This window comes from Acinetobacter sp. RW6 (assembly GCF_041956835.1).
Taxonomy (GTDB): Bacteria; Pseudomonadota; Gammaproteobacteria; order Pseudomonadales; family Moraxellaceae; genus Acinetobacter; species Acinetobacter calcoaceticus.
Genome location: NZ_CP167121.1, coordinates 2,418,450 through 2,476,120 on the forward strand (window position 1 = coordinate 2,418,450; position 57,671 = coordinate 2,476,120).

Below are 57,671 nucleotides of genomic sequence, written 5' to 3' on the forward strand. Positions count from 1 at the left end.
ACCCGGCAGTACTCCTAATATACCGCCTGCTACACCACTTTTAGCTGGAATACCTACAGTTGAAAGCCAGTCACCTGCGGCATCATACATACCACAACTCATCATTACACTGAGTACTTGTCTCACTACAGATCGGTTTAATAAACGCTTTCCAGTTTTAGGGTCAACTCCACCATTGGCAAGTACACTGCCCATACGTACCAGATCTTTAACCGTCACCATAATCGCACATTGGCGAATATAGCCATTCACAATATCGACAGGGTCAGTTTCCAAAATTCCGACAGTTCGCAACATATAACCGATCGAAAGATTACGATAGGCAGTTTTGACTTCCGAATCATAGACAGACTCATCAAAACTTAATTCGCGACCAGCAAGCTCGCTCATAAAACGGCGTAGAATTTCTGCACTATGTAGACCATGTTTGACCTGAATCAATGAATGTACAGTAATTGCGCCAGAGTTGATCATCGGGTTTTTCGGACGACCATCTTTACCCAATGAAATTTCATTGAAAGCTTCCCCTGAAGGCTCCACCCCTACTTTAGCGAGTACCGCATCAATGCCAAGCTGTTGTAAAACATAAGCATATACAAACGGTTTAGAAATTGACTGTATGGTGAATTCAGTATCATCATCGCCGATCGAATAAATTTCACCATCTACCGTAGACATTGCCAAAGCCAATCGGTCTGGATTTGCATTTGCCAACTCTGGAATATAGTCAGCTAGATGCCCGCTATTATCTACCTCACAGGCTTCTATCACATTTGCCAAATAATCTGGGAGAGGGGTTTTCATGGTCCGTAACCTTAAATGAGGAGATTTGCGCTTTAGAGCAATTTTTCAGCACAACCTGCTGATAATATTAAAATTATACTTTTTGAATGAATTAAAAATCACGATATAAGTATTGTAATTCCGTTGACTTCTTTATTTCAAGCTCATTATACGTTTTTCAAAACTTTAAACAGAAGATTAGATTATTCTTTCTACAAATAACACTCCATTTAAATGATCGACTTCATGTTGAACAATACGAGCAGGAAAACCGTGAAAAATCGTTTCAACGAATTCACCCTGAAGTGTTGAATATTTAACCTTTACCATTTCTGCACGTTCGACTTGTCCACGTTCATCTGGCACGCTTAAGCAGCCTTCTTCACCTAAGAGGGTTTCACTCGAAAACTCTAAAATTTCAGGATTCACCATCACCACCGCATCCATTTCAGGTGCATCGGGATAGCGCGGGTTTGGTCGAGAAGCCACAATAATGACTCGTTTAGAGATATAGACTTGAGGTGCAGCAATTCCTACACCATTGCGTTCAAGCATAGTGGCATGCATAGCGGCTGCAAGCCCATAAAGCCAATCACTGTTCAGCTCACTAGATGAGACAGGTGCAGCAATCAGTTTTAAAATGTCTTCACCGCGCTTAGCTACAGGTAAAACTACACTCATCCCTTGAATCTCTTATTAAACTAGTTATTACTGGTTTTATTGTGTCGCTGAACGGCTCAAAAGAAAAGCCATTCCTACATCTGTTTTTGTTTAATCTAAAGCGTTTTTAGTTTTAAACCATTTTGTCTTTTCTTGGTTAGCCCAATCTATAGTCATCTATAGCACAAATTTCCTCCATTTACTTTTACTTCACTTTTCCATTAATATCCAAGCTTCGATTACAACAATTAAGTAAAAAATGGATCAAGAATTAACGTTGCAGGATGCGAACTATCTGAATAAAGAAGATAAACGAACCCTCGCCCTTTCTTCACTCGGTGGCGCTTTAGAGTTTTACGATTTTGTGATTTATGTGTTCTACGCCAAAATCATTTCCGACCTCTTTTTCCCAAGTACGCTTAGTCCATTTTGGGCCATGCTCAATACTTATGGAATTTTTGCAGCAGGTTACTTTTTTAGGCCGTTAGGTGGAGTTGTGATGGCCCATTTTGGCGATCTAGTTGGGCGAAAAAAACTATTTTCGCTTTCTATTTTATTGATGGCTCTGCCTACTCTGTTTATCGGGATTTTGCCTACTTTTGAAAATATTGGTTATTTGGCGCCGCTGCTTTTATTACTCATGCGTGTGGTGCAAGGTATTGCAATTGGGGGTGAAATTCCCGCCGCTTGGACATTTGTGTCTGAACACGTTCCCGAAAGAAAAATTGGACTGGCAAATGGTTTATTAACTGCCGGACTGTCTTTAGGAATTTTACTAGGTGCGCTCATGTCACTATGGATTTCACTGAATTTTAGTGAAGGACAGATTCACGACTGGGCTTGGCGTATACCTTTTATTACAGGTGGTATTTTTGGTCTGGTCGCACTTTATTTACGGACCTATTTAAAAGAAACACCTGTGTTTAAAGCCATGCAGGCACGTAAAGAAATTTCAAAAGAAATGCCGGTTAAACAAGTGTTAACGACCCATAAAACAGCCGTTGTTATTGGGATGTTATTTACGTGGTTTTTAACAGGCTGTGTGGTGGTGGTGATTTTAGCCATGCCAAATTTATTGATTGGTTCATTTGGTTTTGAACGTACTCAGACTTTTGAAATGCAAAGCGCAGCTATTGTCATGCAAATGGTTGGCTGTATTTTGGCTGGTTATTTTGCTGACCGTTTTGGCTGTGGCAAAGTTATGATGGTCGGTGCGCTTGCAGTGGCACTCACAGCAGCAGTTTTTTATAACAGTTTAGGCCACGCCGCACATTCAACCATTTTTGGCTTATATATGCTGTTGGGTCTTTGCTCAGGGACTGTTGGCATGGTATCGAGTAGCATGGTTAAAATGTTCCCTGCACCTGTTCGCTTCTCGGGCATTTCATTTTCTTATAATTTATCTTATGCAATTGTGGGCGGTATGACATTGCCACTGGTGCATTGGCTCAGTCAATATAGTGATATCGGTGCAATGTATTATATTTTTGCGCTGACCATTTTAGCCTTTTTGACTGCGTTTGTATTTTGGAATAAGTTTGAAAAAAATAGATATTAAAAGCTTTAACTTATGAAATAAAAAACCACGCCCATTGCGTGGTTTTTTATGGCAGTTCACTTTAAAAAGTAAACCCAATATTAAAGTTAATTCGATATAGCCATTTATCACTGTTTGGCGAAGTGGCAGAGGTATACCCTGTTGAGTTGGTCGCTCCACCAATAATATTTGAGTTTTTACCCCACGTATAATCTGCCCAAACCATAAATGGCGAAGCAATAAACATCATACCTGTAGTGTTCATTTGTGAATCTGACCAATCATCACGTTTTTTATCGAGATAACTATAGTCATTATAAAACTTAACAGCTTTTAGCTTGCCCATATTGGTCACAGGTAAAGTGTAGGCAAGGTTTAAACTGGCAATCGTTCCTTCCGAAGCGATGAAATAGGCAGGTGTAAAGCCGTTATTGCCCATTAAGGTCATATCACTATTTACACCGTCCGGATTTTTAGCATCGTATTGATAGTGAATAACCGAGCTTTGTAAGTTAAAACGCTTGTAGTTGTTGTCGGTATGCAAACCAACCGCATAATACTTGCCATCTTTATCGGTGACTTTATTATGTAACTGAGCAATCGCACCAGACACACCAACCTCTTGCTTACCAAAATCAGTTTCTAGCTTGCGCACAATGCGGGTATTAAACTGATTACGCTTTTCATTCTGGTAGGCCTTTTGAGATGGAAAAGCATTTCCTGCCAAGTCATCATAAGTTGCACTTTCAGGCGAATAACGCAGATTGGTCTCTAGCATTTGCGGGTAATAACCAAGTTTTATATCCCAATCTTTGTCGTGATAATTCCAGTTAAGCCCCGGTGCAATATTGTTACCATAACCTAAAAAGAATGGAATGTGATAAGTCCAGCCATTTTGCGGATATGGATAAATGTTAAATGGTTTATAGACCAGACCTGCTTCAATGCTGTTGTTGGCATCAAGGTTATAGCCGACATATGCTTTTTCAATCGAGGTTTTCTGTTGGTCTTGGAACAGATAGCTCGCATTGATGTATGCATCATCAAACTTACCTTTTAGATCTACCCTAAAAATATCAAAATAGAGCTTACCAAAACCACGGTTTGGCCCTTCCCAATCTTCATAACGCTGATTTAACCGTACCACCCCACCTAACTTTAACGAGTCAGTTCCATCATCACTTTTCCATTCAAGTAATGAATCTTTTGCAAACGCACTTGCACTCATCCCCATAGCGAGTGGTGTAATGAATGCCATGATTAATGAAGTCTTTTTCATCTCTACATCCTTGATTGAGTTCCAGCATCCTGCTGGAACTTTACTTGTTTTACCTGTAAAACTTCGTTTTTATTGTTTTTTAGATAAAAAAATATATCTAAAAAAAGGATGGCTTAGCAGCTCCCATCGCATATGTACTAAGCCATCCAAACTGGTTAATACAGTTTCTTTTGCGGTGGACCCGCAAAGTTTAATGGTCCAATCGAGTTCATATCGAGCTCAATGACCGTTGGTCCTTCAAATGCAACCGCCTCTTGAATGACAGTTTTAAACTCATCTGCACTACCGACTTTCCAGCTCTTCACACCCATCGATTCGCCAAGAAGTTTGTAGTCTGGTGTATGCAATTCATTGAAATACTGACGACCACCAAAGTAGTTATTTTGAATGCCACGCATTACGCCATAACCACCGTCATTCATAATCATTAAGACCATGTTGGTGTTTTCTTGAACCATGGTTGCAATTTCACCAATGCCAAGCATTAAGCCGCCATCACCGACCAAACCAATCACTTTTTTGTCAGGGTTAGCAACCGAAGCGCCGATTGCCGTTGCAAGACCTAAACCAATTGCACCAGCGAGTGAGTGAATGTTTTGGTTCGGTGCTTGTACTGGGAATAAGCGACTGCCCCATGTACTACCTGACATGGTGATGTCACGTACAAAAATACCGTCTTGAGGTAAAGCTGTACGCAAGTGATCACAAATTAAAGCGTATTGGTCGATTTGCTTACGCAATGCATCAATCGCAGCTTGTTTAGCAGCAACTACAGCAGCATCGTAGTCGCTATCAACTTTTGAAGTTCCTTGAAGCTCTGACAACACACGTGTTAAGACATCTTTGGCATCGCCACAAATGAAGTTGCGGATTTTATAATTACGTTGTTGAGCCACTGGATTAGCATCTACCTGAATAATGTTTTCAGGGAACTCAACCGAATAAGTTTTGGTTTCATTACTACGTAAACGAGAACCCAATACAACCATTAAGTCAGCATCTTTTAATAACTGCTCAACCGCTGCCGAGTTGTGGAATGCACCTAAACTACGTGGATGATCATCTGCCAATACGCCACGACCGTGTGTAGATGACACAACTGGAATACCTAAATCTGCAATTGCTTTAACTTCAGCAACACTATTTAAAGTTCCACCACCAATCCAGAAAATCGGACGTTTTGCTTTTTTGATTTCACTGACAAGAAGATCAATTTCAGCTTGATCCGCTTGTGGCAATTGCAATGCTTTAACTGGCCCAAGGTTAAGTGGTAAATCAATTTCTGCCGCTTGTACATCAATTGGTAGTTCAACACTTACTGGTCCCATTGGAACTGTTGTTGCCACACGGATGGCTTCACGAATCACACCAACAGCATTATCTGGACTAGTAATGCGAAATGCTGCTTTGCTTGACGCACGTAAAAACGTAAGTTGGTCTTTGGTTTCATGAATGAAACTTGCATCACGGTCGAGATATTCGCGTTCAACCTGACCTGTTAAATGCAATACAGGGCTACCCGCATTCATCGCTTCAATCAGTGAACCCACCGCATTACCAGCGCCAGCACCAGTACTGGTCAGTGCTACACCCAAGCCTTTAAAGCGTGAGTGTGCATCTGCCATAGTTACCGCACCCGCTTCACCGCGGGCTGCCACAAAGCGCATTTTTTCACGGCGTCCTACTGCGTCAGCAATAGGTAAATTGTGGATGGAAATAACACCATAAATACTGTCAACTTGGTGCGCTTCTAAAACTCTTGCGATTGCTTCGCCTACATTTACACGTTCAGTCATGTCTGTTCCTCAAAATTTGTTTTCAGTCCTTGAATCTATTATTCGCACCAAGGGTTAGGCTGTTCATTCAGCCCCATATAAATACTCTTTTGCTGCATATACGATAAAATGCCCAAACGGCCTTTTTCGCGCCCAATACCACTGTCTTTAAAGCCACCAAACGGCGCACTAATCGAGAACTTTTTGTAGGTATTAATCCACACTGTTCCCACTTCTAACACACGGGCAATACGCCAAGCTTTACGGTAGCTTTCAGTCCAGATGCCTGCTGCAAGACCAAAACAACTGTCATTGGCTTGAGCAATCAAATCTTGTTCGTTGTCATATTTCATGACGACTAAAACAGGGCCAAAAATCTCTTCCTGACAGGTTTGGGCACTATTACTTAAACCCGTAATAATGGTGGGTAAGTAATAGCTTCCTTTGGCATAGTCACCAGTCGTTAATGCTTCGCCACCAACCAAAACTTGACCACCTTCGCTTTTAGCAAGCTGTACATAGCGGTCAACTGACTGCAAATGTTTGTCATTTACGAGTGGCCCTAAATGCACACCAGCCTGTTCCGGATGGCCCACACGTAAGCCTTTGGTAATTTCAACCAGACGCGTTAAAAACTGATCGTAAAGACTACTATGAATAAATAAGCGAGAACCTGCGATACACGCTTGACCTGCCGAACTAAAAATACCGTAAGCTACGCCTTTGGCAGCCAGTTCTACATCGGCATCCGGTAAAACGATTGTTGGTGACTTGCCACCTAGCTCAAGCGACGTGGTAATAAGTTTTTCCGCTGCAATATGAGCCAAATGACGACCTGTGGTTGTTCCACCCGTAAAAGAGATTTTACGAACCAACGGATGTTGAGCAATTGCATCACCAATCACTGAACCTCGACCAACCAACACACTGAGTAAGCCTTTAGGTAAGCCTGCTTCTTCAAAAATTTTGGCAAGCTCTAAAGCAATGAGTGAAGTTGCTTCTGCTGGTTTTAACACCACTGCATTTCCTGCTGCCAAAGCTGGAGCAAGCTTTTGAACTTCACTCGCAATTGGAGAGTTCCAAGGCGTAATTGCTGCCACAACGCCTACAGGTTCATGAACGCTCATGGTCATAAAGTCTGGAGCGCGTTGAGTGGTGAGCTCATCATTTAGCGTTTCACACGCCGCTGCAACATAACGTGCTGTCGCCGCAGCGCTCATCACCAAACCACGTGTTTCGGTTAAAGGCTTACCGTTATCGCGTGTTTGTAGTTTTGCCAATTCATCTACACGCGCTTCGATAATGTCTGCAACTTTGTAGAGAATACGTGCGCGCTCATGCGGCAAGCTGTTTCTCCAGTTGGGTTGACGCCAAGCTTGATCAGCCTTTTCAATCGCTTCATTCACATCTTCAAGCGTTGCCGTTGAAATCTCAGCGTTTACCGACTGATCTGCCGGAAACAGGCTTTGAATGACTGCACCACGGCCCAAACGCCATTCACCTGCAATATAAATTTCCTTTGCCATGATCAAATCCTTCTTAAATCTGTATTGCTTCTACACTGTTGCGACAAGCACGAATCACGCTAAGCGCAGCCAAAGTTGATGTTTTCGGGTTACTTGCTAACGGCACACCAACCAATTCAATGGTCATTTGCCCAAAGCCACCTTCTGCCACGATGGTGTGCTTATTTTTATTGATCATTGGATCAACGGTTAATTCGACCATGGTTTCGTCCATTCCAAGCCCAGCAAGTGCAATCGTTGCTGCGACGTTGGCGTTTGCTGGAAACTTCATCGCAGCTTCACGAGCAGTTCCGGTAAAAAAAACCGTAGCTTCAGTCACATGATCTAGATCGACCAATTGTTCTGCATAACTCCCTTTCCAGCTTTTTGGGCTTTTACAGCCTTTATAAGTGACTTTTTGTAAGCCACCTTCTTTGGCTGCTGAAATACCGTCAATGCCAGCAATGGCACCTGCGAGTAAATGCAGATGGGCATTATTTTCTTCAGCTGTTTGTTTGAGCTGAATCAGAAAATCACTATCAGCCAAAGTTCCAACTGAAATCAGGCCTATAGTCCAGCCTTTCGCTAAAACCTTTTGAGCATGCTCTTTCACTGCTGCTTGACCTGCCACCTCAATGACATAGTCTGGCGCACCATCACATTGCTCAATATCTGAAATCACCTGAATCTCTGAAGACACTTGTGATTGAACCTTTTCAACGCTACGAGACGGCACGACAATCCATTTCAGTTGTAAATCTTGAGGCAAATGTGCATGCACTTCTGCTGCCATTGCGCCAAAACCAATCATCATCAACTTTTTCATGACAGCACCTGATATTTATAAATGTTTATTAAAACCACCTGAGACATCGAGTGCCGCACCTGTGGTGTACGATGCCAATGGAGATGCCAAGAAAACTAAAGCACGGGCTGGTTCTTCAGGACGGCCTAAACGCTGCATTGGAATTCCGCGGTTTTTAGCAATATTGCCTGTCCATTCTTCCCATGACTGGTTTAAGTCTGAGCGAGTTTCATAACGGCGTTTCCACTGCGCGGATTCGACCATTCCGAGTAAAATCGAGTTCACACGAACACCATACTGAGTAAACTCGTGAGCCAAAGAATGTGTCAGATTCAACAACGCCGCTCGTGCTGATGAAGTGGCAATCATGTGTGGCTCTGGTTGTAACGCCAGTAAAGAGTTCACATTGGTAATCGATGCGTTTGCAGAGTGTTTTAAATCTTCAAGAAAAGCCCGAACTGGATGTAAAACACTGAAATACTTCAGCTCAATTTCTTTCATCCAGTCTTCATCTTGCGTATTTTCAAAATTTGAAACGCGGCCTTGTCCAGCATTGTTAATGAGCATATCCACATTGCCTAAATTGAGTTTTACGTCTTTGGCAAATTGTTGAACTTCTTCTTTTTTCAACACATTACATGCTTTGGTAAAAATATTGGCATGCGGATATTTCTCTAAAATATAGAGTTTTGAAGCATTCAAGCGTTCTTCATCGCGACCACACCAAGCTACTTTTGCACCCTCTGCAACCAGTATTTCAACAGCAGCCAGCCCAATCCCAGAGGAGCCACCCGTAACAACTGCAACTTTTCCTTCAACTTGGAAGCTCATAATCCTTAATCTCTCTTACGATTGTTCCTGAATCGTCAACATAATTTGGTTAAATGCTTGCGGTTGGTCGACATAACTTAGATGTCCTGCATCTTGGATGATGTAGTGCTGTTCCAACTGCAATTCCTGAGCAAGCTCTTGTATACCTAACGCAGGAGTGATTTGATCTTGCTGCCCTGCAATCACTGTGCATGGGACTTGTAAATCTGTTAAATAATTACGTATTTCGTCATATGCGAGTAAGTACGATGCATGTGTGAATCCCTGTAGGGTCAACTGTTGCATCACCTCTGAAACTAAAGCCAAGGCTTGTGGTTCTTGTTTATAAATCAAATGAGGCCCACGGCTTTCAGCCATTCCTTTAGCGCCTAACTCTTTCAACATTTTTGGTCTTTTTTCAAAAACCTGAATTTGGGTTTGTTCATCGTGGCGTTGGTAGCCTTGAGCCAAATTGGCGATCACCAAATGCTCTACTCGCTCTGGGTAAAGTGCAGCAAATGCACTCGCTTGTAAGGCACCTAATGAGTGGCCAACAACAATTGCTTTTTCAATTTTTAAAACTTCAAACAGCGCTGCCAAACGCTTTGCATAATCGGTAGCATTCGGCTGATCAGTTAAAAGTTCATCTGATTTGCCATAGCCCGGTGCATCCCAGGCAATGACATGAAAATGATGAGACAGCACTTCAAGTTGGTTCACCCAAGAAGCAGAACCTGAACTAATGCCATGTAACAGCACGAGGTATTCGCCCTGACCGGCTTCTCGATATGCTTGTTGCTGGCCTTGCACAGTCACGGTTTTCACCGGAAATTCTGCTAACTTTTCAATGAGTGTCATCATTTTTATTCCTTTCCCTTAACTCACATCATCAAACGATTAACGTTTGATTTGAGACAATGGGTGCTCTGGTGGATAGTTTGGAATTGTTGGTTTACCTGTTCCTAACATTACACACATCAAGGCATCTTCTTGACCTGGGTTAAATAGACCACGGTAGATGCCCGGTGGAATTGAAATCAGATCACGCTCTTTTAAACGGGTTTCGAATTTTTCGCCGTTGTGCTCAATGAACAAATCAATTTCGCCGCGGAGCATAAAGAAAACTTCTTCAACGTCGTGGTGAATGTGCAAAGGACCTTCACACTGAGGTGGCAACACCATGGTCGAAAACGTAAAGTTTTCTGCTGGTACAGTGTTACCGTCATTTGCAACACCTGTTGCGCCTGTACCCATATAACGCATTTGAGCACGGCGATATTTCGGGTCGTAATCGGCTTGGAACTTCAAAGCATCAAAGTCATATTTACGAGTTTCAAAGCGAGCAATACGCGTGTTTAACCAATCTTCTAAAGAAGAATTTTCTGGTTGTGCCCACGATTCGAATTGTTGTGTAGTCATTTTTTAAACTCCTATACAGTGAATTAATAACGTTTTAATAAAGGAACCAAGAAAAATGACCCGATGACAGCGACAGCAGCCAAGAAGGTAATTCCCAAATTAAAACTATGTGTTTGCATCACGATGTAACCGATAAGTACAGGTGCAATTGCACTTGCAAAATTACCCAAACCATTAAATATTCCGCCCGCAGTCGCCCCTACATTTGAGGTAGTTACTTTTGCAAGAAGAGCAAATACAGCGGCCACTCCAAAACCCCAAGCCATCGCACTTAAAGACATCGCTGCAATAATCAATAATGGCTCGGTCATGATGACCATCACATACATGAAAATGCCTGCGAGTAATAAGCCGCTAAAGACTTGAATTGCACGGCGACCCAACTTGTCAGATAAAAACGCGCCGATGATTTCGCCAATTAACATGGCAATGAATGGAAAGCTTGAATACATCCCAAATTCTTTGAGGTTGAAGCCTTTGTCTTGCATTAAGTAAGAAGGAACCCAGCTATTTAAGCCCCATAAATAAGTCATCAATGCAATGTTAAAAAGACAAACCAACCAAAATGCTTTATTGCTCAAAAGTATCTTGGTATTAGCAATATGGCCTTTGAAATTGGTACGTTTGCTCTCGCCCTCAATTTCGACAGTTTTCTTGAGTTGCAAATTACGCAAACCGAAAACAATGCTGAAAATAGCGATTAGCGTTAACCCAGCCATCACAAAAAAAGTGGTGTGCCAGTCATGGTGTGCTAAAACATTTGCCGTGATTGGGAACCCAAGGAATGCACCAATCGGTGTTCCAAGTAAGAACATGGTTGAAGCACGTGCTTGCTGACGGTCTGTATATGTCTGTTTTACAATGGTATAAGCCAAGGCAAACAACGGACCTTCTGCCAAACCTAACAGCACACGTAAAATCAACATGCCTGAATAACTGGTGGTGAACCCCATGCAAAACATGAGTAAACCCCATGAAGTTACACTCCAAAACAGCATTTTCTTCGGGTTAAAAATGTCGCCCAAAAAGCTTAGAAAAACTGATGAAAAACCATAAGCAAGTAAGAAACTTGTCATGAGCCATCCCAGCTTGGCCTTATCTTCAGCAATTCCCATTGCACTTTGGAAATGAGGATCTGAAAATAAAACCGCAATACTAATCTTGTCGAAAAATGCCAGTACCACACACACCATAAGGACAAAAGCAGGTACCCAATGCTTTAATCCACTTTTTTCTTCATTACTCATGTGTCATTCCTTCGATTTGGTAATGAGGACCAGATTTAATGTTTACGGTTTTAACTTCATGACATTAAATTCAGAATCTTCTAACAGTTTTGGGTCTAAAACAGTGTTGGCTTGCATCCAACGTTTTGCCAGTTTGACCAGTTTAGAATCATTAATGGCAATCATGTTGAGCAAACGATTTTCATGGTCCAGATATAGATAACTCACCTGATCTTCACCGCCTTGGCGAATCACCAACTCTTTCGTTTTTTCAGGTTGATACGTACCTAATATCTGGATATTAAAGTGGTATTGATCAGACCATAACCATGGAATATCGGTATATTCAGTTTCAATACCCAGCATCGACTTCGCTGCGGCAATTGCCTGATTTTGTGCATTTGCCCAAGACTGAATGCAATAGCCCAAACCCGGATGAATCGCGACATCACCTGCGGCATAAATGTGTTGATCTGAGGTTTGTCCAAAGCAGTTCACCACAATGCCATCTTTCACATCGAGACCAGCGTGTACACCGAGCTCTTTAGCGATTTCAGCACCCGCACCCACCACCACACAGTCAAACAACTGACTATTTTGTGGATGGTTTACCACTTCAACTTTCTGATGAGGTGCTTCAACCAGATGAAGGCTCTTGCTGTCTAAATGAATTTTTGTGCCTTGGGTTTCATGCATATTTTTTAAAAATGCAGAGACTTCAGGACTCACGCTTCTTGCACACAAGCGGTCACCATATTCAAAAATATGAACGTCTTTACCTTGCTTACGCGCAGTTGCCGCAATTTCAAGACCAATCCAGCCACCGCCAATCACAGCGACATTCTTTGCATGCTTTAAAATTTCGGCCAAGCGTTCACAGTCATGCACATTACGTAAGGTCACAACATTTGGAATGAACTGCCATGTATTGACTGGTACACGAGCACGGCTTCCAGTTGCAATCAGTAACTTGTCATACGGCAAAACCTGACCACTTTCTAAATGAACCTGTTTTTGTTCACGATCGACTTTTGTTGCAATTTCCGGTTTGTGCCATTGAACGTTGAACTCTTGAACCTGTTCAGGAGAGAACAAATTCAAACTTTCATAAGTTGCTTCTTTTGAAAGTACTTGCTTAGACAGTGGCGGACGCTCATAAAACACTTGATCTTCATTTGAAACCACGTGAATTTCGCCCACATAACCATTTTGGCGTAGTGTGCTTACTGCCCAACCCGCTGCCTGTCCGGCACCTACAATTACGATCTTTTCCATAGCCATCTTCCTTGTAAAGCAATACCTGTTAAACAGGCTTCACCTGACGGCGGGTTGTGTCATCAAGACCACCTTCAATCGCCCATTCGGTGAAAAGCTCTAGACGATGTTCTTCTACACGTGGCTGCCATTCTTCTGTCAAATAATCATCGTTGGTGTAATATTCAAATGCACCACCCAATGGTGAGTTGACGTACCAAAAATAAGCTGAAGAAATTGGGTGACGTCCCGGTCCAATAAAGGTTGACCATTCCGAACGATTCATATTTAAACCGCCCCCAATCACCTCATGGATATCACGTACGACAAACGCAACGTGATTTAAGCCAGCAGGTTTATTTGGAACACTAAGCAAGAATAAATCATGGTGATAACCTTTACCGCGGCAACGTAAGAATGCACCACGATTTTTGTAGGCATCAGACAAATGAAATCCTACTTTTTCAATATAGAAATTTTCAGTTGCTGCTAAATCTGGTGTGAAGAACACGACATGTCCAATCGCAACAGGTTGACCTTTTTCATAGACAGGACTTGCCGCATTCACACGTTGAATATTGCCGTATTGGTTAATGCCTTCCGTTTTAAGTTCTTGAACATCTTTCACAAAACTTTGTTCAAAACGAATGGTCATACCATTTGGGTCAAAGCACTGAACTGTATTTTCAGAACGCTTAAAACCATTTACATCGACTAGGCGGCCTGCCAAGTCTTCAAGGTCTTGAGCATGATCAACCCCCCACGTGACTTCACGTAAAGTTGAACCTTGCTCAATCGCAGGTGGTAGACGGTCATCATCACAATTAAATAGATAAATCTTGCTACCGTTTTGAGTCTGATATAAATCAGTGCCTTCAATATCAGAAGCACTTTGGTTTAAACCAAAATCTGCTAAAAACTTGTTTGAAGCGGCTCTATCTTCAACTCCAAACTTTAAAATCTCGATCCCTGTAATCATTTGACTACTCCTTAGTTAAAGACAAAACCGCCATTGACCGGAATATTTTGACCTGTCACAAAAGAGGACAAATCCGACAGTAGATACAATGCTGTTCCATTTAAATCTTGTGGAAGTTGCTGACGCTGAATCGCTCTTCCGTTGACATATAAATCGTGACGTTCCTGCGGTACATATTCGGTTGCTTCAACCAACGTCAGACCTGGAGACAATGTGTTGACGCAGATATTGAACGGCCCCAACTCTCTTGCCATTGAACGTGTCATGGCAAAAATTGCACCTTTACTTGCCACATAAGCCATTAGGTTTGGTGCGCCCCACAAAGCAGTATCTGATGCAACATTCACAATCTTGCCAGCAGCCGACTGCTTTAAGTGTGGAACACATGCCTTGCTGATCAGCCATGTGCCTTTTACATTAATATTCATGACCCGATCCCAAAGTTCAGGATCATAATCAATCATATTTTTTCCACCTACATTGGTTGCAAGCGCTGCACAGTTCACAAGGCCATCTAACCCTTTTAACAGCTCAACACTTTTTGCTACCGCATTTTCAATCGAGGTCGCATCGGCAAGGTCAACGGTGACCGCATGAACATGAAGCCCTTGCTTCTGTAAGTTCTGTGCTTCTTGTTGCACTAAGTCAGATAAAATATCTGCCATTACAACTTCAGCACCAGCTTCAGCAATCGCTTGAGCGAAATCTCGCCCTAAACCACGTGCAGCACCAGTCACTAAAACTTTTTTGCCTTGCAGCAACGCTACATTAGCCATGAGCTTCTTCCTGCATCTCGATACGGTTTGATGCATTTAGTACAGCAATTTTCTTTAATTGCTTTTCAGCTTCTTTCTTCATTAAACGGCGTAAACGTGCGAGACCAACATCGTGTTGATATAAGAATTCTCTTTCACGCGCATTTGGTGCAAGGTTTTCTAAAATAATGCGGTCTTGTTCCAACACATCCCAATGCAACTGCTCTAAGTGATTGCGATATAAGAAACGCCATACATTACGTTGCCAGCCACTTACCTTACGGCAGCGCCAGAAAAATACGCGGGTATTGTTGGCATCAATTGGCGTTGCATAACCCACGATCCAGAACTCGCCACCCGGACCAAATTGTTTACGGTACGGAATTGAAAGACGTAACCAACTTGCACCTGTCGAACCATATTCAACCCAGTCGAAGTTCACACCCGTTTGGCCTTCTTTTTCAAAAACAAAGCCATTATCAGTTGTACGGTGCTTCATCTCTGCGGTACGTTCACCGTCTGCCATAGAGTGTGAAGTACAGTGCAAATAGGTCCCGTGCATTGGGTCCATGACGTTATCAATTGCGTATTGATGGTTTACTTTCCAATCTGCTTGGCAAAGAAATGAACTCCACTCTTCGCTTGCAAGCTGCTCTGGGAACTCAAGCGGTTTTGGCTGTTCATTTGCATCGATACCAAACCAAATAAAAATTGCGCCATGCTGTTCACTCACTGGATAGCTTTTTAAGCATTTGGTTCCTGTCATTGGACATTCGTGAACGGCTGGTACATCTGCAACCACACCATCAGCACGAACTTCAACACCGTGATACCAACAAGCAATTCGATCACCTAAGTTCCAGCCTAACGAAAGACGAGCACCACGGTGCGGACAGCGGTCTTCAAGTGCGTGTACCTGACCTTCGGCATCACGCCAAACCACAATATTTTCACCCAAACGAGTAATTCCGACCGGATTGGCAGCCACTTCCCAACTTGCTAAAACCGGATGCCATTGATCACGTAAACCGAGTTCTAAATATTCTTCAGCGCTTTGTGAAGCTGATACGATTGCGTTCATTTTACTCTTCCTTGAATTAATAACCTAAACGTTGCATTTCTTCTGTAAAGCTCGCAGAAGTCCATTCATCACCAGATTCACAGCGGAAACCCTGCTGATTAAGTGCAGAAACAACGTCATCTAATGCGGTTGCGCCCGCAGAAAATGCCTGAATCAAGTTCTTTACAAAGTCTTGTTCGTAGACGGTTGGTTCTTTATAACGTGTTTGCCAAACCAACAATTCAGATTGACCAGGAATTTGAATATTGTTGATACCTGCTTCGGTTGCCGGCGTTGCATGAATCCAGCTTGCCAACTTTTCATTAAATGTCTTCATTGTTCTGCTTCCTTGTACATGAGAGGACTAGAGTTGAATTTGAATATCTTGTCCTTCAACACGAACTGGGTACGTACATAGGTTTCTACACCCGGGTCCACTTTTTAGCTCACCTGTCTGAATGTCAAAAATTGCTTCGTGCAATGGACATTCAACAGTTTGATCTTCGATAAATCCTTCGGTTAATAAGGCATATGCATGAGGGCAAACATTTTCAATCGCAAAGTAATTTTCATCGACGAAAAATACGCCAATTTTCTTCCCTTCAATTTCGATGGCTTTCGGCTCATCTTCGCTAACGTCACCCTGCTGACAAATTGAGATCCAACTCATACCTTGCGTCCTCATTTTGTTTTATATACAAAACATAATTTGATTTTCAAAACATAGGCTAAGCATAATACCCTTGATCATTTTTTGTCAAAGTAAAAATAAATAGGTAATTCATTGGTTTAATAAATTTTAAATATTTTGTTACGTTTCAAACAGGAAACAAAGTTTTAAATATAAAAATTGTTTTATGCATTTTTAACAATTACAATAGTTCTAAAATAAAGCAGCATGCCCCAAATTGAACCTTGTTTTATTTATAGGAAAATGACACGAATGAGCCTAACAATTGAAGAAGATTCGCAAGAATCAGAAACAACAAAAAATGATGATCGATATTTAGTACCCGGCCTTGTTCGGGGTTTAGCCATCTTGCAAGCATTTAACCAACAAGCACAAGAAATGACGATTACAGAAATCGCTGAAATTTTAGAAGTGAACCGTTCTAGTGCATTTCGTCTAATCTATACACTCGAATCTTGTGGCTATTTAAGAAAGGCTTCTCAAAAAACTTATGCACTTGATTCAAAAATAATGGAATTAGGTTTTAACAGTTTATCTAAACTTTCATTGCTCGATTTATCGACGCCTTTAATGAAAGAACTACGGGACCAAACCAAACTTGCTGTGCATCTTTCTATTTTAGAAGGTACACATATTGTCTTTGTAAATAATATTCAGTCGATGGGAACCTTCACGAGCAACATTAGCTTAGGCACACGTTGGCCAGCACACGCAACCGTGATTGGTCAAATGCTATTGTCTGATTTACCTGAAACTGAAGTACGTCAGCGTTACCGTAACTTTGATGATTGGGATAGTTTTTCTGAACTGACTCCAACCAATTTAAAAACCTTATTACAAAGATTAGTGTATGTAAAAACACAAAAAACGATGGTGAGCTGGGGTCATTATAATCATGATATGGCAGCCTGCGCGGCACCTATCTTTAAACAGTCAAATGGCAAAATGGTGGCGGTTATCTCTGTGAGTTGCCCAATTACCACCTATGACGAAAAAACGTTTAAAGAAGATATCGCAAGCCTAGTCGTTGAAACAGCAAACAAAATTTCAAAATTTATTTATTAAAAAAAGCGACGTTAAGTCGCTTTTTTTTGTATTTCATTTCGTAAATTAAAAATTACGCTTAAATACGTTCCCATTCATATCTTGAAAAATAAGTGCCGAATGATTTTCTTTAATATCAAACTTTAAATACTGCTGTTTAAATTGTACAACGGCATAAAACTCTTCAGCGCCATCATCTAACCCTGTAGCAGAAACCCGAGTGCCTTGTGGAAAATCCTTGAGCCATTCAGCATTATAAAAATCTGAGACTGAATTAAAATCTATATATTTTTCTGGCTCTGCCATTATTTTTGCGGCAATTTGATCAAACTGTTGCTGTTTATAACCATCTAAGCTCAACAACATGACCTTTCTCCAAACTAAATCGGCTCAGAAGATAAACTTTGTTTCTTTTTAACCTTTTCCCATTGATACCAGCCATAAGCGGCCATTAGAACAAAGGCTGCATACAAAGCGGCTGTTAAAAATAAATCTTTATAGATAAACATGCCTACATAAATAATATCAACGAACACCCAAAGTACCCAAGTTGCAATATGCTTGCGACTGGTCCAGTACGTTGCCAGTAAACTAAATGCTGCTAACTGCGAATCGAGCATTGGGACAGCTGCATCGGTAAAGTTTTTAAGAATCAAACCAAAGAGCAAGCCACCTACCGCAGCAATAATCATTTGAAAAATTGCTTTTTGAACTGCAATCGGTTCAATACGAATGTCGTGATCTTGCTGCTTTCCCTTGAACCAGTAGTAAAAACCATAAAAATTTACGACCATGAAAAAGAACTGCAAAATCGTTTCACCATAAAGCTTGAATTCGTAGAACAAATAAGCATATAAAACAAAGGCAAAGAAATTAAACAGCCAACACCACATGTTCCTAATAACAGTTAATCCAACTCCAATTAGGCTAATCAAGACTGCAAAAATTTCTAAAGGTGACATAAGAACAGCTTCTTATAGAGATCAATTCGACGAGGTATTATGAGAAAAATATCAGTTTAAGCAAACTGCTAATTTGAAATCAAAAAATCTATGGTTCATGCTTGAATATAATTTGTACTTTTCTATTTCTGTGTTATAAAAATATCATCTATATTTTAATATACTTATCATGTTTTTATCTAAAGCCCATCTATGTCTGGCTCACCAATTATATGCCTTAGAGGTCAATGTCTCTATGGCCGATTGGCGACGTCCTTACTTTGGACAATTTGGCGCTTCGGATGAGAAAATCAAGATATTCCATTTGTAATATACCTCCTGATTTTCATAACAAGCCGCCATAAACGCGGCTTTTTTTATGCCCTTTTAAAACACAACACCAAACTTTCTGGAGCTTTATATGAAGCCGTTATTTGAACAACAGAGTATTTCTACCCCGCAGACTCAGCCGGCTGTAGCACCATCTTTAACTCCAACTCGCCTCGCTACAGCCGGCCAATTTATTGCTGTCGTCATTATTTGGTCGCTTACTCCACTCGCGGCCGTCTGGACAGTACAAGAAATTCACTGGGCATGGGGATTATTTATTCGATTCAGTTTGGCAATTCCTATTGCTTTGCTCTGTCTACGATTTTTTCGTTTAAAACTTATCTTTAGTAAAAAAGCCATCTTAAGTTATTGTGCCGGAGCCATTGGTTTATTTGGTTCTATGGCCTTTTGCTATATGGGTGCAGATAAAGTCCCCTCTGCCATTATTTCAATTATTTACGGCACTTCTCCGTTAGTGTCCGGGCTTATTAGCTCTTTTTTATTAGGTCGTGAACGTTTTTCGGCATGGCAGTGGCTTGGGCTCGGTATCGCACTTGTCGGGATGAGCTTTACTTTAGGACTATCTTCATCAGGTTTTCAGCTCAACCGCATCGGTATTATGTTAGAGCTGATTGCGATGCTATTTTATGTATTGTCAACTTTTGCCGTAAAATCTGTCGGTGCGCATATTCCACCAATTACACAAATGACAGGTGCCACTCTTGTTTCATGGGTCGGTTATGTATGTCTATTACCTTTCTTTTGGTCACACCTTCCAACTGAATTCCCAAGCCTGAAAATTTCAATAGCAGTCTTCTATAGTGCTGTCTTTTCATCTGTGCTTGCCATGATTTTTTATTATCAACTCATTAAAGTCTTACAACCGACCACTGTGTTGCTCATTACCATTATCACCCCAGTTTTAGCTACATTTTGGGGAACATGGTTCAACCATGAACAGCTCAGCTCACATCTTATTTTAGGTTTAACGCTGTTATGCTTAGGATTACTGATGTATTCACGTCGTCCAACATAATATTTTATAACCTGATTGAGGCCACTCATCAGGTTATTCTGCACCCTCATATTTATATTGATCTTAAGAATAAAAGTTTAGCTTTATTTTAATTCTCCCTTCTATCTTTGTTTACGAAGTAGTCTATAAATTGTATTTGACAGTTTTCTAACGATCGTTTAAAAACTTATTAAAGACAAATAAAGGACATCACGACATGTCAAATCAAGAAGGAAAAGTTAGCCGTGAAACTCGCAGACATATTTTTTTAATTGGCCTAGATCGGGCAGCAAAACGTAATGCCTTTGATAGCCACCTGATTAAAGATTTATCACTAGCGCTCACCGAATATGAAAATAATGATGAGCTACGCTGCGCGGTTATCTTCGCTCATGGTGACCATTTTACTGCCGGTTTAGATCTCGTAGAGCTACAACCTAAACTTGCCACAGGTGTTTTTGATTTTAGTGATGAAGAAGTTAACCCTTGGGGCACCGTGGGTCGAAAACTGAGTAAACCTTTGATTGTTGCGGTACAAGGCTATTGTTATACCGCTGGTATTGAACTCTTTCTAAATGCAGACATTGCTTTAGCAAGTGAAAATACTCAGTTTGCCCAAATGGAAGTCCAACGCGGCATCTTACCTTTTGGTGGGGCAACAGCGCGGTTTACTCAAGCTGCAGGTTGGGCCAAAGCCATGCGCTATTTACTGACTGGCGACCCTTTTGATGCAAAAGCTGCCTTGGATATGAACCTAATTACAGAAATATGTCCTGAAGGTACAGAGCTCAACCGTGCAATAGAACTCGCTGAACATATCGCCCAAGCTGCACCGCTTGCTGTAAAAGCCACCCTTGCCTCTGCACGTGAAGCCATCAATGAAGGTTATCAAACTGCATTTAGCCAATTACAGAGTCATCTTCATCCCTTATTAAAAACTGAAGATGTACAAGAAGGAGTTTTTGCCATGTTGCAAAAAAGACCTCCTGTTTTTAAAGGTAAATAAGGCTTAATCAAGCAAGAAAAATAAAGAGAAATGCAATGCAATTAGCGACTCAAACGAACGAACAGCTTAGCCAAAATGTACAATTTACGGCTTTAGATGGCTATCAGCTTAGTGGCACTCGCTACTTTACGACGACACCAGCTAAAGCCAATATTATCGTTGCTGGAGCTACTGGCGTACCACATGAATTTTACCGACGCTTTGCTGAATATATGACGCAATATGGTTATCAAGTATTCACGTTTGACTATCGAGGTGTGGGAAAATCGAGTCCAAAATCTTTAAAAGGGTTTGATATGTCTTATTTAGACTGGGGACAATATGACTTAGCAGGTGCCATTGAATATTTATCACAAGAACCCCTACCTCTTTTAATGGTGGGTCACTCTTACGGTGGCCATGCGCTAGGGCTCTTACCTAATCATGAGAAATTATTGGCCTGTTACACTTTTGGTACAGGTGCAGGCTGGCACGGCTATATGCCATTTAAAGAACGTTTTAAAGTTCAACTGGTCTGGAATATTGTGTTTCCTCCTATCGTCGCTGTGACAGGTTATTTGCCTTGGAGTAAATTTAATATGGGTTCTGACTTGCCATTAAATGTGTATAAACAATGGCGAAAGTGGTGTAAAAATCCTAAGTATTTTTTTGCTGACCCCGAACAGCAACATTTAATTGAACAATATGCTTCTGTCAAAACACCCATTTATGCAGTTTCTGCACTTGATGATGACTGGGCTTTACCCACTTCTTGTCGTGCATTTATGCAACATTATCGACAAGCGCCTGTCACCTACATTAGCCTTCATCCTCAAGATGTTTATATGAAAGCCATTGGCCACATGGGATACTTTAAAAAAGGTGCTGAACAGATCTGGAGTAAAATCCGTACTACTTTTGATGATTTTGTAAAAGCCTGATTTATGTTTTGGATAATTTAAGATGAGACCGCAGAAACTTGCGAAAGAAGAATTGCTCAAGCACTGTGCTTTGCAGTTTAAAACCTATGGTTACGCAGGCACCAGTATGGACATGCTGGCAAAGGCTTGCGGTCTAACCAAAGCCTCTTTTTATTACTATTATCCAAACAAAGAGGCACTATTGCTTGAGGTGTTAAATGGCACTCATCAGTATTTAATTCATTCTTTATTTGAAAGCACAGCAAATTCTGACTTCTCTGCGATTGAACGTTTTGAGCAAATGCATGAACGTGCTGTTCAGTTTTTTACCCAAGGTGTGAACGGCTGTCTGATAGGTGTGATTTCGATGGAAGCAGCATATGGCTCACCTAAAATTTTAGCCAAAATACGCAGCATTTTTCAGGACTGGCAACTTGCAATTCAGTCTATTTTTGCAAAGTGCATTGCTCAAGATCAAGCAGAGATTTTAGCAAAACAAAGTATTGCTGATTATGAAGGTGCGATCTTGATGTACCGTGTCACCCATGATGAGTTTTATATTAATCAAGTCAAACAACGTATTCTTGGATTTCTCAATTTATAAAAAATAAAGCCCACTTCAAGTGGGCTTTATTTTATTAATAAGGCTTATTCAACTTTAACGATTTTACCTAATTCATCGTGGTGAACTACCGTAATTTTTTGGCTACGCCCCTGCTCAATTTCATGCTCAGGTAAATCAAAATAGCGTGCATAATCATCAGTCTGTTTCATTTTAAGCGCATTACCACCGACACGACGCTCCGGTAGCACATGGCTCCACAACAATAAACAAATTGCACAAGCAATTAATGCTGTAAGACCATGCTCAATTCCTAAACCAAAGGCACTAAATAAGCGGTGTACCAAATGTGTTTTTTGTAGTTCAACCAATAGCCATACAAACACGAACGGACGCCACAACAACAACCAGACCGCCCACATCATGGCTGTGCTTGTTGTAGAAGCATAGCGTTTATGCCATGGTAATTGACGGCGTAAATCAATAATCAACGAATCTGTCTTCATTTCTCTCTTTACCTAACGGAGTGCTGTGGCTTTTCCCCAGACATCAATACAGCACGATCTTTAAAATTTCATGACTTTTGCATTTCATCTAGCGAATGCCCCGATCCGGGCTCACCCAACGTGCTCGTTTCTCATCTCCACGTCGTAAGACTCTTGGAAATGCCACAATGGTTGCCGAAATCGTAATTAACCAAAAGACTAATGGGTACCAAATCATCCAGAAATAATTTTTTCCTAGGTTTGGTTCATAACGACTATCCATCCATTTGCTTAAAGCAAACTGAATTAGACAGGTTGCCCCCAATAAAATACCGCTACCATACGGTAAAAATGGAGAGCTCACAACGGCTAGTACTGGTACTGGTAAAATAAAATGGGCCAACCATAATATAGCCATCGCTAGCATTAAATATGACCACACTAATGTTAAGCAAAGCTCAAACATTAAAGGCCATAAAAAATTCAATTTTGGCTTGGTGAACACATCAATATTTTTAATTAATACTTGTGCGCCACCCATTGCCCAACGTAAACGTTGTTTCCACAACCCATTTAAGGTTTCAGGCATTAAAATCCAAACTAATGCATTCGGTTCAAACTCAATATCCCAACCTGCACGTTGTAACTTCCAAGTAATATCGATATCTTCAGTCAACATATTGGGTGACCAATAGTCGACTTGGTGAACGGCGCTTTTACGAAAAGCCGTAATTACACCTGATACGGTAAACAAGCGCCCAAAGGTACGTTGTGCACGTTTAATCATGCCTACAATCGAAGAAAACTCACCGACCTGAATACGCCCTAATAAAGTTGAGCGAGTGCGGATACGCGGGTTTCCAGTGACCGCAGCAACCGTCGGATTTTCAAGAAAATGACGAATCATCCACTTTGCTGCATGTGGATCAAGTAAAGCATCACCATCAATACCAATTAAAAACTCGGCATCAGTCATTAAGCTTCCGGCTTGCAATCCCATGGCTTTACCTTGGTTTTGAGCCAAATGAACAACACGAAGTTTTTCATGTTGTTCAGCTAAACGGTCGAGCACTTCGCCTGTATTGTCTGAGCTACCATCATTAATCGCGATGACTTCAAAATGAGGATAATCCAGTTTTAAAGCATGGCTAATGGTTTCTTCTGCATTATCCCCTTCATTAAAACAAGGAACTAATACAGCGACTTTTGGATAACTTTCTAATGGAGCTGGTTGATCGTAAGGCGGAGCCTGACGTTCTCTCCAATAGAAAATGATCGCACCCATCATCCATAAATACGACATGAATAATGGATAATAAAAAACGAATTTTAAGGCATGCGACCATATTGCAGCAAAGATTGTCATGTTTCAGCCCCGACTACGGCACAAGACGAGATGATTTTTCAGCAAATGCTTTACGCATTACGTCAACATCCGGATGATCTTTAATTGGGTCATCAGGGTAATATCCAACATGCATTACACCTTGCTGATAAAGAGAATGAATTGTTGCTGCCATTTCAGTTGAAGGTACCTTTTCGTTTTTACGCCAGTCGGTTGCCTGTAATTCAAAAACAGTTTTCTTGATGCCATTCGGGTATTGTTTTACCCGATCAACCATATCTTTATAGAATTGATCAGCATTATCGACCTGTTCCATATAAGGCATTGCCATAATAGCTGTAAAATCATAACGTTTTAATGACTCTTCAAGAGATTGAGAGTACCAATTTTCCGCATATGGTTTTAAAGCAACTTGAGCATATAAATTGCGTGCAGTCACCAAGAACGGTTCATATTGTCGCACGTCATCAACGAGTTGCATCGCAAAATCATCTAGATATTTTGTCTTATATGCAGTCCACTTTTGCAAGTCTTGATCGTTTTCACGGATTTTTGCTAAATCTGTTGGCAAACCTTGTTTCGCATAGGCTTTTAAAGCATTAGGGCTTGCATCTTCATAATCAGATAAGGTGACATCGTCGTGGAATAAAAGTCCATTGAAAGGCGTTGATTTTGCCAAATCTTGATAAATTTCACGAATCGTTTGACGCGCCTCTGGTGAGAATGGACTTAAACGGATATACCCCATGTTAAGGTGTTCACCTGTTTTTTCCTGCTGAGTCACCACCAAGTCCTTAGAAACAGGATCAGTTTTTGGTAGTTCCCACGCCAATAAAGGCATCCATGCATAAATACGGCTTACAGATGTGCGCGTTTGAATCTGCCATGCAACACGGTTAAACAAGTCTGCACGCATTGGAATATGACGGTTTGGGAAATAAACCATATCAGCAGAACCATTCGCATCTGGATCTGAAAATGCCTGTAAATAAACTGTATTTACACCCATGCCATTAATTCGATCTAACAAGTGTCCTAAATTACGCTCTTGTTGTTTCGGGTCTGGATCATAAATATAGTCCAGATCAATATGCATGATTTTTTGCGGACGATTATTATCCGTTAAATTTAATTCACGGTTTTTAATTTCTTGAGCCAAATCATCAGTTGTCATTCCGCCTTCTACCAAAATACGGCTCATATTTTGTAGAGATTGTTTTGCATGGTCAGCCCCATCATCAAGCGTAATGGTCACGGGCATGCCTAATTTTTTTGCAATTTGAACAGTCTGCATATTATAGCGACCATATGGCCATACCATAATACGTGGTGAACGTAAGCCATGCGCTTTTAATAAGTCATTATTCTTTTTCAGGTCGTTATAGATTCGTGCCTGATATTGTGCATCGTTCTCATATGTTTGTGTTTTAACATCATAAAAACGCGTGGTCGCAGCAGGTTCAGAGTTGCCTTGCGGGTTTCCTGTAATACCACGATGCAAATGATAGCTATGATTCGCGATTTCGACTAAACCGCTGTCTTGCATCTCTTTAAGTTCATCCCAGCTTAAGATTTTATCGCGAGAGATTTCCTCACCAGAGAAGTCAACTTTCTGCCCTGCTTTCGGTTCTAACCATGAACCGACTACAGCCAAAACAACCGGAATCTTTTTTGCCTTAATAACAGGATATGCATTTTGATAAAAAGACTGATAACCATCATCTACGGTCAATAATACTGGCTTAGTCGGCAGTTGATATTTGCCTTGATGCGCACGAATTAATTGATCAACGGTAATAAAATGGAAACCATTCTTTTGCAACCATTCAACGTGCTGTGTAAATTGTTGAGTCGTTACCGCATACTCAGGAATCATTGCATTTTTTGTATCAGTAATTTCATGATAGCCAATGACCGTAAGTGTTGAAGCATCAATTTTTTGTGGTTTAGCCAATACCATACCAGACATGCCAGTAAGGGCTAATCCAAGCGTAAGATTCAACAAAGGAGATGCAAAGCGGATAGTCATGAAATAGCGTCTCAATAACAATATAGATTATTTATGTGAAAGTTAATGTTAAGACGCAAACTTTCTGAAATTTGGTCTTAATATCATCCTGCCCACAAATGAACAGTTTTTCAGTCAGCATTTATAATCAAATAATCTGAAAATAAGCTTAAATATTCAAAAAGCTAAAATATAAATTATGAATGTATTTATATTTAAAGCTCATATAAACAAGAAAGCCCTCTAAAGGGCTTTAAGTTTTTCACTAGTCACGAGTTTTGACATCAAACAATTCAATTTCAAAAATTAAATTAGAATTAGCTGGAATAATCTTACCCATTTTACGCTCACCATATGCTAAATGAGCAGGCACGATTAATTTGCGTTTACCACCAACTTTCATTCCCATAATGCCTTGGTCCCAACCTTTAATGACACGGCCTGTTCCAATCACGCATTCAAAATAATTACCACGGTCAATTGAAGAGTCAAATTTTGTACCGTCTTCTAACCAACCTGTATAGTGAGTCGTAATCAAAGCGCCTTTAACCGCTTCTTTACCTTCACCTACTTTTAAATCGATAATTTCTAATTCATTTGACATGGTTTACCCCTTAAACAGAATCTTTAAATAGCAACTGGTACTTAGTGTACCAATTGAATCTGTAGAATTTGTTGCGCTTTTCTATTTTACTGTAACTGCGTCCACACAACATTTGCCTGACCCTTTTCACCTAAAAGAGTCCACTCTGTATCCATCACATTTAACTGTAGCTGCATGGTACGTTCACAGAGTTGTTCTAGCTCAGCTGTGCTTGCAGGTGCGATTTGCCAAACCTGAACGTTACTTAACGTTTTAATTTTGCTATTTCTCTTCCACCACTCTTCGACTTGTGTGCCATACACAACAATCGCAACTTGTTTACAGCGTGCACTCGCTTTTTTAACTTTATCTTCCGAAGGTAAGCCCACTTCAATCCACGTTTCTAACTGACCCGTTAAATCTTTTTGCCATAACGCTGGTTCATCAGTTTCAAAAAGATCTTTTGTAAACTCAAGCTCATCACTTGCAAAACGGGCAAAGGCCATCAAACGAACCATTAAACGTTCTAAAGTTTCTGAAGGATGCAAGGCAAGCGTCAGCTGGTAATCACCATAAATATGGTCATCCATATTGGCAATATTCAAGTCTGCCTTATAAATTGTTGCTTTAAGCGCCATGATTAATATGTTCCAAAATTTGGCGCTAAGGATACTCGATTTTAGCTAAAAATTATAAAAAAACTGAGTAATGCAAAACATCCCGATGGCGAAATTTGCATATTCTTCCAAAACGCTCCACTTATTTTAGAGTTGGCTGGCTTTTTGCTTAGAAGAGATATTCTCCTCTTTCTAAAATTGATGACTTATGTGGCAAAAACTCAAGCGTAGTTTATTTTTACAGGTTCTTTGTGCTCTCTTTCTTGGTGTTGCAGTTGGAGCTGGTTTTCATGATTTCTCCCTATCTTTAAAGCCATTGGGTGATGGTTTTATTTCTTTAATTAAGATGCTGATTGCACCAATTGTGTTCTGTGTGGTTGTACTCGGTATTTATGGTGCAAATGACATCAAAAAAATGGGCAAAGTCGGTGCAAAAACCATTCTGTATTTTGAAGTGGTCACCAGTATTGCTTTAGTTTTAGGCATTGTGGTTGCCTATGTATTCAAGCCAGGCGTCGGCATGAACATCGATATCAGCCATTTAGATGCAAAAGATTTAAGCACCTATACCGAACGTGCACATGAAATGCACACAGGTTCAGAATTTCTGCTCAATATTATTCCAAAAACCTTCACGGCTGCTTTTGCAAACGGCGATATTTTACAAGTTTTATTAATCGCTATTTTATTTGGTGTAGCACTACTTTTAATTCCTAAACATTTGGCAGAGCTGGTACGTCAGGCTTTGGAAGCTTTTTCTGAAGTCTTCTTTAAAATTATGGGACTGATTATTCGTTTAGCGCCTATTGGTGTGTTCGGATCAGTGGCCTATACCACGGCTAAATTTGGTTTAGATTCACTCCTACAATTGGGCTATTTGGTTTTACTGTTTTATGCAACGTGCATTTTATTTGTTGTGGTTGTCTTAGGTTCAATTTTAAAACTCACAGGTCTCAATATCTTCAAATTTGTGGCTTATTTTAAAGATGAGTTAGCCATTGTTTTGGGTACGGCATCTTCTGACTCTGTTTTACCCCAAATTATGAAAAAACTCAGAAATCTGGGAATTAAAGATTCAACTGTAGGACTGGTTATCCCAACTGGTTATTCTTTTAACTTAGATGGATTTTCAATTTACTTAACTTTAGCTGTTATTTTTATTGCACAAGCCTGCAATATTGATTTATCTACGCATGACTTGCTGGCTATCTTGCTGGTTTCACTCATTACCTCTAAAGGTGCACACGGGATTCCCGGCTCAGCTTTAGTTATTCTTGCAGCCACGCTTTCAGTGATTCCAAGCCTCCCTGCGATTGGCCTAGTACTTCTACTTTCAGTCGATTGGTTCATTGGCATTATTCGTGCCTGCACCAACTTGATTGGTAACTGTGTTGCTGCTGTAGTGATTGCCCATTGGGAAAAAGATATTGACCATGCTCAAGCTAAAGCCGTGCTAAATACCAAACCTTAAATCCGTTCTGGAGAACATTGAATCATCTTTTTTCTCAATGTTCTCTACTCTTCAATTCGGCAATTCAACAAATCAGTTTCAAATGCCAACCAATCATGTTCATGTTGGCTAATCATTTCAATCCGGTTATCAATTCCCTCTTCGCCAGACTTATAATTAAATTGCTGAGGATTAAAGTTAAAGGTTTTCCAACCTTGATCCGTATTAAAAATTCCCTTAATTCGTAGCCAATCTTTTTGTGCACATAACACATCAAGCAAAGCATAAAACTCAAACTTCCAGCGTTTAGGTAATTTCCAACCTGCGACAATATAACCTTGTGCCGACTCGACATAATGATAAGGTAACTGATGAATTTCTTTCACGACCTCAGTTTCAGTCATTTGTTTTTGAAGTTTGAGTAAAGGTTGTATGGAGCGCTCGGTTAAACGAGCGGCCACATCAATTTTATTTAACGCTAACTGACCATGTTCAGTTTTAATCCACTCTTGTTGATAAGGCTGATACTCTTCTTTTAATAACTCAAGTGCCTGATCATCTTCAAAAGTCATCACATCTGTATGTGACACCACCACAATTTGGGCAGCTTTTAACTGATCTTCATAAAGGTTTTGTTTAACCCAATTGGTATCGTGTAAACGGCTACCATCTACAACAGTAATTAATGCTCGCATGGCTAAACTACTTTGCCAATGCGGCTCAGTCAGTTGATCCAATAACTGCGAAGGATGCCCAAGTCCAGTCGGTTCAATAAATAGTCGGTCTGGCTTTTGTTCACTCAATAGACGAGCTAAAGCAATATGCATAGGCAATTGACTGCTACAACATAAGCAACCACCTAATAACTCTTTGACTGCATATCCCTCATCTTGAGGTAAGAGTTGTTGGTCTACTCCAATCTGCCCAAACTCATTCATTAATACAGCCCAGACCTCATCTTTAGGCTTCTGACTCAATAAATGCTGCAATAACGTGGTTTTTCCCGCCCCTAAAAAACCGGAAATAATATGGGTAGGAACAGTTTTTTGGGCAATAAATTTCACAAGTCACTCAAACTAAAACTAAAACGGTCTAAAACATTTTAGGTATATCACTCTTTTTTGTCATGTAAATGATTTTTAAACTTGGCCGATGATTTTTTAATTTTTACTTAACAAACTAAAAATGAGACTTACATCTCACTTAAAATCTAAATTAACTTTAGATAATTACAATTCAAACGGAATATTCTATTTATACGCATTCACAATTCATGCCAGAGTGTTAGGTTTACGTAACACAATTGGTTTTTTTTCATTCAAGAAGAAATATTTTTACACATTTTAAGGTGTATTTAAGCCAGTTAACTTTACAGATTCCGCACATAAACGGCCCGTATATTTCATATTGTTAAGATAGGCGTAATAGATTGTTAAGTTAATTGATGTAATCCCAAGCTCGGCTTAGCATGTGTCCTAGCTTAGTCATTCAGCCATACACGTTTCATGTAGGTTTAAATGATTAGGTTTGATTTACTTTTTTAATGAATTTAAGGATGCCATAAAATGAAATTAGCTAAGACTCTACTTGTAACAACTTTAGCTTTAACTGCTGCTTCAACTTTCGCTGCTTCTAAACATGAACAAGCACACAGCACTGCTGCTGAAGAGAAAGTTGTTGTTTCAACTCAAGAACAAGCAAACACAGCAAATGCTGCATCTGATGCTGTAGGTTCTGCTTCTGAAGCTGCTCCTGCAACTCGTTAATTCTCTCAGCACTCTCCTCCAAGCTCAGAGATAATTTTACTGAAATGAAAAATGGATGCTGAATTTCAGTAAAGAAGAAAAGGATCGAACCATGCTGCGGTTCGATCCTTTTTTTTAAGAAGATTTTTTATACATACTACAAGATGGGTTGTGATTTTCTTGTAGACGTAAAACCTTACGGTGCTCGGCTGCTTCAAAGCGGCAACGTTTCCACTCTGTATTTAGATTTAATTGAGGCACTTCACATGGCTTGCTCTGTTCATCAACAGCAACCATAGTGAAATAACAGCTATTGGTATGGCGCACTGTACGCTTCTGGATATTTTGGGCTTCAACACGTATTCCCACTTCCATTGAAGTACGGCCTACATGGTTAACACTTGCCAAGAAGGTTACCAGCTCACCCACATAAATAGGTTCTTTAAAATTCACCTTATCTACAGATAAAGTCACCACGTAGCCACCCGAATAACGACTTGCACAAGCGTAAGCGACTTGGTCTAGTAGTTTTAGAATCGTACCACCATGAACATTACCTGAAAAATTTGCCATATCAGGCGTCATCAAAACTGACATCGTCAATTCAGACTGATCATCAGTTGCTGTGGTTATTTCATCTAATGTAGGCATAGCTCAACTCTGTGTCTTAAAACAAGCTCAGTCAACATTATGGTTGATAATTCACAAAAAAAACATGATTAAATCCACAACATGGCATTGTATTTTTTAATATCTCTGATTGTTTTTTAAAATCTAATTTTTTAAGGCATTATTTTTAAAGTTATTTTTTATAGCTGCATCATTTATTTTAAAGTTTTATAGAACATGCTATGCCATTTTATTCCACGCTTAATGGCATAGCAGGGTCTTACAGATCACTCGCTATACTTTAGTAATAACGCCTGTCACACCATTAATAATCATATCAATGGCGATCGTTCCGATTAATAAAGCAGATAAACGTCCCACAATATCAAAGTAACGGTCGATATGTTTGGCATGTTTATAGCGTAAATGATCATGTGAAAATTTCATCAAAATCAAAATACTACAGGTTAAAAATAGAGTAAAAGCAATCACTAGGGCTGCCTCGCCAATTGACATTTCAATGCCTGTAACCACAGCAGCACTGATGGTTCCCGGACCAATCATAAATGGCATTGCAATGGTGCCAGCCAGATGTTCTGGCGCTCCACGCATTTCACCAATCGTATCGGCACCCTGAAAAACATAACGATAGCCAATGACTAAAAAGATAAGGCCTCCAAAAATCTGGAAGGCTTCAAAACGTACATTCAGATATTTACTAAAAATTGTTTCGCCGCCCCATGCAAATAGCATGAACACAACAAAAGCAATCAAGCTTCCCTGAATCAGTGCTTTATTAAACACCTTTGTTTCTGAATGGCGGATTAGGCCAATCATATAAATGCTCATTAAAAATGGATTGAGCAAAGAGAAAAATAAAGCAAAAGAATGTAGATAAGGAGAAGCCATGCATTGTCCTCTTAAGCTTGTGGATCTGGGAACAAAGGTCGGTTCCCTGGGCTAATACGATTAATATGTAAGAACGTCATATGTCTTTCATATTTATCTAAAATGTCATTAATAACCTGTTCTTTACCGTACCCCACTAGGTCGTTATCTTGAGAGCCATCATAAAGATAGGTTTCAAGTCGGTAATAGAACTGTTTACCCCGTTTCACACGTTGACTGAAATTCGGTGCGCTATAGCGTACAGGCCAGATCTGGTAAACAAAGTTTTGTTCTTCTTCCAAATGAATAGTGAAGTCGAGATGGTAAAGCGTATCTTCATCTTCGAGTAGCGTTTGCTGCACATCCACGTTCATTCCCTGCTTAATAAGTTCATCAGCAACGGCCTGAACAGCCGGTCGACAAACTGTATCTAACATGCGCAGAGTTTCAGTGGTTCCGGGATGATGCATCACTCGAGTTAAACGCTGTTTCCAATTCAGAATATCAACATTCCCTACCACTGGAGCTGCATTCATACTTCGGCTGGCCTGCCTATAATCTTCAAGCCTTAAGGACTTATAAAGTCCTGCCATGACAAGGAACATCACGAAACTAAACGGCAATCCCATAATGATGGTTGCGTTTTGCAAAGCTGTAATCCCATTAGTCATCAGCATCGCTAGCGTGAGCAAACCAATCGCAATTGCCCAAAACACACTCAACCAACGCGGAGCATCATTATCAATATGCGTTAACTTGGTAGTGAAGTTACCTAAAACCAGCGCTCCCGAATCAGCAGAAGTCACATAGAACAAAAGCCCTGTTACGGTGGCAATTGAAGCAATAAACGTAAAGCCCGGATATTGTGCTAACAAATCATAAAAACCATGAGCCGGATTCGCCAACACAGTAGCAGCTAAGGTTTGGTTCCCTTCAAAAATAACGCTGTGCAACGCACTATTACCAAAAATAGATAGCCACGTGATCGTAAATAAAAGCGGGATAATTAAAGTACCGGACACAAACTCACGAATGGTACGCCCTCTTGAGATACGTGCCAGAAAAAGCCCTACAAATGGAGACCACGCAATCCACCATGCCCAGAAGAACAAGGTCCAGCTACTCATCCACTCTTTAGGCTGTTCAAACGCAAAACTTTGTAAGGCCAAAGACGGGAAACGACTTAAGTAATCACCAACATTTTGAACAAGGGCATTGAGTAAAAACTCAGTATTTCCCAAGAACAAGATAAACAGTAAGAGGCCGATCGAAACATAAATATTGATTTCAGATAGAATCCGCAGGCCTTTATTAACGCCTGATGTCACCGAAATAATACTGATCCCAACTGCGATGGCAATCAGGGCAAACTGCATCCAGATATTCTCTGGCACCCCCAGTAACACATGTAGTCCATAATTTAGCTGTACCACCCCAATCCCGCAGGTCGTTGCAATACCAAAAATTGTCCCGATAACGGCAGCTGTATCAACGCTATGTCCAATTACACCATTAATTCTTTGACCAAAAATTGGGTAGAGTGCAGAGCGAATGGTAAGCGGCAGATTATAACGATAGCTAAAATATCCCAATGACATGCCAATTAAGGCATACATACACCAACCAGTTAAACCATAGTGGAACAATGTCCAGACCATACTTTGGCGTGCGGCTTCATAAGTCTGAGCTGCACCTACTGGCGGTTGCATATAATGAGATAAAGGCTCAGCAACCGAAAAGAACATTAAATCGATACCGATACCGGCCGAAAACAGCATGGCTGACCAACTAAGTAAACTAAACTCAGGTTTTGAATGCTTAGGTCCTAGCTTAATATTGCCATATCTTGAACAGGCAATAAAAATCACAAACGCCATGTAAAGTGTTGCGGCAAGCAAGTAATACCAACCAAAGGTTGAGGTTACCCACTGAAGTACGGTGTTCATGATTCGGTTTGAAAAATCGTTGAACAAAAACGTGACGAGAGAAAAAATTAAAATAAGTACAGCTGAAAAATAAAAAACCACACGGTTGAGCGGGTCTTTTTTAGATTTAGATAATGTTAAATCATCAACTGCTCTTGGATTATCTGTTGCCATACAATCCTCAAGGAATAAAAATAAAAACAAAATATTTAATTTCGTCTTTTCACTCTTATTTAAAACAATGAAAAGACGACTTTAAACGCAAAAAAATAATATATAGATGTGATCGGTTGAGGTTATAAAACCTCAGTCACTTTATTCTGGTCACAGTTCGATGGGACCGAAATGTCTTTTGAAACAGCTAACTGCTTTTTCACTAATTGAGGGTCAAAATCATCTTGCTTTAACGCTTTGGCTAAACCAAACATATAAAGCAAAATAATGACTGAAAATGGTAAACCACATAACACCACAGCGCTTTGCATGGAGTTAAAACTACCGGCCAGTAACAAGCCAATACTTACAATGGTAATTACCACAGACCAAAAGACGCGTAACCAGATCGGTGAATCACTATCATTGGTGCCCCCTTTTGAGGACAAATTAGCGATCATTAGTGTACCAGAGCCAACTGGTGTCAAAAATAAAACGAAACAAATTACAACAACAATGCCAGCAACATAAGGATTAAACGGCAGATATTCGAGTAGCTTAAATAAAGATAATGCTGGATCAGTTAAGACCATATCACCCAAAACTTTCTGTTTTTGCTGCAAGATAAAGTAAATTGCCGTATTTCCAAAAACCGAGATCCAAGCCAGCGTAAAGCCTAATGGAATCAGGCATACACCCAGAATGACTTCCCTAATTGTACGTCCTTTTGAAATACGGGCAATAAACATCCCTACAAAAGGTGCCCAAGCAATCCACCATGCCCAATAAAATACTGTCCACGAACCTAACCAGCCACTTGCCTTTTGGTTGTATAAATACATATCAAAGCTTTTACCAATAAAATTGCTTAAATAATCACCTGTATTTTGCACAAGACCATTTAATAAATGATTTGTAGGACCCGTTAAAAATACAAATAAAAGTAAGGCATAGAGCAGACGTAAATTAATACGAGATAACCATGCCAGACCTTTTTCGATGCCGACCACTGTCGTAATTGTGGCAACAAACATCATGACCAAAACGGCAGTAATTAAGGTCACAGAGTTATCAGGAATTTGAGGAAGTAAATAGCAAATACCAGATACGAGTACCAAAGCACCAATTCCTAAATTGGTGACCAAGGAAATAACCGTTGCTAAAATTCCAAAACCATCAACAAAATCTCCCACTAAGCCATGAACACGCTCTCCAAAAATTGGATATAGCGCCGAACGTAAGGCTAAAGGTAGGTCTTGTCTAAAAGCGAAGTAACCTAAAGTGACTCCAAGCAATGCATAGAGCACCCAACCATGAATCCCCCAATGCAAAAAGCTATAGGTCATGGCATTTCGTGCAGCTTGAATGGTTCCAGCCTCACCTTCTGGTGGCCTCAAGAAGTGATCAACAGGTTCGGCAACACCATAGTAAAGTAAGGCAATACCAATACCTGCCGAGAACAACATTGAAGTCCATGCCAAATAAGTAAACTCAGGTTTATCGTCGTCTTTTCCTAGGGGAATCTGCCCTACTTTTGAAAAAGCGAGCCAAGCCACAAAACCTAGACAAAGCACAATCACCAGCATGTAATACCACCCGAAAAAGTGATTTACTTGCTCTTGTATATAGGTCAACCAAAACTGACTTTTTTCTGGAAACAGCACAAAAAGTAGGCCAAAAATGCCAATACTGATGGCCGAACTCCAAAATACAAAACGATTTAACCGAATATGGTCTGAAGAATATCTATCACTTTTCAACACCATCTTATTGCTCCTTGCAATCGGTGTATTTTCTCAAAATAACGTGATAAGTAATGTACTTATGCGCATCATCCTATCCTTAAGAATCTTCGATTTTACCTCTTTATTCCTAGAGGCAATCTTCAAAAATTCATTGATTTTTACATATCATACTTGTTATTGATTGAACGTTCAATCAATAACAAGTATGATAAAAAAAGTGCTATGATGCTCTGCAAGTTAACATGCTGAATTTAAAGCACCACTAAAAGTGCTGATGTGGAAAAACATGACAAAACGCAGAGTAAAACCAGAGCACGTGCGACGTGAAGAAATTATGAACGCTGCACTCGACGTAATTTATGAAGTGGGGTTATCCAATACCACCATTGCACAAATTGCAAAAAAAGCCGAGCTGTCGACCGGCATTGTCAGCCATTATTTTGGCGACAAACAAGGGTTGATCAATACCTGTATGCAAGAAATGCTGAATGTTCTGCGTCATAAAACTGAACAGTACCGAGCAGAAGCAGATTCGCATCCAGAGAGCCAGATTAAGGCAATTATCGACTCTAACTTTGACATTAGTCAGGTCAATGAAAAAGCAATGCGGGTCTGGTTAGACTTTTGGTCTGCAAGTATGCATGTACCAGACTTAAGCCGTTTGCAAAAGATTAATGATCAACGCCTGTACTCCAACTTGAAATTTTATTTTCTCAAGTTAATGAATGAGCAACAGGCCAGTGTTGCCGCTAGAGGGTTGGCAGCATTGATTGATGGATTATGGTTACGAGGCAGTTTAAGCCGTCATAACGAATTTGACAGCAATCTTGCCCGTTCCATTGCTTACGATTATGTACAAACGCAAGTGCAATTTGCGAATAAGCCTTTGCAGGAGAGACAAAATGAGTGATGTACAAGTTCAACAACTGTATATCCATGGACGCTACGTTAAAGCAACCAGTGGTAAAACATTTAATAGTATTAACCCTGCCAACGGCGAGACGATCGCAACTCTTCAGCAAGCATCTGAGCAAGATATTGAAGCTGCTGTACAAAGCGCACAGCAAGGACAAAAAATCTGGGCTGCCATGACTGCCATGGAACGCTCTCGTATTTTACGTCGCGCAGTCGACATTTTACGTGACCGTAATGATGAACTTGCCCGTCTTGAAACACTCGACACTGGTAAAGCCTACAGCGAAACATCTACCGTCGACATTGTGACTGGTGCAGATGTACTCGAATATTATGCAGGACTTGCAACTGCCATTCAGGGTGAACAAGTTCCGCTTCGCGAATCAAGTTTCTTTTATACACGCCGCGAACCTTTAGGCGTGGTAGCAGGTATTGGTGCCTGGAATTATCCAATTCAAATCGCTTTATGGAAATCTGCCCCTGCCCTTGCTGCCGGTAATGCCATGATTTTCAAACCTAGTGAAACCACTCCTCTTACTGCATTCAAACTTGCAGAAATCTATACAGAAGCTGGCTTACCAGACGGCGTATTCAACGTAGTTCAAGGGCCAGGCCGTGAAATTGGTCAGTGGCTCACTGAACATCCAGTAATTGAGAAAATCTCATTTACAGGTGGTGTCGAAACTGGCAAAAAAGTCATGGCAAGCGCGGCTGGTTCTACACTTAAAGAAGTGACGATGGAACTTGGTGGTAAGTCACCACTGATTATTTGTGAAGATGCCGACCTTAATCGCGCAGCAGATATTGCTGTCATGGCGAACTTCTTTAGTTCAGGCCAAGTTTGTACCAATGGTACGCGTGTTTTTGTTCCGAAATCTCTTTTAGCCGACTTTGAAAAAGCCATTGTAGAACGTGTAAAACGTATTCGCATTGGTGACCCAATGGCTGAAGAAACCAACTTCGGGCCACTCACCAGCTTCCCTCATATGGAAAAAGTTTTGTCTTTCATTGAGTCAGGCAAACAACAAGGCGCTAAAGTCTTAATTGGTGGTGGACGTGCAACAGAAGGTGACCTTACTAAAGGCGCTTATGTACTACCGACGGTATTTAGCGACTGCAATGACCAGATGGCAATTGTTCAAGAAGAAATTTTTGGACCAGTCATGAGCATCTTAAGCTACGAGACTGAAGAAGAAGTGATTCGTCGTGCTAACGATACAACCTTTGGTTTAGCTGCTGGCGTTGTCACTCAAGACATTAGCCGCGCTCATCGCATTATTCACCAAATTGAAGCTGGTATTTGCTGGATTAACACTTGGGGCGAATCGCCTGCCGAGATGCCAGTAGGTGGCTACAAACAATCTGGTGTAGGCCGTGAAAATGGCCTAACCACACTTGGACACTATACCCGTATCAAATCTATTCAAGTTGAACTTGGCGATTATCAAAGCATTTTTTAATGCATCAATTGCCTTAAACACGTCAACCTAAATCACATATGCAGAGCAATCTTTATTGATTGCTCAGGCAAACTGTTAGTAAAAAAAGGATAGTTATGAATATTAAAGAATATGATTACATTATCATTGGCGCAGGATCTGCCGGAAATGTACTTGCTGCACGTCTTACTGAAGACAAAGATACCACTGTTTTATTGTTAGAAGCTGGTGGCCCAGATTATCGTTTGGATTTTCGTACTCAAATGCCGGCAGCTTTGGCCTACCCTCTTCAAGGCCGCCGTTATAACTGGGCTTATTTAACCGACCCTGAACCACACATGAATAACCGTCGTATGGAATGTGGTCGTGGTAAAGGTTTAGGTGGCTCATCTTTAATTAATGGTATGTGCTATATCCGCGGTAATGCAATGGATTTAGAACAATGGGCAACCCATAAAGGCTTAGAAAACTGGTCTTATGCTGACTGTTTGCCATACTACAAAAAAGCCGAAACCCGTGATATTGGTGAAAATGACTACCATGGTGGCAATGGCCCTGTGTCAGTTGCTACACCAAAAAATGGTAACAATGTATTGTTCCATGCCATGGTTGAAGCTGGCGTACAAGCAGGTTACCCGCGTACTGATGACTTAAATGGTTACCAGCAAGAAGGTTTCGGCCCAATGGACCGCACGGTAACGCCTAAAGGTCGTCGTTCAAGTACCGCACGTGGTTATCTGGATATGGCAAAAGGCCGTCCTAACCTCACTATTTTGACTCATGCAACAACCAACAAAATCTTGTTTAATCAAAAACAAGCCGTGGGTGTTGAATATATTATCGGGGCTGACCAAAACAACTTACAACGTGCATTGGTCAAACGCGAAGTCTTACTGTGTGCGGGTGCAATTGCTTCTCCACAAATTTTACAGCGCTCTGGTGTGGGTCAAAGTACCTTCTTAAAATCAATGGACATTGATGTCGTTCATGATTTGCCGGGTGTAGGTGAAAACCTGCAAGACCACTTAGAAATGTACTTGCAATATAAATGTAAGCAACCTGTTTCTTTATACCCTGCCTTGAAATGGTATAACCAACCTGCCATTGGTGCAGAGTGGTTATTTAATGGAACAGGTATTGGCGCAAGTAACCAGTTTGAAGCAGGCGGATTTATCCGTAGTTCAGATGAGTTCAAATGGCCAAACATTCAATACCATTTCTTGCCCGTTGCCATTAACTACAACGGTAGTAATGCAGTGAAAGAGCATGGTTTTCAGGCACACGTTGGTTCAATGCGTTCGCCTTCACGTGGCCGTATTAGACTTAAATCAAAAGATCCGTTTGAGCATCCAAGTATCTTGTTCAACTATATGTCGAGTGAACAAGACTGGCGTGAGTTCCGTGATGCGATTCGTATCACCCGAGAAATCATGCAGCAACCTGCTCTTGATCCATATCGTGGTGAAGAAATTAGTCCGGGAAAACATTTGCAAACAGATGCAGAGCTTGACGACTTTGTTCGTAACCATGCAGAAACGGCTTATCATCCGTCTTGTAGCTGTAAGATGGGTGAAGATGAAATGGCTGTCGTGGATGGTCAAGGCCGCGTCCATGGTATGCAAAGCTTACGTGTGGTTGATGCCTCAATCATGCCGCTTATTATTACCGGTAACTTAAATGCAACCACCATTATGATTGCCGAGAAAATTGCAGACCAAATTCGTGGACGTGAAGCATTACCACGTTCAACTGCACCATTCTATGTAGCCTCATAAAATCTTAAAGGGTATATTTCTTATGCAGAAATATACCCTTAATTTAATATTTATAATCCAAGCATTAATAAGAACGATGTATGACAGAAAATAAGCTCTTCAAAAAAAGCTGTTTTACATCAATATGGCATGAAACAAAAAATCATCTATCTTTATATACGTATATTCTTCAAATGATTTAACTTTAATCAAATAAAATTTATTAACTATATTTCAAATAGTTAATTAAAAATAATTATTGAAAATTATCTTATTAAAGCTCAAATTGATCAAATATAAATCATATTTATGATTTTGATGAACCCCATTTATTATAAAAATTGTCTTGTCAATGCAAAATTAGTCTAAAATATAGTGTGTTTGCGATAATCCCAAGTAATTTTATTTTTTTATAAGTTCTCTGATTTTGAGAATGTACTTCGCATTTATATCCATTTTGTCTGGATACGCTGTCTAGGTTTCCTCACACCTTAAGTGACTCAAATAACTTATTTTAAGGTCCCCCTTACATGAAAAAGTTTTTGAAATACCTTCTGGTATTAATCATTCTTATTTTAATTGCAGGTATCGTTTTCTTGTTTAGACCGACAACGTCAAAACAAGTAGAAACTGCAAAAGATGAGCCAGTTGTTGATGCTGTTCTTGTTGGCGGCGGCATCATGAGTGCCACTCTCGGTACTTATTTCACTGAGCTTGAACCAAACTGGCAAATTCGTATGTATGAACGTCTTGACCAAGTTGCTCAAGAAAGTTCAAACGGCTTTAACAATGCCGGAACAGGCCACTCTGGCTTTATGGAAATGAACTATACCGAAGAAAAAAACGGTAAGATGGAAATTGTCAAAGCTGAAAAAGTTGCTTCTCAATTTGAAGTTGCTAAACAGTTTTGGTCATATCAGGTAAAACAAGGCGTTTTAGCTGAACCTAAATCATTCATTAACCCAGTTCCGCACATTGCTTTCGTTTGGGGCGATAACGTTCAATTCTTAGAAAAACGTTATGCTGCAATGATTCAAAGCCCGTTGTTCAAAGGCATGAAATTTACTGAAGACCCAGCTGTTATTAAACAATGGGCACCTTTAGTAATGAACGATCGTGACCCTAGCCAAAAAGTTGCAGCGACCCGTATGGATGTTGGCTCTGACGTAAACTATGGTTCTATCACTAAACAATTAGTGAATCGTTTAGACCAAAACCCTAATTTCAAATTACAGACTTCAACCGAAGTGACTGGCATCAGCCAAAATGATGACAAAACTTGGACTGTGTCTTTCAAAAATTTGAAAACTGGTAAAGTAGATCACGTTAAAACGCGTTTTGTATTTATTGGTGCAGGTGGTGCAGCAGTTAAATTATTGCAACTTACTGGTTTACCAGAAGCGAAACAATATGCTGGCTTCCCTGTCGGTGGTGAGTTCTTAATTACTGACAACCCAAAAATTACTGCAGAACACACAGCAAAAGTTTATGGCCGTGCTGAACTTGGTGCGCCTCCAATGTCTGTGCCACATATTGATACGCGTTATATCGACGGTAAAAAATATGTATTGTTTGGCCCATTTGCTACGTATTCAAACAAGTTCCTGAAAAACGGTTCTCAGCTTGATTTACTTGCATCTACTAACAAAAACAACGTTTTACCAATGACCACTGTTGGTTTGGAAAATCTTGATCTTGTTAAATACTTGGTTAGCCAAGTGATGATGTCAGATGAAGACCGTCTAAATGAACTTCGTAAATACTACCCAGATGCGAAAGCTGAAGACTGGCGTTTAAGTCAAGGTGGTCAACGTGTTCAGATCATCAAAAAAGAACCGGGTAAACCAGCTACACTTCAATTCGGTACAGAAATCTTTGCGTCTAAAGATGGTGCTGTAACTGCATTGTTAGGTGCGTCTCCGGGTGCTTCGACTTCTCCATACATCATGCTTAACTTGCTTGAAAAAGCTTTCCCTGAGCAAACTGAAGGTAAATGGAATCAGAAGCTTCATGAAATTGTTGTTTCTTATAAACAAGACCTAAGCAAAGATCCTGTATTACTCGACAAAGTTCGTCAGTACACAAGTTCTACACTTGGCTTGAACTATACATCTCCGTTCAAAGCCGCAAACGATGAAACTGCTGCTGCCCCTGTTGCAAAAGCAAACTAAGTTTGACGATGTATAAGTAAAATTCCAAAAGGATGAATTTCGATTCGTCCTTTTGCTTTTTTAAGACCTCAGTTGAGATATTTAGATTAGCTATGACGCCTTTGAACTCATCTTCTCGCCTCTTGTCATTTTGTTTTAAGCTCGTGCTTATTTTGCTACTGGCTTATCTTTTGGTAAGCGGTTTTTATATGTGGATGATTGGCGGTACAGCGATTTATATCAGCTCAGCCTTGTTACTCGCCATCACTGCCTATTCTTTTAAGCTCGGTAAATATCAAAAGCTATGTTCTGTTTTAAATCTGCTAATTAGTGCTGGAGCGCTATATTTCAGCACAGCTCATTTATTTTTCTCTTCTGTTCAATTCTTTATATTTTTACCTGCTTTGTTTTTTGTGTCATTGGCGTTCACTCACTTAAAAAAAATTCGAAGCCTATATAAAGTTTTAATATTCATTAGTTTATTGATTTGGTCAGGCATACATTTTATGCAGCTTGAGCAACTTAAAGCGTATTATAAAACTCAGCACACTGGGGAAAGTTGGCAACAATATGGCGCACTTTAAGCTTGTTTTTTAGTCTATAGCTGTATATAAATAAGTCTTCTTTTTCACATGAAGTTCATCAGTAAAATTGAACATCATATACAGAATTCCTTTTAAGAAAAAATATTCATAACAATCTAATTTATTTAGAAATATAACGAGCATATTAGCGATTGAATACGCCCCATCTACACGCTAGATTACTTAAATATTTTTTCTCCCTTTATGTTGTAATTTATGAAAATTTTAGATGGCGGTTTAGGCCGTGAATTGGCTCGTCGTGGCGCTCCATTTCGTCAACCAGAGTGGTCTGCACTCGCACTTATTGAAGCGCCCGAAACAGTTAAAGAAGTACATCTCGATTTTATTAACGCTGGTTCAGAAGTCATTACCACCAATAACTATGCTGTTGTACCCTTTCACATCGGGCAAGAACGCTTTGAAACTGACGGCATTCGTTTAATTCAAGTTGCGATCGAACAGGCAAAAAATGCAGTTAAAGAAAGCGGTAAAAATGTCAAAATTGCAGGTTGTTTACCGCCATTATTTGGTTCTTACCGTGCAGACTTGTTTCAGGCTGAGCAGGCTAAAGACCTTGCAGAACCCATCATTAACACATTGGCACCAGAGGTGGATTTCTGGTTAGCAGAAACTCAATCGTGCTTAAAAGAAGTCGAAATAGTGCATGCCTTATTACCAAAAGATGGTAAGGACTATTGGGTATCGTTTACCCTGCAAGACGAAATTACACAAGAACAAGCCTTACTCCGCTCAGGCGAAAACATGCAACAAGTGGCTGATTTTATAAAGCAGTCAAATGCAAAAGCGGTTTTGTTTAACTGTTGCCAGCCTGAAGTGATCTTGCAAGCCATTAATGAAATTAAAGGACTCATTCCAGAGTCTGTACAAATTGGTGCCTATGCAAATGCTTTCCCACCTCAAGATAGCAGCGCAACTGCCAACGATGGACTTGATGAAGTTCGTAAAGACTTAGATGCTCCTGCTTATCTTGGTTTTGCCAAGCAGTGGCAGCAAGCAGGTGCAAGTTTAGTAGGCGGTTGCTGTGGTATTGGTCCAGAACACATTGCTGAACTTTCTCAATTTTTTAAAGAATAAATACCATGTCTGCTGCCAAAATTGGATTGTTGTCTCTTACAGCGCTGGTCTTTAGTTCTATGGTGGGGTCAGGCGTATTTAGCCTACCCCAAAATATGGCTCAGGTTGCCAACGGCTCTGCCCTTCTTGTTGCATGGCTCATTACCGGAGTCGGCATTATTTTCTTAGCCCTCACGCTATTACATTTAACTCGCCAACGACCAGATCTAGACGGTGGTATTTATAACTATGCGCGTGAAGGTTTTGGTGACCTGATTGGGTTTTGCTCCGCTTGGGGCTATTGGTTATGTACCACCATTGGTATTGTCGGTTATGTCGTGATTGCCTTTTCGGGCGTTGGCATGTTTACCGACAGCAAAGACCATATTATTTTTGGTGAAGGCAATACGCTCTATTCACTCATTGGCTCAAGCATTTTTGTATGGCTTGTACACTGGTTGGTGAGTCGAGGTATTAAAGAAGCGGCAATTGTGAATTTACTGGCGACCATTGCCAAAATCATTCCAATGGTGGTTTTCATCTTCTTTACCTTTATTGCCTTTAAGTTTGATTTATTCAAACTCAACTTAAATGACTTCTCTTTAAAAGTTCCACTTTGGCAGCAAGTGAAAGACCTTATGCTAATTACCCTTTGGGTATTTACCGGTATTGAAGGTGCTGTGGTTTTATCATCACGTGCAAAAAACCGTTATGACATTGGCAAGGCCACTATTCTGGGTGTGTTACTGGCGTTAAGTTTTTATGTGATGGTCACAGTTTTGGCCTATGGCGTAGTAAGTCGTGAAGCACTTGCAGGCATGCATAACCCATCAATGGCAACTATTTTACAGCAGCTCATCGGTTTGCCGGGCACTATCGTTATTACCATTGGGCTTATTATTTCAGTTGCTTCGTCTTATTTAAGCTGGACTTTATTCGCCACTGAAATTCCATATTTGGCTGCAAAAAATGGTGCATTCCCGAAATTATTTTTAAAAAATAATCAAAACAATGTGCCGATTTCATCGCTTTGGCTCACCACTCTGGTCGTGCAAGGCGCATTGATTGCCGTATATTTTTTCAATAAAAACTATACCCAGCTTTTATTGATTTCATCGGTAATGATTTTACTGCCTTATTTTCTGGTGTCGGCTTTTTATCTTAAAGAATCCATTCGTCACAAACGCACGCCACATATTGCCATTGCAAGTGTCGCTTCAATTTATGCGCTCTGGTTACTCTATGCAGCAGGATTAGATTTATTGCTGCTGTCTGTGGTCTTGTATTTAGTCGGTTTGGTTATTTTTTCAATCAGCTACTTTGAGCATAAAAAATCGCTCAAACAAAATCAGCTTAATTAATCATTTCAACCACTGCTGGCCTGTTTCAGCAGTGGTTTTCTAAAAATAAAATTTCTATTTTGAAGGCTCTGACTGCTTTAAATGCAATCTTAAAATACGGCGTAATTCTAAAATCGCCTCTGGGCTAGTTTGAATAGAGTGCCCACCTTTAATAATCAGTTCCGACTGTTCACCACCTAAATGTGAACTTTGATACGGCACAATACCATCACTGCTTTTTAACTTATCTGCCGTACCATTAATATTGCCCATAATCGAGTGATAGACCACGTTAGACGATGGTTGAATGGCTTGCGTAAGCTGCATAAAGCTAGAAGAACGACTTAAATTACTCGCTCCATTTTCAATTAAACCTTTTCTGAGTTTCGTATTTTTCTCATCTCTCATTTCGACTGCAATAAAAAAGTCAGCAGGTAACCGAATAACACGGCGGGCAATTTGGGTAAACCATCGGTCAGCGTAATCTGTGCCATGATGAGGGGCAGAAACAAAAACAACCCGCTTAAAATAAGGCAAAGCTTTGAACTGAAAACGCTCTTTAATCACTGGATTTTCTTTTAGACGATTTAACTGTGCTTCATTCATTTTTTGCATGGCTTGCTCTGAAACATCGGCATCGCTTACCAATAAACGGCTAATGACTCCGCCCATACTATGCCCAACCAACACTGCATCATGCGCAGCATAGCTGTCTTTGGCAATGTTTTGGAAAGCCTGATTCAGCAATGAATAAATCTGAAAACGGCTTTCAAAAATCGGCATATTGGTTGAATAAAACACCTGCCAGACTTGATAGTTTTGTCTTAATTCAGCATCGCCCATAATGTCATTGGTTAGGCTCACCCAAGCCTCTGGACTACTCGCCAAGCCATGAACAAATACAATAATTTTTTTATTGGGGTTAAAAGGTTCCAGCATATATAAATGCGGCATAATTAAATTGGATTCTTTATTAATTAAAGACCAATATCCTGCGGCACCTAAATTATATTTCGATAGCCAAAGTCCATAAGGCGCCGAATAGTTTGCTGTGAGTGGATAGTCCACACCTTCAACTTTTACACGATCTTGTCGATATGGATCGAACATCGCAATTTCTAACTCTGCCCCTGCAATCACCTGATTGGCTGTTGCGGTTTGTTTAGGATAAGCAATGGCGGTAACTGGAAAGAAACGTGGTAAATGAATATTAGGATTGGTTTGATGAGCGTAAAAAGCATCGGGGTCTAAAATGAAGCCATGATTTACATCATTTTCTTTACGCCCGACAATAAACTCGGCCCCTAAGCCATCTTTACGGTTAACGGTATTAAAGCCAGAAAAGTTCATGTTATAGCTAGAGCGAAAAGTATCGACTTCAATTTTTTGTACATCTACGGCATGGTCAAAATTGACATGATATTGATGCCCGTCTGCTTTAAGCAGAGGTGGAAAATGATGCGTATTTAAATGATTAAAATACGTGGTCATGAGCTTCGACAAAGCGACGTTATAAAAAATACGCACCTGATTTTGGCGATGGTCAAACACCCGATCGAACGGAGACTCTTCAGAGTCAAATAAATAAACGTAACTATAGCGCAAGCTTTTATCGAACAAAGCCAGCTCTTGCTCAACACAATTTTTACTTTTATTAATGACATTACACTGGCTGCTACGCCCAACATCTAAAGCTTTTGCTAAATAAATTTCGCTCAGCGCAGCATAGCGCTCTTCTCGGCTACTATTTTCAGACAAGCTTTGAATTTGCTTTAAACAATCATCAAAATTTTGCAGGCAAGTTTTTTCATCTTCTTTGACTAAATACAGTAAGTTTTGGGTTTGATGGCTTAAGGTGCCGTCGGTCAGAATACTTTCATTCTTACTTTTTAAAGCATTGCTTAAATTACTTTCTTTTAAATTAATGACCTGACAGCCACTGAGCAAAGCCATTATTGTTATCACTGAATAATGGTAAGACTTTGTCATTCTGCATTCCTTAATCGAATGTATTCCCCATCAGGTCATTATGCCTGTAAAGCGATGAACGAACAATTTCAGCTCAGCTTCCGTTTTCCTTTATTACGGAAAAAAGCCTGAATCACATTTCATTCAGGCCTATTATTGGTGAGTTCAATCAAGCTTGATTAAACTTTTGCTGTGAAGCTAAATAAGAAAAATAAAAAATCGGTAAAATAAACGGCGCCACACTCCAAAAATCAAAATAGACATACAAAATTGCACCCAAGAAAGCACCAATCACAAACCCCACAACAATACTGGCACTTTTGAGTAAACTTGCCCAATTGGCTGCATTATTGTTTTTAAGCAAGTTAGCAATATCAATACCGAGCTGCGTGGTATTGCCTGTCATCATGGTGCTTGGACTAATATTTTTAATGAGCGTTTTGCTTGAAGTATTGCGAATTGCCAAGGCAATTAGACCCAGCCCACCGGTCACTGCAACCGTAATTGCATCTGGATTTTTAAAAGGTTCAAAATAAAGCCCCGCAACCATAAAAGCACATAGAAAGAGAGCTTCAAACAAAAATAAATAAGACAGCGTTTTATGCTTCACCTGACTACGGTCAATCAAAAGCTTGGTAATCACTACAGTCAAAATAAATAGCGGAATAGCTGCGAGCTTAATCCATATTCCCGCGCCTCCTTTAACCCATGCCGCCCCTGCCAACACTAAGTTTCCCGTCACATGCGCGGTAAAGAAACCAAACAACGCAATAAAGCCAATGGTATCAATCGCCCCACCAACCATAGTTAGTAAAACAGGATCTCGACATATTGCCCATGTACTTTCTGTCTCTTTTTTAATTGGGGTGTCTGCCATAAAAAATATCCTATTAAATTAAAATCTTAAAGCAATTAAGTTGTATATAAATGATTTAAAAATGAATAATGCTTAAACGTTTATGAAAGCAAAAAATGATGTAAAAAAATAGGGTGTGTAATGTCGTAACACTGTCTTTAAAATAGCAACAATCAAAATTGTCTACTTTAAGGACAATAAAACAGTGATCATCTTCAAATCAATTTGACCTCTAAAACAGTTCTAACTATGATGAAGCCGCAAGTTGATATCAACTGATTTTGAACCTGAAAAAGTTATGCCAAAATATGGATAATGAAAAAAACAATCACGAGTAGATATATGTCATTTTATAATTATTCAGTTTTTCTAGGCGGATTATTATTTGCATCTATTGCCTTTGCAGGTCAGAAAAATAATGCTCAACGTGATTTCTATTTAAAATGTATGGCAGCAGGTCATAGCCGTGCAAGTTGTACATGTATTTATCATCGCTTAGAACGTCAATATTCCCCTAAACTGATGCTTAAACTTGGAAGCTTAAGTTTACAAAGCCCCGAAGTACCACGTGATTTTGTAAAAACAATGAAGCGTACTATGCAACAGTGTCAATCATAAATCTTCAATTTTTTAACCACATCCAAATTAATACCCCAGCCATACATAAAATTGCTGGATAGACAAACCACGGATGTGGAATGGTCCAAATCATAAGAACAGCCGCCAAACTCATACTTACTGTAGAAATATATTTTGCCTTTTTAGGAATACGCCGATGTTCTTGCCACTCGCGAATGAGTGGACCAATATAACGATGATTTCGAAACCATTGATGAAGTTTTTCAGAGCCTCGAGCCGCAAAGAAAACAGCCAAAATTATAAAATCGACGGTGGGTAAACCCGGAATAAAAATACCCAATATACCAAGCGCAATACATAACCAAGCCAAACCAATAAACACCCAGCGCGCCCAAACAGAACGGGCAAGCTTACTGACTGGTTGAGCTGGTACTAACGACTGCTTATGCTTTACGATCACATTTACTTGATTGAGTTTGTCCATACCGAGTATGCCCTTTATCCACTTTTTACTATTTCAATTCATCAAGCTGATCAAGCGCCTGACCAAAATATCCAAATGCATCTAAAGCACCTTGTACAACACGATCTTGCTGGGTCTGGTCGAAACCTGTTTCGTCGAGTGATTGCACAAAACGTTTCCAGACTTTAGCGCGCCCTTCGGGATAGGCTGCCAAATTACGCGCAGCAAACGTTTCAGAAAACCCTAAATGTTTTTGGGCCTCTTTAAATAAAAATGCAGCCCCTAAGGTTGAACCTTCAGACACGTAAATCCAGCCTAAAGCTTCGGGTAGCTGTACGTTTTCACTGTGTAATCGCTGTCCGTTAGGTTGAATACCTAAATCATTTAAATCGGCAAGTGCTTGTTTTGAGCGGCCGCGAATATCAAGGTCCGGAATCAGTCCTGCCACACCCTCTTTCTCAAAAAGATGTTCAATTTCGCGCTGAAAGTAATATTGAGACAACGTAAATTGTGCGTATTTTTCTTTACTTGAAAACACCTTTGCTTGTGACATTAATTGATGCATACGTTCATGTTCAGCAGCGGTTTCTTGTTTCAAACGTAAAGACAAGCTGTTACTCATGATTTGTTCTGTAGATGAGTTCATCATCTTTCTCCTGCAAAATGGATATCGCTCATCGGTTAACGGCCCCGATTAAGTTTGAGTTGGACTGGAAAATCCACAACAATGGTCACGGCGCGACCGTTAATTTTGTGGGGTTTAAATCTGGATTTACGTGCAGCTTGCATGACCCGTTCATCAAGGCTGGCAATGCCCGAACTTTGACGTAATTGAATGTCAATCGGCTGCCCTTTTTCATTAATGCGAATACGAAGCTCAACCAAACGATTTTGTTGTTTTAACTCGCGGTCATCATAGTCAAGCCCGCCAAAACTCAGCACGTCCACACTACTCACCTGAACAACGTCATCGTGTTCAACTTGAGTGCTAGGTGCTTTGGAATATTCTTGCTGCGTTGCAGGTGTTTTAACGCCACCACTTTTGGTTGTGCTGCTGGTGTTTTCTAGCAAGCGCTCTCTTTGCGTTTGTTCAAGAGCGGTTGAACTCAGTTTTTTATCAGTATGGGCCGCTCGCCTTTCTATAGGCTGCACTGGTTGAGACGAAGCTAAATTGTTTAAACTCGTTTTTGGTTGTACTTGCTGTTTATCACTTAAATTATTTTGCACCACCTCTTTAGAAGCAGTTTTTGACGCTAATGTTTGAACATTTTTAGGCGAGTTTTTTGATTCTTCAGGTATAGAGGATACCGAACTATTTAACGTAGATTCCGGCGCTAAACTTTTTTCGATAGGCTTACTTTCAGTCTGGTCAGGTGATGGCTTTTTAGCAGGTGCCAATGACACAAAACTTACTTTTAAAGCATCTACTTTTGGTGATGTCGCAAAAGTATAGGGTTCAATTAAATGGCTCAGCATCCAGACAACAAACACATGCAGACCAATCACAACAGCTACGGTTAAGCACTTATAAAAATGCTTCGGCCCTTGTGTGAAAGGCAGTTTGCCCATTGGCTCATGTGTAGGGAATAAAGATTTTGATTTCATGGATTATTCCCTAAAAACGATGCTCAAGCTTGAAGCTAATGTTGTGTTTATCGTAGGAATACAGCCAATCGACATTGCTTTTATTATGGTTATAGCGATAGGTTAAATTAGGCGTCATGCCATAAAACTCAAAGCGCGGAATTTGCATAACAAAGGTATAATTCTGTTCAAAATCATGACGACGAGCTAAGAAAGTTTCTGCGTATTTATCAAACTGACGCCAACGATAAGAACTCAGTAAAGTGGTATTAAATCCTGTGCTCCAAGATTTGCTTAAGCCCAACCGCACACCTTGCTGTTGGTAGGCAGCTACATATTTTTCTTGTGCAGAATGGTCGACTACATCTAGACCACCAAAAACAGTCCACTGGTCTGGAAAAATCTTCCAGAAAGTAGCAAAAGCTGAATTTTCTATACCATCAAAGCTTTTATATTTCTGATAATTAAAATCTTTTCTTTCGGCTTCAAGCTTGAAGGCTTTATCTGCCGAGATAAAATGCATCCACTCAGCACGCGCGCCCCACGCATTGTAAAGACCATCATTGCCATAACGTTTATGTTCAAATAGCGGACTCACCCCAATTTGATTTTTTAAGTCAAAGTAGCTGTAGCCTGCATTAATGTTAATGGTAGATTCATTAAATGCCGCGTGGTCGTTATAGGACTGTCCAAACGCCAGCGCACGTAAAGCCACACCATGATGCCCTTCAATCGCATAGCGTTTAATCAGACTGGCTTCGTAATCTAAACCCGTTGCTGACACAGGTTTAGGACTATCACGAGTAACTTTCTGAGACCCAATAATCTTACCGTCCTTATCTGTCTGATAGCGTATCCATGTTTTACTCTGTTCAGAGGAACTATTTAGATTACTGACATAGGTGTAGCCAGCTGAAACCGAGCCTTGCCAAGAGTCTCGTTTTTTAAGCGCCTGAACAAAGGTATTCACCGTGGTTAAAACTCCAGACGGGATTACCGCAGGGTCACTTTGTTTAAGTTTGTCTTGAATGGAAATAAAAAGGCGTGCTGCTTCCTTATTCTTCTGTTGTTCAAACAGCACGCGCGCTAACTCAAGTTCACAAATTAAATTATGAGGTTGTTGTTTTAGGCTGCTTTGAAATTTTTGTTCAGCCAATTTCAGTTGACCCTGAGAACGTGCAACTGCCCCTTCGGCAAAGTCGGTTAAAGCCCGATCATAGCCAACATATTTCTTATAATGTTCTAAATAAACCGTGGCTTTGAGCCACTGTTTTTGCATGACTGCCAAATATAATGCCTTGGCAAGATCATTCTGGTTTTGTTCAACACTATATTCTTGTCCATTAATTTGAAGTTTGGGTAATTGCTCGGTACTACGAATGGTTCCCTGTTCGTGAAACTGGCGCTGTTCTTGTAAAAGCGTTTGGTCCAAACTTTGATTGAGACGAAGCTGTGTGTCTTCGTCGGCATATGAAAATGGACAACTCAACAATGTCAGAGAGCACAAAAGCGTTCGTTTCATAAAACAATAAACCTGAAGCAACCAAGCAAAAACCTAAAAAACAAAAGGAACCTACATGTGTAGATTCCTTTTGCATTCATTAATTTTTAGCACCGCCAAATGCAGTGTTGTAAGACACGTTATCAAACTGGGCAATACCCGCTAAAGCCGAAGCATTTGCACCGAAGAATTGACCTTGAACCACCCCAGAGTTGTCCACCCCAGCCGTACCATTAGCCGTTGCCAAACCTGCAAATGCCGCAGTACCCGGGTTAAATGCCACACCATCTAGGCTTAATGATGAAACAGCCGTACCTGTTCCGGTAAGTGTTCCTTCAAGTGTGCCCGCGCCATAGTTTGCCGTGAACGTACCACTTAACAAATTGCTTCCAGAACCATTAATCCCTGCAACGGTATAAGTTGCAGTACCCGCAGTTGGAACAGTGGTATTGGTGTTATCACCCGCATAGTAAACGGTATGGCTCGCACTTGCCGGCGTGTCGCCCGCTTTCCACCATTCACCAAAATAGACTTCCTGTGTGCCCACCTGACCAAAGTTAAAATTACCTAATGCACTGTGTGAAGGTGGCATTGCAGACACTGGAATATGCGAAATATTAAAGGTTTTGCTGCCAACCGTTACATTGGTATTACTCGTTCCCTGAGCAGCAAAAGCCTGAGCCAAACCTTTTAACGAACTAAAACCTGTAAAAGCGTTATATGGCGCACCCGCAGCTTGAACCGACACCGCTGCTACACCACCCGGATGGCTTGCATTGGCAGCAGCACCGATTTTGATGTTACTTTCATTACTCGAAATACCATCAATCCCTGCATAAGCAAATGCAGTTGAACAAGCAACGAGACCCAAGAACAATTGAGAGATTTTCATTTGTTGTTACTCCATCTTTTTAGAACTAAGTTATTGTTTAATTTAAAATAACGATTTCGCTATTTTTTAGTTTATTGAGTAGGCTCAGTTGCAAACCTACTCGGACTTTTTTGTAAATAATAATCATTCATCATTATTATTTACTGTTACCTGACTCCCCTTTTATGTATGTGTGAGGGAATCAAATTCTGTTTAAAATTTGGTGGTCCAACTAATTTTCATCGTTCGGCCGGGTGCGGCCATGGCGCTACGGGTTAAAGGATCGATATAAAACTGGTTAGAAAGATTACTGCCGACAAACTCAACCGTGTTGTAGTCATCGACCTGATAACGTGCATAGGCATCAAAAATCCATGTGTCATCCCACGCCAAAGGCACATTGAGGTAATAGCCTTTATTGACGCTAGCATCATTGTTTTTACGTAGTGGACTTTCGTAAGCTTTATAGAATGTTGCACGTGCACCGAGCTCAAGCTTTTCATCTAAAAAGCGTGCGCCAAGCAAACCATGAAAACTCAGTTCAGGTGTGGCCATGGTCACTAAATAACCATTTGGGAAACCGTCATCAACACAGCGCTGATACGGTTCACGAAACTCAAGGCCCTGCTCGGTTTGAACCGTGCCGCCTAAAATCATTTTGTTAATGGCACTATTGGTGTCACACACTTCATTTTTTAAGTTATAGGCCACGCTTAAGTCTGTGAAGAAACCACCATTATCAAAACGGCTTTGTAGCTCTAGACCTGACAGTTTCTGTTCATCCATATTGGTAAAAATAAGGTTCTGATCACGCTCAATCACATTTTTGGTTTTGTTATAGTAATAGGCGAGCTTAATGTCGGCATTGCGTGCCGTGCTGAACCAATCACGCATGTCATAGACATAACCCACTTCGTAGTTAAAAGCGTGTTCAGGTTTGATTGCTTGATATGGCAACATGGCAGAAAAACCAATGGTGCTTTCAAACAAACTTGGTAAGCGATATTCCTCTGCATAGCGTGCATAGATTCTGCTGTTCGGCGTCAGATGAATTGAGGCACCTAACTGCGGTGCCCAGCCGCTATCTTTAACTTTGTCGGCAGACTCAACTGGAACTTGGTCTACCACTGACATAAAGTTCCCGCCAGTTACGACATACTTTTGTCCAGAGGCATTGAGCTGGTTTAACGGATTATCGGCAAGCGACAATTGCCCGTTTGCATCTGCTTTCCAGCTCAGCGTATTTTTCTGTGACCAGATCATGTTATACAACGTGCTCTCTGAGGCAGGCACAGTATCGAGCTGTCCATCCCAGCCCGGATTTTTTGTGGCATAACGCTGCTTTAAAACATTGATTAAACGCTGCTGAGTCGAGGTGTAACTCTCAGGCATGGTCTGATATTCAAAGGTATATTCTTTAAGCTTCGCTTTTTTGGTAAACAGCGGATTTAAATTCGGGTCAATCTCGCTCTGCAAAGACTTATTTAAAAAGTCATCAACAGCCCAATATGAACGATAACGCATGCCCGCATCAAAACTTAACCAAGACAGTGGTCTATAATTAAAATTAAAGTCAAAAGTTTTCTCCTCACGGCGCCCTGCTCGCGGCAATGCCTGATAAAGCGAATAACTTGGGCCAAATTCGCCATATATATCATCGGACGTTAGTTTTTCTTTTAAGAAACTTCCACCGAGGGTCAAATCAAGCTGGTCTAATAAACGGGCTTTATTACTGACCGTAATGCCTTTACGCGTATTGTCTGAATGGCTTAGCGCCGTGTTAATAATGGTGTTATCTCGAAAATCGATTGTGGTTGGCCAGCCACCACGTGTGTAGGTCTGGCTTTCGGTGTCGGTTTGCCAAATGTTGGCATAGAAATCAATCCAGCGATTATTCTCAGGTTTAAACTTATATTCGAGGCTATAAGCTTTAGAGTGAATATTGCTTAAAGGCCACTGCGGAACACCTAAGTCTGGTGTAATTCCCCAAACAATACGAGACGGCATAATTTCACCAAAAATATTTTTGGTATCTCGGTAAGTTAGTTTAAGGGTCTGATTATCGGTTGGACGATAGGTCCCTTTTAATAACCAGGATTCCATATGACTTGAGGTGTTGGGAACTTCATCACCTGGTTGATAGGCATAGGCAAAGTAAGGAATAAAGTCGAGGCTACTGTCTGGTGTCGCTCGTTTATAGTAGCCCGCGCCATGTGTCCCCGAAAAATAATTGCCGCGTTCACGTACCGCATAAACTGCCAGTAAATCGAATTTATCTTGCTTGGTTGCAATTGCCAGTCGACCTGCCAAGTCGTCGCCCGAAAAATTAGAGTTATCACTTCTGGTACGGTTCTTTTTATAAATATCGGGGTCGTATTTTGCCCCGTTCATATCAATCCAAGGCGTTGTGTTATCGTAATTTTGGCCTACTTTACTTATGTCTGGCAAAGATGGATCGATTGAGTTGGTTGAGCCTTCTACTTTTAACTCTGCACCAAAAGACTTACCTGGACGAACAATGTCATCGGCCTCTAGCGTTTTAACCACCACACCGCCGCCAACAGAAGTTGTGGTATTGCGCTCTAAAGATGGGCCTTTAATGACTTCAATGCCCGCAATGAGATTGGGGTCGATATAGTTTCGGTTGTTTACCCCGTTATAGCCACGCCATACGGCAATTGACTGTTCGGTGCCATCAATAGTTAAAGGCACACGACCAACGCCCTGCACACCACGTACACTTGGGTCGAGTGCGCCACTGTTACGGGCATCGCCGCTATAAACTCCCACCATGCCTTGTAAAACATCGGCTGGGTTGGTTCCTTTAAAGCGTTCGACATAGTCTTTGCCCGCATAAACCGAAGAACGGTTTGCATCATAAACTTTGTTATAGCCTTCTGTGTCGCGGTCTTCTTTGCCGTATACCACAATTGGCGTGAGTCGTACCGATGCATCTTCTTCAATTACGGCACTACTTGGCGGTAGGCTAGCGGCCTGAACCTTAGATGAAGTGACCCGTGGTGTAGATTTTTTGCTGAGCGTGTAGCCCTGCCCAACCTTTACAGCATTAAATTCGGTTGCTTTTAAAAGTTGCTCAAAACCTTGCTCGACAGCAAACCTACCTTTTAAGCCTAGACTGTGTAGCCCTTGGAGTTGCTGGGCATCCATTGCAATTGAAGTACCCGATTGTTCGGCAAACTGATTCAGTACGTTAGCAAGACGGCCCGCAGGAATGTTATAGCTTTGAACTCCGGCTGTTTGTGCATAGGCCTGCTGCATAGGCAGCGTAACAAGCCCACCCATCGACACAGCATGTATCGCAAACGCCAGTGTTGAAAATCGAAAAATCGATCGATTCCGCTTTTGCCCCGTTCCCACTTTTTTCATTTGCCCCGCCCCAGTAAATCGTAATAAGAATCATTCAACACAACAAATTAAAATGATCCATATTTATTGCTTCTACTTACTATGACGAATGACTTTCAAAAAAGTGGAACCTAAAATTGAAAATAAATTTAATTTTTTATTATTTTAATGAAACCATCACCACAAAAGGCGTGATTTGCTTAATTTTCAGGTCTGGAAAAACCGTAGCCAAAAGCTTAAGCGACTCTGTGGTTTGGTCTAAAGGCAATACTGCATTGACCCGCACATGTTGCAGCGCAGCATCATTAAAAATAATCTTGCCTTTGTAGTTACGGTCTAGCTCTTGTAGCACTTGATTCAGCGGCAGGTTTTCTACCATGAGTTGGTGCTTTTGCCATTTTTGTTGTTCGTTATAAACATTCAGTGCAGGCAGTTTTTGTACGCCATTTTGGTCCATTTTAATGGCTTGCCCCGCTTCGACAATAGCCTGACGAGTAGTATGCAATTGGGTCTTTTTAACCTGTGTAGCTTCTACTTTTACCTTTGAGTGGACCATTTTGAGTTCGGTTGCCGAAGGGTCATAACTGACACTAAAAGCTGTGCCGAGGGCCTGAATTTGCCCATGACTGGTTTTGACCAAAAATGGTCTGGTCTTATCTTTAGCCACATCGACATAAATTTGCCCCTGCACCAACTCAACCACTCGCTGGTTGGTTTTAAAATCAAGATTGACCGCACTTTTGCCACGTAAAATTAGACGTGAACCGTCTGGCAAGGTTTGCGTGGTCCACTGCCCAGATTGCCCTTGAATGTCGGCAGTAACATAGGCCACTGTGGTATCGGTTAAATAAAATAACGCCCCACTCATGGCAACAAACACGATGGCAAAAGCTGTTCCTGCGCGTAAATGTTTATAGGCTTTGCCTGAGTTTAAGCCAGCTTTAAGGGCAACTTTGGTGACTTTTTTATGTCCGCTGGTTTGGGAAAGTTTTTGAATTGACCCGATACATTGCTCAATATCAGCAGCCACTTGGCAGTGTTGCTCACTGGTTTTTTTCCACTCTTCAAATTTTTGTTTAGCGGTTTTTCGTGAGCTTTCATCATCTGAACTCAGTTGAACAATCCAATGCGCGGCTTCTTCAACCAGCTGGTGATGTTTGCTTTTATCCATGGCCATTTAAATGCAAGCGTCCATGTCTTGTCGGTTTTGGTAGCATTGAATTAAACAACTCGCCAAATATTTTTGAATCATTTTGGTCGACACATTTAATTGTGCCGCAATTTCTTTATGGGTATAGCCTTCGAGATAATGCAAAATAAAGGCTTGCTGTGCTTTTTC

The 57,671-nt window shown here is 40.6% G+C and carries 54 protein-coding genes (2 of these 54 cut by a window edge); 16 read left to right on the forward strand and 38 right to left on the reverse strand.

Features of this window, described 5'->3' with window-relative positions; translation table 11 throughout:
* Both ACB088_RS11465 and def read right to left on the reverse strand, forming a co-directional pair.
* Window positions 1-804 carry the 5' portion of a glutaminase gene (locus tag ACB088_RS11465; protein ID WP_092707611.1) on the reverse strand. The gene continues 519 nt to the left of window position 1, outside the view, so the window shows 804 of its 1,323 coding nt (coding positions 1-804); it begins with the start codon at window positions 802-804; its stop codon lies beyond the left edge, outside the window.
* 177 nt (window positions 805-981) lie between these two features.
* Window positions 982-1,464 carry a peptide deformylase gene (gene def / locus ACB088_RS11470; protein WP_003653096.1) on the reverse strand — a complete coding sequence of 161 codons (483 nt, stop codon included), beginning with the start codon at window positions 1,462-1,464 and terminating at the stop codon, window positions 982-984.
* 238 nt (window positions 1,465-1,702) lie between these two features.
* Between def and ACB088_RS11475 the strand changes: the two genes are divergently transcribed.
* The gene (locus ACB088_RS11475; protein WP_375037016.1) at window positions 1,703-3,001 is read left to right on the forward strand and encodes an MFS transporter; all 1,299 of its coding nucleotides are present in this window, start codon (window positions 1,703-1,705) and stop codon (window positions 2,999-3,001) included.
* 61 nt (window positions 3,002-3,062) lie between these two features.
* Here the strand turns inward: ACB088_RS11475 and ACB088_RS11480 are convergent, their stop codons facing one another.
* From ACB088_RS11480 to ACB088_RS11545, 14 genes are all read right to left on the reverse strand, one after another.
* Window positions 3,063-4,259, reverse strand: coding sequence for a hypothetical protein (locus ACB088_RS11480; protein WP_375037017.1), 1,197 nt, complete (start codon window positions 4,257-4,259; stop codon window positions 3,063-3,065).
* A 155-nt stretch (window positions 4,260-4,414) separates the two neighbouring features.
* A complete protein-coding gene (locus ACB088_RS11485; protein WP_375037018.1) occupies window positions 4,415-6,055 on the reverse strand; it encodes a thiamine pyrophosphate-binding protein in 1,641 nt (546 codons plus the stop codon).
* Window positions 6,056-6,093: 38 nt separating this feature from the next.
* Window positions 6,094-7,560 carry an aldehyde dehydrogenase gene (locus ACB088_RS11490; protein ID WP_375037019.1) on the reverse strand — a complete coding sequence of 489 codons (1,467 nt, stop codon included), beginning with the start codon at window positions 7,558-7,560 and terminating at the stop codon, window positions 6,094-6,096.
* Between the two features lie 13 nt (window positions 7,561-7,573).
* Window positions 7,574-8,365, reverse strand: coding sequence for an aspartate dehydrogenase (locus ACB088_RS11495; RefSeq protein WP_375037020.1), 792 nt, complete (start codon window positions 8,363-8,365; stop codon window positions 7,574-7,576).
* A gap of 15 nt (window positions 8,366-8,380) precedes the next feature.
* Entirely contained in the window at window positions 8,381-9,175 is a 795-nt protein-coding gene (locus ACB088_RS11500) for an SDR family oxidoreductase (RefSeq protein ID WP_003653108.1), read from the reverse strand.
* A gap of 15 nt (window positions 9,176-9,190) precedes the next feature.
* The gene (locus ACB088_RS11505; RefSeq protein ID WP_375037021.1) at window positions 9,191-10,015 is read right to left on the reverse strand and encodes an alpha/beta fold hydrolase; all 825 of its coding nucleotides are present in this window, start codon (window positions 10,013-10,015) and stop codon (window positions 9,191-9,193) included.
* A gap of 36 nt (window positions 10,016-10,051) precedes the next feature.
* Window positions 10,052-10,573 carry a cupin domain-containing protein gene (locus tag ACB088_RS11510; protein WP_017391724.1) on the reverse strand — a complete coding sequence of 174 codons (522 nt, stop codon included), beginning with the start codon at window positions 10,571-10,573 and terminating at the stop codon, window positions 10,052-10,054.
* 23 nt (window positions 10,574-10,596) lie between these two features.
* Window positions 10,597-11,820: an MFS transporter gene (locus tag ACB088_RS11515; protein WP_375037022.1), complete on the reverse strand. Its 1,224-nt coding sequence runs from the start codon at window positions 11,818-11,820 to the stop codon at window positions 10,597-10,599.
* Window positions 11,821-11,862: 42 nt separating this feature from the next.
* On the reverse strand, window positions 11,863-13,074 hold the full coding sequence (locus ACB088_RS11520) for an NAD(P)/FAD-dependent oxidoreductase (protein ID WP_016138960.1): 1,212 nt from the start codon (window positions 13,072-13,074) through the stop codon (window positions 11,863-11,865).
* A gap of 28 nt (window positions 13,075-13,102) precedes the next feature.
* Window positions 13,103-14,032 carry a VOC family protein gene (locus ACB088_RS11525; protein ID WP_375037023.1) on the reverse strand — a complete coding sequence of 310 codons (930 nt, stop codon included), beginning with the start codon at window positions 14,030-14,032 and terminating at the stop codon, window positions 13,103-13,105.
* 11 nt (window positions 14,033-14,043) lie between these two features.
* The gene (locus ACB088_RS11530) at window positions 14,044-14,808 is read right to left on the reverse strand and encodes an SDR family oxidoreductase (protein WP_375037024.1); all 765 of its coding nucleotides are present in this window, start codon (window positions 14,806-14,808) and stop codon (window positions 14,044-14,046) included.
* Entirely contained in the window at window positions 14,801-15,868 is a 1,068-nt protein-coding gene (locus ACB088_RS11535) for a Rieske 2Fe-2S domain-containing protein (protein WP_375037025.1), read from the reverse strand. Before ACB088_RS11535 ends, ACB088_RS11530 begins: the two co-directional genes overlap by 8 nt.
* Before the next feature lie 16 nt (window positions 15,869-15,884).
* Complete coding sequence (locus ACB088_RS11540) at window positions 15,885-16,184, reverse strand: recombinase-like helix-turn-helix domain-containing protein (protein ID WP_092707629.1); 300 nt, start codon at window positions 16,182-16,184, stop codon at window positions 15,885-15,887.
* A gap of 27 nt (window positions 16,185-16,211) precedes the next feature.
* Complete coding sequence (locus tag ACB088_RS11545) at window positions 16,212-16,517, reverse strand: non-heme iron oxygenase ferredoxin subunit (protein ID WP_003653126.1); 306 nt, start codon at window positions 16,515-16,517, stop codon at window positions 16,212-16,214.
* A 273-nt stretch (window positions 16,518-16,790) separates the two neighbouring features.
* On the opposite strand from ACB088_RS11545, the gene ACB088_RS11550 reads away from it, so the two are divergent.
* Window positions 16,791-17,603: an IclR family transcriptional regulator gene (locus ACB088_RS11550; RefSeq protein ID WP_092707631.1), complete on the forward strand. Its 813-nt coding sequence runs from the start codon at window positions 16,791-16,793 to the stop codon at window positions 17,601-17,603.
* A 45-nt stretch (window positions 17,604-17,648) separates the two neighbouring features.
* On the opposite strand, the gene ACB088_RS11555 is transcribed toward ACB088_RS11550, so the two are convergent.
* Both ACB088_RS11555 and pnuC read right to left on the reverse strand, forming a co-directional pair.
* Complete coding sequence (locus ACB088_RS11555; protein WP_375037026.1) at window positions 17,649-17,948, reverse strand: hypothetical protein; 300 nt, start codon at window positions 17,946-17,948, stop codon at window positions 17,649-17,651.
* A 14-nt stretch (window positions 17,949-17,962) separates the two neighbouring features.
* Window positions 17,963-18,544 (reverse strand): nicotinamide riboside transporter PnuC, encoded by a 582-nt coding sequence (gene pnuC / locus ACB088_RS11560; RefSeq protein WP_311086303.1) that lies wholly within the window; start codon window positions 18,542-18,544, stop codon window positions 17,963-17,965.
* 400 nt (window positions 18,545-18,944) lie between these two features.
* On the opposite strand from pnuC, the gene ACB088_RS11565 reads away from it, so the two are divergent.
* From ACB088_RS11565 to ACB088_RS11580, 4 genes are all read left to right on the forward strand, one after another.
* Window positions 18,945-19,889 (forward strand): DMT family transporter, encoded by a 945-nt coding sequence (locus tag ACB088_RS11565; protein WP_375037027.1) that lies wholly within the window; start codon window positions 18,945-18,947, stop codon window positions 19,887-19,889.
* Between the two features lie 196 nt (window positions 19,890-20,085).
* On the forward strand, window positions 20,086-20,874 hold the full coding sequence (locus tag ACB088_RS11570) for a crotonase/enoyl-CoA hydratase family protein (RefSeq protein ID WP_375037028.1): 789 nt from the start codon (window positions 20,086-20,088) through the stop codon (window positions 20,872-20,874).
* 35 nt (window positions 20,875-20,909) lie between these two features.
* Window positions 20,910-21,794 carry an alpha/beta fold hydrolase gene (locus ACB088_RS11575; protein WP_375037029.1) on the forward strand — a complete coding sequence of 295 codons (885 nt, stop codon included), beginning with the start codon at window positions 20,910-20,912 and terminating at the stop codon, window positions 21,792-21,794.
* A 22-nt stretch (window positions 21,795-21,816) separates the two neighbouring features.
* Window positions 21,817-22,377 (forward strand): TetR/AcrR family transcriptional regulator, encoded by a 561-nt coding sequence (locus ACB088_RS11580; protein ID WP_375037030.1) that lies wholly within the window; start codon window positions 21,817-21,819, stop codon window positions 22,375-22,377.
* 44 nt (window positions 22,378-22,421) lie between these two features.
* On the opposite strand, the gene pgaD is transcribed toward ACB088_RS11580, so the two are convergent.
* The 5 genes from pgaD to ACB088_RS11605 all read right to left on the reverse strand — a co-directional run bounded on the left by pgaD (window position 22,422) and on the right by ACB088_RS11605 (window position 27,394).
* A complete protein-coding gene (pgaD, locus tag ACB088_RS11585) occupies window positions 22,422-22,841 on the reverse strand; it encodes a poly-beta-1,6-N-acetyl-D-glucosamine biosynthesis protein PgaD (protein WP_209734846.1) in 420 nt (139 codons plus the stop codon).
* 88 nt (window positions 22,842-22,929) lie between these two features.
* On the reverse strand, window positions 22,930-24,186 hold the full coding sequence (gene pgaC / locus ACB088_RS11590; RefSeq protein WP_375037031.1) for a poly-beta-1,6-N-acetyl-D-glucosamine synthase: 1,257 nt from the start codon (window positions 24,184-24,186) through the stop codon (window positions 22,930-22,932).
* A 13-nt stretch (window positions 24,187-24,199) separates the two neighbouring features.
* Window positions 24,200-26,194, reverse strand: a complete 1,995-nt coding sequence (gene pgaB / locus ACB088_RS11595) for a poly-beta-1,6-N-acetyl-D-glucosamine N-deacetylase PgaB (RefSeq protein WP_375037032.1) — start codon at window positions 26,192-26,194, stop codon at window positions 24,200-24,202.
* 244 nt (window positions 26,195-26,438) lie between these two features.
* Window positions 26,439-26,777, reverse strand: a complete 339-nt coding sequence (locus ACB088_RS11600) for an FKBP-type peptidyl-prolyl cis-trans isomerase (RefSeq protein WP_002117532.1) — start codon at window positions 26,775-26,777, stop codon at window positions 26,439-26,441.
* An 86-nt stretch (window positions 26,778-26,863) separates the two neighbouring features.
* On the reverse strand, window positions 26,864-27,394 hold the full coding sequence (locus ACB088_RS11605) for a YaeQ family protein (RefSeq protein WP_056478432.1): 531 nt from the start codon (window positions 27,392-27,394) through the stop codon (window positions 26,864-26,866).
* A gap of 187 nt (window positions 27,395-27,581) precedes the next feature.
* On the opposite strand from ACB088_RS11605, the gene dctA reads away from it, so the two are divergent.
* Window positions 27,582-28,844 carry a C4-dicarboxylate transporter DctA gene (dctA, locus tag ACB088_RS11610; protein WP_375037033.1) on the forward strand — a complete coding sequence of 421 codons (1,263 nt, stop codon included), beginning with the start codon at window positions 27,582-27,584 and terminating at the stop codon, window positions 28,842-28,844.
* Between the two features lie 44 nt (window positions 28,845-28,888).
* On the opposite strand, the gene ACB088_RS11615 is transcribed toward dctA, so the two are convergent.
* Window positions 28,889-29,887, reverse strand: coding sequence for a CobW family GTP-binding protein (locus ACB088_RS11615; RefSeq protein ID WP_375037034.1), 999 nt, complete (start codon window positions 29,885-29,887; stop codon window positions 28,889-28,891).
* A gap of 501 nt (window positions 29,888-30,388) precedes the next feature.
* Here ACB088_RS11615 and ACB088_RS11620 point away from each other — a divergent pair.
* A complete protein-coding gene (locus tag ACB088_RS11620) occupies window positions 30,389-30,589 on the forward strand; it encodes a hypothetical protein (protein WP_375037035.1) in 201 nt (66 codons plus the stop codon).
* Between the two features lie 114 nt (window positions 30,590-30,703).
* Here the strand turns inward: ACB088_RS11620 and ACB088_RS11625 are convergent, their stop codons facing one another.
* From ACB088_RS11625 to ACB088_RS11640, 4 genes are all read right to left on the reverse strand, one after another.
* Window positions 30,704-31,219 carry an acyl-CoA thioesterase gene (locus ACB088_RS11625; protein ID WP_003653152.1) on the reverse strand — a complete coding sequence of 172 codons (516 nt, stop codon included), beginning with the start codon at window positions 31,217-31,219 and terminating at the stop codon, window positions 30,704-30,706.
* 252 nt (window positions 31,220-31,471) lie between these two features.
* Window positions 31,472-32,086 carry a MarC family protein gene (locus ACB088_RS11630; protein WP_003653161.1) on the reverse strand — a complete coding sequence of 205 codons (615 nt, stop codon included), beginning with the start codon at window positions 32,084-32,086 and terminating at the stop codon, window positions 31,472-31,474.
* An 11-nt stretch (window positions 32,087-32,097) separates the two neighbouring features.
* Complete coding sequence (locus ACB088_RS11635) at window positions 32,098-34,164, reverse strand: choline transporter (RefSeq protein ID WP_375037036.1); 2,067 nt, start codon at window positions 34,162-34,164, stop codon at window positions 32,098-32,100.
* 122 nt (window positions 34,165-34,286) lie between these two features.
* Complete coding sequence (locus tag ACB088_RS11640) at window positions 34,287-35,909, reverse strand: BCCT family transporter (protein WP_375037037.1); 1,623 nt, start codon at window positions 35,907-35,909, stop codon at window positions 34,287-34,289.
* A gap of 265 nt (window positions 35,910-36,174) precedes the next feature.
* Between ACB088_RS11640 and betI the strand changes: the two genes are divergently transcribed.
* From betI to ACB088_RS11675, 7 genes are all read left to right on the forward strand, one after another.
* Window positions 36,175-36,798 (forward strand): transcriptional regulator BetI, encoded by a 624-nt coding sequence (betI, locus tag ACB088_RS11645; RefSeq protein WP_003653164.1) that lies wholly within the window; start codon window positions 36,175-36,177, stop codon window positions 36,796-36,798.
* Window positions 36,791-38,263 carry a betaine-aldehyde dehydrogenase gene (betB, locus tag ACB088_RS11650; RefSeq protein ID WP_375037038.1) on the forward strand — a complete coding sequence of 491 codons (1,473 nt, stop codon included), beginning with the start codon at window positions 36,791-36,793 and terminating at the stop codon, window positions 38,261-38,263. Before betI ends, betB begins: the two co-directional genes overlap by 8 nt.
* A 95-nt stretch (window positions 38,264-38,358) precedes the next feature.
* Window positions 38,359-40,017 carry a choline dehydrogenase gene (gene betA / locus ACB088_RS11655; protein ID WP_092707655.1) on the forward strand — a complete coding sequence of 553 codons (1,659 nt, stop codon included), beginning with the start codon at window positions 38,359-38,361 and terminating at the stop codon, window positions 40,015-40,017.
* 509 nt (window positions 40,018-40,526) lie between these two features.
* Window positions 40,527-42,167, forward strand: coding sequence for a malate dehydrogenase (quinone) (gene mqo / locus ACB088_RS11660; RefSeq protein WP_209830177.1), 1,641 nt, complete (start codon window positions 40,527-40,529; stop codon window positions 42,165-42,167).
* A 92-nt stretch (window positions 42,168-42,259) separates the two neighbouring features.
* Window positions 42,260-42,730: a hypothetical protein gene (locus ACB088_RS11665; protein ID WP_375037039.1), complete on the forward strand. Its 471-nt coding sequence runs from the start codon at window positions 42,260-42,262 to the stop codon at window positions 42,728-42,730.
* 216 nt (window positions 42,731-42,946) lie between these two features.
* Window positions 42,947-43,825, forward strand: a complete 879-nt coding sequence (locus ACB088_RS11670; RefSeq protein ID WP_375037040.1) for a homocysteine S-methyltransferase family protein — start codon at window positions 42,947-42,949, stop codon at window positions 43,823-43,825.
* Between the two features lie 5 nt (window positions 43,826-43,830).
* Window positions 43,831-45,165 carry a basic amino acid/polyamine antiporter gene (locus ACB088_RS11675; RefSeq protein WP_005303228.1) on the forward strand — a complete coding sequence of 445 codons (1,335 nt, stop codon included), beginning with the start codon at window positions 43,831-43,833 and terminating at the stop codon, window positions 45,163-45,165.
* Window positions 45,166-45,219: 54 nt separating this feature from the next.
* Here the strand turns inward: ACB088_RS11675 and ACB088_RS11680 are convergent, their stop codons facing one another.
* Window positions 45,220-47,133, reverse strand: a complete 1,914-nt coding sequence (locus ACB088_RS11680) for an esterase/lipase family protein (RefSeq protein ID WP_375037041.1) — start codon at window positions 47,131-47,133, stop codon at window positions 45,220-45,222.
* 148 nt (window positions 47,134-47,281) lie between these two features.
* On the reverse strand, window positions 47,282-47,989 hold the full coding sequence (locus ACB088_RS11685; protein ID WP_375037042.1) for a YoaK family protein: 708 nt from the start codon (window positions 47,987-47,989) through the stop codon (window positions 47,282-47,284).
* 321 nt (window positions 47,990-48,310) lie between these two features.
* Here ACB088_RS11685 and ACB088_RS11690 point away from each other — a divergent pair, with 321 nt between their 5' ends.
* Window positions 48,311-48,586, forward strand: a complete 276-nt coding sequence (locus ACB088_RS11690) for a hypothetical protein (RefSeq protein WP_017391749.1) — start codon at window positions 48,311-48,313, stop codon at window positions 48,584-48,586.
* A gap of 4 nt (window positions 48,587-48,590) precedes the next feature.
* Here ACB088_RS11690 and ACB088_RS11695 read toward each other — a convergent pair whose 3' ends face one another.
* The 8 genes from ACB088_RS11695 to ACB088_RS11730 all read right to left on the reverse strand — a co-directional run.
* The gene (locus tag ACB088_RS11695) at window positions 48,591-49,031 is read right to left on the reverse strand and encodes a YbaN family protein (RefSeq protein WP_375037043.1); all 441 of its coding nucleotides are present in this window, start codon (window positions 49,029-49,031) and stop codon (window positions 48,591-48,593) included.
* A gap of 28 nt (window positions 49,032-49,059) precedes the next feature.
* A complete protein-coding gene (locus tag ACB088_RS11700) occupies window positions 49,060-49,659 on the reverse strand; it encodes a biliverdin-producing heme oxygenase (RefSeq protein ID WP_375037044.1) in 600 nt (199 codons plus the stop codon).
* 32 nt (window positions 49,660-49,691) lie between these two features.
* Window positions 49,692-50,615 carry an energy transducer TonB gene (locus ACB088_RS11705; protein WP_375037045.1) on the reverse strand — a complete coding sequence of 308 codons (924 nt, stop codon included), beginning with the start codon at window positions 50,613-50,615 and terminating at the stop codon, window positions 49,692-49,694.
* A gap of 10 nt (window positions 50,616-50,625) precedes the next feature.
* Window positions 50,626-52,092, reverse strand: a complete 1,467-nt coding sequence (locus ACB088_RS11710) for a surface lipoprotein assembly modifier (protein ID WP_375038802.1) — start codon at window positions 52,090-52,092, stop codon at window positions 50,626-50,628.
* Window positions 52,093-52,195: 103 nt separating this feature from the next.
* Window positions 52,196-52,987 carry a Slam-dependent surface lipoprotein gene (locus ACB088_RS11715; protein ID WP_002041986.1) on the reverse strand — a complete coding sequence of 264 codons (792 nt, stop codon included), beginning with the start codon at window positions 52,985-52,987 and terminating at the stop codon, window positions 52,196-52,198.
* A 192-nt stretch (window positions 52,988-53,179) separates the two neighbouring features.
* Complete coding sequence (locus tag ACB088_RS11720) at window positions 53,180-56,353, reverse strand: TonB-dependent receptor domain-containing protein (protein WP_375037046.1); 3,174 nt, start codon at window positions 56,351-56,353, stop codon at window positions 53,180-53,182.
* Between the two features lie 139 nt (window positions 56,354-56,492).
* Window positions 56,493-57,509 (reverse strand): FecR domain-containing protein, encoded by a 1,017-nt coding sequence (locus ACB088_RS11725; protein ID WP_375037047.1) that lies wholly within the window; start codon window positions 57,507-57,509, stop codon window positions 56,493-56,495.
* Window positions 57,510-57,671 carry the end of a sigma-70 family RNA polymerase sigma factor gene (locus ACB088_RS11730; RefSeq protein WP_092707765.1) on the reverse strand. 360 nt of this gene lie beyond the right edge of the window, so only the last 162 of its 522 coding nucleotides appear in the window; its start codon lies beyond the right edge, outside the window; it ends in the stop codon at window positions 57,510-57,512. It abuts the gene before it with no gap.

Bases quoted from the DNA above. Each gene is read 5' to 3' on its own strand.
- def (WP_003653096.1), bottom strand. From the start codon at position 1,464: ATGAGTGTAGTTTTACCTGTAGCTAAGCGCGGTGAAGACATTTTAAAA.
- ACB088_RS11475 (WP_375037016.1), top strand. From the start codon at position 1,703: ATGGATCAAGAATTAACGTTGCAGGATGCGAACTATCTGAATAAAGAA.
- ACB088_RS11480 (WP_375037017.1), bottom strand. From the start codon at position 4,259: ATGAAAAAGACTTCATTAATCATGGCATTCATTACACCACTCGCTATG.
- ACB088_RS11485 (WP_375037018.1), bottom strand. From the start codon at position 6,055: ATGACTGAACGTGTAAATGTAGGCGAAGCAATCGCAAGAGTTTTAGAA.
- ACB088_RS11490 (WP_375037019.1), bottom strand. From the start codon at position 7,560: ATGGCAAAGGAAATTTATATTGCAGGTGAATGGCGTTTGGGCCGTGGT.
- ACB088_RS11495 (WP_375037020.1), bottom strand. From the start codon at position 8,365: ATGAAAAAGTTGATGATGATTGGTTTTGGCGCAATGGCAGCAGAAGTG.
- ACB088_RS11500 (WP_003653108.1), bottom strand. From the start codon at position 9,175: ATGAGCTTCCAAGTTGAAGGAAAAGTTGCAGTTGTTACGGGTGGCTCC.
- ACB088_RS11505 (WP_375037021.1), bottom strand. From the start codon at position 10,015: ATGATGACACTCATTGAAAAGTTAGCAGAATTTCCGGTGAAAACCGTG.
- ACB088_RS11510 (WP_017391724.1), bottom strand. From the start codon at position 10,573: ATGACTACACAACAATTCGAATCGTGGGCACAACCAGAAAATTCTTCT.
- ACB088_RS11515 (WP_375037022.1), bottom strand. From the start codon at position 11,820: ATGAGTAATGAAGAAAAAAGTGGATTAAAGCATTGGGTACCTGCTTTT.
- ACB088_RS11520 (WP_016138960.1), bottom strand. From the start codon at position 13,074: ATGGAAAAGATCGTAATTGTAGGTGCCGGACAGGCAGCGGGTTGGGCA.
- ACB088_RS11525 (WP_375037023.1), bottom strand. From the start codon at position 14,032: ATGATTACAGGGATCGAGATTTTAAAGTTTGGAGTTGAAGATAGAGCC.
- ACB088_RS11530 (WP_375037024.1), bottom strand. From the start codon at position 14,808: ATGGCTAATGTAGCGTTGCTGCAAGGCAAAAAAGTTTTAGTGACTGGT.
- ACB088_RS11535 (WP_375037025.1), bottom strand. From the start codon at position 15,868: ATGAACGCAATCGTATCAGCTTCACAAAGCGCTGAAGAATATTTAGAA.
- ACB088_RS11540 (WP_092707629.1), bottom strand. From the start codon at position 16,184: ATGAAGACATTTAATGAAAAGTTGGCAAGCTGGATTCATGCAACGCCG.
- ACB088_RS11545 (WP_003653126.1), bottom strand. From the start codon at position 16,517: ATGAGTTGGATCTCAATTTGTCAGCAGGGTGACGTTAGCGAAGATGAG.
- ACB088_RS11550 (WP_092707631.1), top strand. From the start codon at position 16,791: ATGAGCCTAACAATTGAAGAAGATTCGCAAGAATCAGAAACAACAAAA.
- ACB088_RS11555 (WP_375037026.1), bottom strand. From the start codon at position 17,948: ATGTTGTTGAGCTTAGATGGTTATAAACAGCAACAGTTTGATCAAATT.
- pnuC (WP_311086303.1), bottom strand. From the start codon at position 18,544: ATGTCACCTTTAGAAATTTTTGCAGTCTTGATTAGCCTAATTGGAGTT.
- ACB088_RS11565 (WP_375037027.1), top strand. From the start codon at position 18,945: ATGAAGCCGTTATTTGAACAACAGAGTATTTCTACCCCGCAGACTCAG.
- ACB088_RS11570 (WP_375037028.1), top strand. From the start codon at position 20,086: ATGTCAAATCAAGAAGGAAAAGTTAGCCGTGAAACTCGCAGACATATT.
- ACB088_RS11575 (WP_375037029.1), top strand. From the start codon at position 20,910: ATGCAATTAGCGACTCAAACGAACGAACAGCTTAGCCAAAATGTACAA.
- ACB088_RS11580 (WP_375037030.1), top strand. From the start codon at position 21,817: ATGAGACCGCAGAAACTTGCGAAAGAAGAATTGCTCAAGCACTGTGCT.
- pgaD (WP_209734846.1), bottom strand. From the start codon at position 22,841: ATGAAGACAGATTCGTTGATTATTGATTTACGCCGTCAATTACCATGG.
- pgaC (WP_375037031.1), bottom strand. From the start codon at position 24,186: ATGACAATCTTTGCTGCAATATGGTCGCATGCCTTAAAATTCGTTTTT.
- pgaB (WP_375037032.1), bottom strand. From the start codon at position 26,194: ATGACTATCCGCTTTGCATCTCCTTTGTTGAATCTTACGCTTGGATTA.
- ACB088_RS11600 (WP_002117532.1), bottom strand. From the start codon at position 26,777: ATGTCAAATGAATTAGAAATTATCGATTTAAAAGTAGGTGAAGGTAAA.
- ACB088_RS11605 (WP_056478432.1), bottom strand. From the start codon at position 27,394: ATGGCGCTTAAAGCAACAATTTATAAGGCAGACTTGAATATTGCCAAT.
- dctA (WP_375037033.1), top strand. From the start codon at position 27,582: ATGTGGCAAAAACTCAAGCGTAGTTTATTTTTACAGGTTCTTTGTGCT.
- ACB088_RS11620 (WP_375037035.1), top strand. From the start codon at position 30,389: ATGAAATTAGCTAAGACTCTACTTGTAACAACTTTAGCTTTAACTGCT.
- ACB088_RS11625 (WP_003653152.1), bottom strand. From the start codon at position 31,219: ATGCCTACATTAGATGAAATAACCACAGCAACTGATGATCAGTCTGAA.
- ACB088_RS11630 (WP_003653161.1), bottom strand. From the start codon at position 32,086: ATGGCTTCTCCTTATCTACATTCTTTTGCTTTATTTTTCTCTTTGCTC.
- ACB088_RS11635 (WP_375037036.1), bottom strand. From the start codon at position 34,164: ATGGCAACAGATAATCCAAGAGCAGTTGATGATTTAACATTATCTAAA.
- ACB088_RS11640 (WP_375037037.1), bottom strand. From the start codon at position 35,909: ATGGTGTTGAAAAGTGATAGATATTCTTCAGACCATATTCGGTTAAAT.
- betI (WP_003653164.1), top strand. From the start codon at position 36,175: ATGACAAAACGCAGAGTAAAACCAGAGCACGTGCGACGTGAAGAAATT.
- betB (WP_375037038.1), top strand. From the start codon at position 36,791: ATGAGTGATGTACAAGTTCAACAACTGTATATCCATGGACGCTACGTT.
- betA (WP_092707655.1), top strand. From the start codon at position 38,359: ATGAATATTAAAGAATATGATTACATTATCATTGGCGCAGGATCTGCC.
- mqo (WP_209830177.1), top strand. From the start codon at position 40,527: ATGAAAAAGTTTTTGAAATACCTTCTGGTATTAATCATTCTTATTTTA.
- ACB088_RS11665 (WP_375037039.1), top strand. From the start codon at position 42,260: ATGACGCCTTTGAACTCATCTTCTCGCCTCTTGTCATTTTGTTTTAAG.
- ACB088_RS11670 (WP_375037040.1), top strand. From the start codon at position 42,947: ATGAAAATTTTAGATGGCGGTTTAGGCCGTGAATTGGCTCGTCGTGGC.
- ACB088_RS11675 (WP_005303228.1), top strand. From the start codon at position 43,831: ATGTCTGCTGCCAAAATTGGATTGTTGTCTCTTACAGCGCTGGTCTTT.
- ACB088_RS11680 (WP_375037041.1), bottom strand. From the start codon at position 47,133: ATGACAAAGTCTTACCATTATTCAGTGATAACAATAATGGCTTTGCTC.
- ACB088_RS11685 (WP_375037042.1), bottom strand. From the start codon at position 47,989: ATGGCAGACACCCCAATTAAAAAAGAGACAGAAAGTACATGGGCAATA.
- ACB088_RS11690 (WP_017391749.1), top strand. From the start codon at position 48,311: ATGTCATTTTATAATTATTCAGTTTTTCTAGGCGGATTATTATTTGCA.
- ACB088_RS11695 (WP_375037043.1), bottom strand. From the start codon at position 49,031: ATGGACAAACTCAATCAAGTAAATGTGATCGTAAAGCATAAGCAGTCG.
- ACB088_RS11700 (WP_375037044.1), bottom strand. From the start codon at position 49,659: ATGATGAACTCATCTACAGAACAAATCATGAGTAACAGCTTGTCTTTA.
- ACB088_RS11705 (WP_375037045.1), bottom strand. From the start codon at position 50,615: ATGAAATCAAAATCTTTATTCCCTACACATGAGCCAATGGGCAAACTG.
- ACB088_RS11715 (WP_002041986.1), bottom strand. From the start codon at position 52,987: ATGAAAATCTCTCAATTGTTCTTGGGTCTCGTTGCTTGTTCAACTGCA.
- ACB088_RS11720 (WP_375037046.1), bottom strand. From the start codon at position 56,353: ATGAAAAAAGTGGGAACGGGGCAAAAGCGGAATCGATCGATTTTTCGA.
- ACB088_RS11725 (WP_375037047.1), bottom strand. From the start codon at position 57,509: ATGGCCATGGATAAAAGCAAACATCACCAGCTGGTTGAAGAAGCCGCG.